The sequence below is a fragment of the Brevibacillus sp. WF146 genome (assembly GCF_001673705.2).
In the GTDB taxonomy this organism is placed as follows: Bacteria; Bacillota; Bacilli; order Brevibacillales; family Brevibacillaceae; genus Brevibacillus; species Brevibacillus thermoruber.
The window spans coordinates 4373104-4425000 of sequence record NZ_CP109943.1 but is presented as its reverse complement, the minus strand read 5'-3'; the positions used below and the strand labels follow the sequence as shown (position 1 = coordinate 4425000).

Annotated in this window: 50 protein-coding genes (1 of these 50 only partly in view); 35 read left to right on the top strand and 15 right to left on the bottom strand. The window is 59.7% G+C overall.

The genetic code is table 11. The annotated features are described in order from the left end of the window. Positions 1-35: 35 nt before the first annotated feature. From A6764_RS21975 to A6764_RS21960, 4 genes are all read left to right on the top strand, one after another. Positions 36-944, top strand: coding sequence for a hypothetical protein (locus A6764_RS21975; protein WP_255309813.1), 909 nt, complete (start codon positions 36-38; stop codon positions 942-944). 332 nt (positions 945-1276) lie between these two features. Then, a complete protein-coding gene (locus A6764_RS21970; protein ID WP_029100883.1) occupies positions 1277-1972 on the top strand; it encodes a response regulator transcription factor in 696 nt (231 codons plus the stop codon). Further along, entirely contained in the window at positions 1972-3423 is a 1452-nt protein-coding gene (locus A6764_RS21965; RefSeq protein WP_029100884.1) for a sensor histidine kinase, read from the top strand. The genes A6764_RS21970 and A6764_RS21965 overlap by 1 nt, the downstream gene beginning before the upstream one ends. Positions 3424-3576: 153 nt before the next feature. Beyond that, complete coding sequence (locus tag A6764_RS21960; RefSeq protein ID WP_081656638.1) at positions 3577-3972, top strand: hypothetical protein; 396 nt, start codon at positions 3577-3579, stop codon at positions 3970-3972. Positions 3973-4170: 198 nt separating this feature from the next. Here the strand turns inward: A6764_RS21960 and A6764_RS21955 are convergent, their stop codons facing one another. Then, positions 4171-5373: a hypothetical protein gene (locus A6764_RS21955; protein ID WP_065068320.1), complete on the bottom strand. Its 1203-nt coding sequence runs from the start codon at positions 5371-5373 to the stop codon at positions 4171-4173. Between the two features lie 153 nt (positions 5374-5526). Between A6764_RS21955 and A6764_RS21950 the strand changes: the two genes are divergently transcribed. The 3 genes from A6764_RS21950 (at position 5527) to A6764_RS21940 (ending at position 9626) form a co-directional block, all read left to right on the top strand. Next, on the top strand, positions 5527-7002 hold the full coding sequence (locus A6764_RS21950) for an alanine/glycine:cation symporter family protein (RefSeq protein ID WP_065068319.1): 1476 nt from the start codon (positions 5527-5529) through the stop codon (positions 7000-7002). A gap of 167 nt (positions 7003-7169) precedes the next feature. Next, on the top strand, positions 7170-7841 hold the full coding sequence (locus A6764_RS21945) for a LytTR family DNA-binding domain-containing protein (RefSeq protein ID WP_029100886.1): 672 nt from the start codon (positions 7170-7172) through the stop codon (positions 7839-7841). 267 nt (positions 7842-8108) lie between these two features. Next, on the top strand, positions 8109-9626 hold the full coding sequence (locus A6764_RS21940; protein WP_044900053.1) for a succinyl-CoA:acetate CoA-transferase ScpC: 1518 nt from the start codon (positions 8109-8111) through the stop codon (positions 9624-9626). Positions 9627-9829: 203 nt separating this feature from the next. On the opposite strand, the gene A6764_RS21935 is transcribed toward A6764_RS21940, so the two are convergent. The 7 genes from A6764_RS21935 to A6764_RS21905 form a co-directional block, all read right to left on the bottom strand. After that, entirely contained in the window at positions 9830-10015 is a 186-nt protein-coding gene (locus tag A6764_RS21935; protein ID WP_141669815.1) for a hypothetical protein, read from the bottom strand. A gap of 117 nt (positions 10016-10132) precedes the next feature. Then, positions 10133-10915, bottom strand: a complete 783-nt coding sequence (locus A6764_RS21930) for a pirin family protein (RefSeq protein WP_035299156.1) — start codon at positions 10913-10915, stop codon at positions 10133-10135. Positions 10916-10972: 57 nt separating this feature from the next. Then, positions 10973-11359: a DoxX family protein gene (locus tag A6764_RS21925; RefSeq protein WP_065068318.1), complete on the bottom strand. Its 387-nt coding sequence runs from the start codon at positions 11357-11359 to the stop codon at positions 10973-10975. Positions 11360-11437: 78 nt separating this feature from the next. Continuing rightward, complete coding sequence (locus A6764_RS21920; protein ID WP_029100890.1) at positions 11438-12064, bottom strand: FMN-dependent NADH-azoreductase; 627 nt, start codon at positions 12062-12064, stop codon at positions 11438-11440. Positions 12065-12188: 124 nt separating this feature from the next. Further along, positions 12189-12635 carry a MarR family winged helix-turn-helix transcriptional regulator gene (locus tag A6764_RS21915; RefSeq protein ID WP_029100891.1) on the bottom strand — a complete coding sequence of 149 codons (447 nt, stop codon included), beginning with the start codon at positions 12633-12635 and terminating at the stop codon, positions 12189-12191. Positions 12636-12809: 174 nt separating this feature from the next. Further along, positions 12810-12965 carry a hypothetical protein gene (locus A6764_RS21910; RefSeq protein ID WP_156110488.1) on the bottom strand — a complete coding sequence of 52 codons (156 nt, stop codon included), beginning with the start codon at positions 12963-12965 and terminating at the stop codon, positions 12810-12812. Positions 12966-13040: 75 nt separating this feature from the next. After that, positions 13041-13292, bottom strand: a complete 252-nt coding sequence (locus tag A6764_RS21905) for a GNAT family N-acetyltransferase (protein WP_065068316.1) — start codon at positions 13290-13292, stop codon at positions 13041-13043. Positions 13293-13465: 173 nt separating this feature from the next. On the opposite strand from A6764_RS21905, the gene A6764_RS21900 reads away from it, so the two are divergent. From A6764_RS21900 to A6764_RS21870, 7 genes are all read left to right on the top strand, one after another. Continuing rightward, positions 13466-14566 (top strand): carbohydrate kinase, encoded by a 1101-nt coding sequence (locus A6764_RS21900; protein WP_065068315.1) that lies wholly within the window; start codon positions 13466-13468, stop codon positions 14564-14566. 3 nt (positions 14567-14569) lie between these two features. Further along, the gene (locus A6764_RS21895; RefSeq protein WP_035299159.1) at positions 14570-15487 is read left to right on the top strand and encodes a pseudouridine-5'-phosphate glycosidase; all 918 of its coding nucleotides are present in this window, start codon (positions 14570-14572) and stop codon (positions 15485-15487) included. Positions 15488-15690: 203 nt separating this feature from the next. Then, positions 15691-18135 (top strand): heavy metal translocating P-type ATPase, encoded by a 2445-nt coding sequence (locus A6764_RS21890; RefSeq protein WP_044900048.1) that lies wholly within the window; start codon positions 15691-15693, stop codon positions 18133-18135. 1 nt (position 18136) lies between these two features. Continuing rightward, complete coding sequence (locus tag A6764_RS21885; RefSeq protein WP_160297153.1) at positions 18137-18298, top strand: hypothetical protein; 162 nt, start codon at positions 18137-18139, stop codon at positions 18296-18298. Positions 18299-18491: 193 nt separating this feature from the next. Continuing rightward, positions 18492-18692: a copper chaperone CopZ gene (copZ, locus tag A6764_RS21880; RefSeq protein ID WP_029100895.1), complete on the top strand. Its 201-nt coding sequence runs from the start codon at positions 18492-18494 to the stop codon at positions 18690-18692. 180 nt (positions 18693-18872) lie between these two features. After that, a complete protein-coding gene (locus tag A6764_RS21875) occupies positions 18873-19757 on the top strand; it encodes an arginase family protein (protein ID WP_065068313.1) in 885 nt (294 codons plus the stop codon). Positions 19758-19787: 30 nt separating this feature from the next. Beyond that, positions 19788-20753, top strand: coding sequence for a sporulation protein (locus tag A6764_RS21870; protein ID WP_065068312.1), 966 nt, complete (start codon positions 19788-19790; stop codon positions 20751-20753). A gap of 120 nt (positions 20754-20873) precedes the next feature. Here A6764_RS21870 and A6764_RS21865 read toward each other — a convergent pair whose 3' ends face one another. After that, a complete protein-coding gene (locus tag A6764_RS21865) occupies positions 20874-21203 on the bottom strand; it encodes an RNA polymerase sigma factor (protein WP_065068311.1) in 330 nt (109 codons plus the stop codon). After that, positions 21190-21558, bottom strand: coding sequence for a hypothetical protein (locus tag A6764_RS21860; RefSeq protein ID WP_065068310.1), 369 nt, complete (start codon positions 21556-21558; stop codon positions 21190-21192). Before A6764_RS21860 ends, A6764_RS21865 begins: the two co-directional genes overlap by 14 nt. 206 nt (positions 21559-21764) lie before the next feature. Here A6764_RS21860 and A6764_RS21855 point away from each other — a divergent pair, with 206 nt between their 5' ends. From A6764_RS21855 to A6764_RS21825, 7 genes are all read left to right on the top strand, one after another. Further along, positions 21765-23420, top strand: coding sequence for a response regulator (locus A6764_RS21855; RefSeq protein ID WP_035299163.1), 1656 nt, complete (start codon positions 21765-21767; stop codon positions 23418-23420). Further along, positions 23417-25174, top strand: a complete 1758-nt coding sequence (locus A6764_RS21850; protein ID WP_065068309.1) for a cache domain-containing sensor histidine kinase — start codon at positions 23417-23419, stop codon at positions 25172-25174. The genes A6764_RS21855 and A6764_RS21850 overlap by 4 nt, the downstream gene beginning before the upstream one ends. A 6-nt stretch (positions 25175-25180) precedes the next feature. Continuing rightward, the gene (locus A6764_RS21845; protein ID WP_065068308.1) at positions 25181-26152 is read left to right on the top strand and encodes a substrate-binding domain-containing protein; all 972 of its coding nucleotides are present in this window, start codon (positions 25181-25183) and stop codon (positions 26150-26152) included. Positions 26153-26312: 160 nt separating this feature from the next. Further along, positions 26313-27023, top strand: a complete 711-nt coding sequence (gene treR / locus A6764_RS21840) for a trehalose operon repressor (protein ID WP_035299166.1) — start codon at positions 26313-26315, stop codon at positions 27021-27023. A 107-nt stretch (positions 27024-27130) separates the two neighbouring features. Continuing rightward, positions 27131-28543, top strand: a complete 1413-nt coding sequence (treP, locus tag A6764_RS21835; protein ID WP_065068307.1) for a PTS system trehalose-specific EIIBC component — start codon at positions 27131-27133, stop codon at positions 28541-28543. A gap of 90 nt (positions 28544-28633) precedes the next feature. After that, positions 28634-30316 (top strand): alpha,alpha-phosphotrehalase, encoded by a 1683-nt coding sequence (treC, locus tag A6764_RS21830; protein ID WP_065068306.1) that lies wholly within the window; start codon positions 28634-28636, stop codon positions 30314-30316. A 13-nt stretch (positions 30317-30329) separates the two neighbouring features. Beyond that, positions 30330-31235 (top strand): Cof-type HAD-IIB family hydrolase, encoded by a 906-nt coding sequence (locus A6764_RS21825; protein WP_083989944.1) that lies wholly within the window; start codon positions 30330-30332, stop codon positions 31233-31235. 670 nt (positions 31236-31905) lie between these two features. On the opposite strand, the gene A6764_RS21820 is transcribed toward A6764_RS21825, so the two are convergent. Continuing rightward, complete coding sequence (locus tag A6764_RS21820; protein WP_029100904.1) at positions 31906-32238, bottom strand: hypothetical protein; 333 nt, start codon at positions 32236-32238, stop codon at positions 31906-31908. 393 nt (positions 32239-32631) lie between these two features. Here A6764_RS21820 and A6764_RS21815 point away from each other — a divergent pair, with 393 nt between their 5' ends. From A6764_RS21815 to A6764_RS21755, 13 genes are all read left to right on the top strand, one after another. After that, positions 32632-33681: a galactose ABC transporter substrate-binding protein gene (locus tag A6764_RS21815; RefSeq protein WP_029100905.1), complete on the top strand. Its 1050-nt coding sequence runs from the start codon at positions 32632-32634 to the stop codon at positions 33679-33681. Positions 33682-33763: 82 nt separating this feature from the next. Next, positions 33764-35284: a sugar ABC transporter ATP-binding protein gene (locus tag A6764_RS21810; RefSeq protein ID WP_029100906.1), complete on the top strand. Its 1521-nt coding sequence runs from the start codon at positions 33764-33766 to the stop codon at positions 35282-35284. Between the two features lie 13 nt (positions 35285-35297). Then, complete coding sequence (mglC, locus tag A6764_RS21805) at positions 35298-36317, top strand: galactose/methyl galactoside ABC transporter permease MglC (RefSeq protein ID WP_044900037.1); 1020 nt, start codon at positions 35298-35300, stop codon at positions 36315-36317. Between the two features lie 100 nt (positions 36318-36417). After that, positions 36418-37080 carry a sporulation membrane protein YtaF gene (ytaF, locus tag A6764_RS21800; RefSeq protein ID WP_035299169.1) on the top strand — a complete coding sequence of 221 codons (663 nt, stop codon included), beginning with the start codon at positions 36418-36420 and terminating at the stop codon, positions 37078-37080. A 214-nt stretch (positions 37081-37294) separates the two neighbouring features. Beyond that, on the top strand, positions 37295-40093 hold the full coding sequence (locus A6764_RS21795; protein WP_044900063.1) for a calcium-translocating P-type ATPase, SERCA-type: 2799 nt from the start codon (positions 37295-37297) through the stop codon (positions 40091-40093). Positions 40094-40123: 30 nt separating this feature from the next. Then, positions 40124-40828, top strand: a complete 705-nt coding sequence (gene yunB, locus A6764_RS21790; RefSeq protein ID WP_065068303.1) for a sporulation protein YunB — start codon at positions 40124-40126, stop codon at positions 40826-40828. A 69-nt stretch (positions 40829-40897) separates the two neighbouring features. Continuing rightward, a complete protein-coding gene (locus tag A6764_RS21785) occupies positions 40898-41890 on the top strand; it encodes a copper amine oxidase N-terminal domain-containing protein (protein WP_065068302.1) in 993 nt (330 codons plus the stop codon). Between the two features lie 209 nt (positions 41891-42099). Beyond that, positions 42100-43377, top strand: a complete 1278-nt coding sequence (locus A6764_RS21780; RefSeq protein WP_065068301.1) for an outer membrane protein assembly factor BamB family protein — start codon at positions 42100-42102, stop codon at positions 43375-43377. 132 nt (positions 43378-43509) lie between these two features. Further along, positions 43510-44601, top strand: coding sequence for a PAS domain-containing sensor histidine kinase (locus tag A6764_RS21775; RefSeq protein WP_065068300.1), 1092 nt, complete (start codon positions 43510-43512; stop codon positions 44599-44601). After that, a complete protein-coding gene (locus A6764_RS21770) occupies positions 44576-45232 on the top strand; it encodes a response regulator (protein WP_065068299.1) in 657 nt (218 codons plus the stop codon). The genes A6764_RS21775 and A6764_RS21770 overlap by 26 nt, the downstream gene beginning before the upstream one ends. A gap of 185 nt (positions 45233-45417) precedes the next feature. After that, entirely contained in the window at positions 45418-45570 is a 153-nt protein-coding gene (locus A6764_RS21765; RefSeq protein WP_029100915.1) for a cytochrome c oxidase subunit 2A, read from the top strand. Positions 45571-45600: 30 nt separating this feature from the next. Continuing rightward, a complete protein-coding gene (locus A6764_RS21760) occupies positions 45601-46068 on the top strand; it encodes a cytochrome c oxidase subunit II (RefSeq protein ID WP_029100916.1) in 468 nt (155 codons plus the stop codon). 16 nt (positions 46069-46084) lie between these two features. Continuing rightward, entirely contained in the window at positions 46085-47743 is a 1659-nt protein-coding gene (locus A6764_RS21755) for a b(o/a)3-type cytochrome-c oxidase subunit 1 (protein ID WP_065068298.1), read from the top strand. A gap of 105 nt (positions 47744-47848) precedes the next feature. On the opposite strand, the gene A6764_RS21750 is transcribed toward A6764_RS21755, so the two are convergent. Next, positions 47849-48595 (bottom strand): SDR family NAD(P)-dependent oxidoreductase, encoded by a 747-nt coding sequence (locus A6764_RS21750; RefSeq protein WP_029100918.1) that lies wholly within the window; start codon positions 48593-48595, stop codon positions 47849-47851. A gap of 175 nt (positions 48596-48770) precedes the next feature. Between A6764_RS21750 and A6764_RS21745 the strand changes: the two genes are divergently transcribed. Then, positions 48771-49403: a nitroreductase family protein gene (locus A6764_RS21745; protein WP_065068297.1), complete on the top strand. Its 633-nt coding sequence runs from the start codon at positions 48771-48773 to the stop codon at positions 49401-49403. Between the two features lie 110 nt (positions 49404-49513). Here the strand turns inward: A6764_RS21745 and A6764_RS21740 are convergent, their stop codons facing one another. The 3 genes in view from A6764_RS21740 to A6764_RS21730 are tightly spaced (at most 36 nt apart) and all read right to left on the bottom strand, a layout consistent with a single transcriptional unit that may run on beyond the window. After that, positions 49514-50905, bottom strand: coding sequence for a sensor histidine kinase (locus A6764_RS21740; RefSeq protein ID WP_065068296.1), 1392 nt, complete (start codon positions 50903-50905; stop codon positions 49514-49516). After that, a complete protein-coding gene (locus tag A6764_RS21735; protein WP_065068295.1) occupies positions 50892-51602 on the bottom strand; it encodes a response regulator transcription factor in 711 nt (236 codons plus the stop codon). Before A6764_RS21735 ends, A6764_RS21740 begins: the two co-directional genes overlap by 14 nt. Before the next feature lie 36 nt (positions 51603-51638). Next, positions 51639-51897, bottom strand: the end of a protein-coding gene (locus A6764_RS21730) for a hypothetical protein (protein ID WP_065068294.1). 1103 nt of this gene lie beyond the right edge of the window; only the last 259 of its 1362 coding nucleotides appear in the window; its start codon lies off the right edge, out of view — the gene reads right to left on this strand; it ends in the stop codon at positions 51639-51641.

Sequence of the window (51897 nt, the reverse complement as noted above, 5' to 3'; positions counted from 1 at the left end):
ATAATATAATGAATCCAATAACAGGAAAATGGGGGATGAACATGCGGTTGTTGGATTCGTATGTGGAGCTGGGGGTTGCAGGCATGGCCCGTGCCGGGAAAACGTCATGGTTTTACGGTCACGTTGGCGCCGCGCTGCTGGCCGGGTACTTCATGAATCAGGAGCACGAACTGCCGGAGCATGTGAAAGAGGGGATCGAGCGGACGTGTGAATCGTTTCGCCGCCAGCATCCGGAGTGGTTTGCGCCGCCGGAGCCGGAAGAAGCCGATCCGGTACTGCTGAGGCGGGTCATCAAAGGCCTTGAGAACAATGTGAAACAGCTTCGAACCTCCGGCCACGGCCTGGCCTTGGGCGTGCTGGCGCTGAAGGCGCTGCGCCAGCGGCCGAATCTGATCACGCCTCAAATTGTGGACGGGCTGGCCGCAATGTTGGAGGGAACGACACAAGACAGACCGAACCGGTACTGGGGAATCGACAATTATTTTGAAGTGACGGCAGCAGACGTCCCGGACATTCCGGCATACCAGGACACGCTGGACATGACGAGGCGGACGTACGGCGAGCTGCATACGGTGGTACCGGGGCGCGTCATCGACGGAGTCATGTACCATCTGGCCGGCGAGACCATTCACAGCATCACCCACGCGCAGGCATTGATCGACCTGGAGCGCTTCGGATACGACGATCTGGTTTCAGCCGGCATGGCCAACCATCGCATCCAGATGCACCTGAACCGCCAAATCCCAGACTTCGTGCTGGAGGATGAGGTGAAGGAGCCGGCCTTCGTCTCCCTCTACGATCCGCAGTATTGGGCGAAAACGTATTCTGACCCGCATGCGCTGAAATTTCCCTACGCTGCGCTCGACCTCCTGAAACGTCTCCCGGAAGCGGAACGGGCTGAAGCGGAGCGGAATGCCTGCAAACTGCTGACGATCATACCATAACGGGAATGGCTGTCTCTCGGTAAAGGGAGGCAGCTTTCTTTTGCCCCTTAACGGTGAAACGACAGAGACACGGCAAGAGCGCCGCCTCAAGGCGCGGCCCCGCAAATGACAATGATTCCCCCGTCTTTACAGGTCCACATTCATCCCCATCTGTGTTACCATAAGAAAAGCTTTTACTGCAGGCTTCTCGAAGAAGCAGGTTCTTCTTCAGCGGAAGCTTGTTCTTGTTGTTTCCGATTATGATCACTACACGGTTATGTTCGCTGAAACACATGTGACACCTTGGGGCTGCCTCCAAAAAAGTACCGATGAGAGAAGGGGGGTTGTTGGCTATGAGCCATACAAAGGTTTTGGTAGCCGATGACGATCCAAACGTATGCGAAATCATTCGCCTGTACTTTGCGAAGCAGCAGATTGACCTGGTGGTCGCCAGCGACGGCAGGCAAGCGCTGGAGCTGGTGGAAAAAGAATCTCCGGACATGATTATTCTCGACGTGATGATGCCGCAGATGGACGGCTTTGAGGCGTGCCGCGAAATCCGCAAAAGATGGGACACGCCGATCATCATGCTTACGGCGAAGGACGAAGAGTTTGACCGCGTGCTCGGTTTGGAGCTTGGGGCCGACGATTATGTGACGAAACCGTTCAGTCCGCGTGAACTGGTGGCCCGGATTCGGGCCATCCTCAGGAGAATGCAGCCAAGGGAAAAGGCGGAGGAGGACGCGGCGCGCCTGCTCACGTTTGATCAGCTGTCCATCGATTTGGACAAACGGGAAGTGATCGCAGCCGGCGAAAAAATCAGCTTTCGCCCGAAGGAGTTTGACCTGCTTGTCCATCTGGCGAAATCGCCGGGCAGCGTCTTTTCGCGTGAGCAATTGCTGGAACAAATCTGGGGTTTTGACTATTTTGGCGACATCCGCACGATCGACGTGCACATCAAGAAGATCAGGCAGCGGCTGAACAAGCTCCCCTACGAGTGCATTCACACGGTGTGGGGAATCGGCTACAAATTCGAGGTGGGCGAGTAATGCTGGGGATGTCGAAAAGCATCTTCCGCCGCCTGTTGTTCAGCTTTCTGGCCACCGTGCTGATCGGATTGGGCATCTCCGGTCTGCTGATCTCCTTTTTCGCCAAGGAATACTTTTACGATGCCAAGGAACAGGAACTGCTGCGCCAGGCGAAAAAAGTAAACGCGCAGATTCACGACAGCAGCCGGATCAATGGACGTCTGCTGGAAAAGCTGCGCAATCTGGACGAAACGTACGACGTGCGCATCTGGCTGTTTGACCGCGACGGCAAGATTGTCGCCACCTCGATGAAAGACGAAGTGTTTACCGGAAAATCGGTGGCGATGTCGATCGCCAACAAGGTGCTGAACGGGCAGAACGCGGTGACGGAGTTGAAGATCGATGGCATGGAGGACCCAATGCTCTCCGTCGCCATTCCCTGGGGAGAGGGAGAGGAGATCTACGGGGGAATCATTCTGCACGCCCCGATCGAAGGCATCGAGCGCACCTTTGCCCAGATGCGGGAAACCATCCTCTGGGCCACCCTGTTCGGCGTCGTGCTGTCCACAGCGATGGTCTCCTATCTCTCGTGGTCGATCTCCCGGCCGCTGCAAAAAATCGAGCGCACGGCGACGGAAATTGGCCGGGGCAACTACGCCGAGCGGGTCAAGGTGGACACGGCAGACGAAATCAGCGACCTCGCGCAGACGATTAACACGCTGGCGGAAAAACTGGAGCGGGTGGAGCAGGAACGGCACCACCTGGAGCAGGTGCGCAACGATTTTCTCGCCAACGTGTCGCATGAGCTGCGGACGCCGCTGACGGCGATCCAGGGCTTTTTGGAAGCGCTGCAGGACGGCCTGGTGGAAGAGGAGGAAGCGCGGCAAAAGTACTACGCCGTGATGTACTCGGAGACGATGCAGATCAACCGCCTGGTGGACGACCTGATGGATTTGATGAAGCTGGAGAACAACGAGGTGACCCTGGCCAGATTCCCGGTGGACGTCGCCGAGGTGATCAACAAGACGGCGTTCGCCTTCCGCCCCGAAGCGGCGGAGAAAGGGCTGGAGATCGTGGTGGAACTGGCGGACGCCCTGCCGAAGATTTACGCCGATAAGGACCGTGTCGCCCAAATCGTCAAAAACCTGGTCAAAAACGCAGTGAAGTTTACCGACGAGGGGACCATCCGCATCACGGCGGAAGCGGAGGGAGAGTGGGTGAGGATGTCCGTCGCGGACACGGGCATCGGCATCGCCGCTGACGACCTCCCGCGCATTTGGGAACGGTTTTTCAAGGTGGATCGCGGACGTTCCAAGAAAAACAAAGGAACGGGGTTGGGGCTGGCGATCGTCAAAGAGCTGGTCGAACTGCACGACGGAAACATCACCGTGGAAAGCGAGCCGGGCTTGGGTACCACGTTTACCGTCTGGCTGCCGACCGTGGAAAAGTACCGTCAGGCACAAGCGCAGTAACGGCGTCGAAGCGGTTCGGGACGGTCATCATTTTTTCATAGTTTGTTCATGGTTTTTTCCCACTTCGCTCACGGAATGGCTATCTTTTCCCGTTACGCTATAAGTGTGACGGCGAGATCGTCATGAACCTTGAAACGAAAGGGGAGAATGAACATGAAGAAAACATGGGTATCCCTGGCCGCTGTTGCCGTACTGCTGTCCGGCAGCCTGGTAGCATGCTCCAACGGATCGGGCACGCCGGAACCGGCAACGCAGCAGGACGGCGGAAGCGCCACGACTCCGGGGACCTCTACACCGACGGAAAACCAATCGACCGACAGCTCGGTTTCTCAAGATCAATCGAACGCGAATGCAGGTGCAGCTGACTCGAATGCCGGTACGTCCGACGCCTCGACGGGTGCTTCTGACTCTACCGGCAAGGCAGGTCAAAGCACGGACGCCTCTTCCGGCAGCGGAAGCACCGGCTCCACCGATTCGAGTTCGACAGGTTCCGCCGGAACGAACAACGGCGGCACCGATCAATCTACTTCCGATTCCGCCAAGAACTAACGGCGAGACATTCGGTCATAGGCGAGCAACACCACTCTTTCCCCGCATCCCTCCATGTATCAATAAATTTCAGGACGGTTTTTACCGTCCTTTTTTGTTTTGGTGTCGAAACGCATCCCCTTCCGGCCCGGGACAACGGCCGGAACGCGGCTGAACAGCGAATGGGAGCGAGCGGCTGGGCAGGCTGGAGCCGATGGTTTACTTGACGTGATCCAGCACGCTTTTGATCACGGCCGGGGAGTCCTGCCGCACATTCAGGTTGTAATGCGTGCGGACGGCTTGATAAACGGCGTTGACCGCCCGGCTGCTGCGCGTTTTCCGGTAATCGGCCACAAGTTGGGCGAATCGGGGGTGGTGGATCAGGTCGCGGCTCCAGTCCCACACCCGGGGCTTCAGGGCGTCCGCGCGAGCGGCTTTCAACATCTGTTCAAAGCGCGGCGTGACGTACCGGGCAATCTTTTTACTGGCGTCGTAATAGGCGGGATGGTCGTACACCGTGTACGGGGACATCGGCTGGCCGTTGACGTACATCAAATCGCTCATGCGAACCGGCACCATGCCGGGCTTCAGCTTCACCTGGTAATACTCCCAGCCGTTCGCCGTCTTTTTGCCCGGCAGGATCAGCGTCAGAAAATCAAACAAACGCTTGTACGGATACTCTTCAAACACGTCTTTCGGCCCCGGCGTCATCTGCAGGCGGTTCTGGGGGTAGACGTATCCATCGGGGGCAACGTCAAAACCAGGCAGTCCGATCTCGACGGCCCAGCGAACGGGGATGTCCTGGGAATCCTTCAGATCGATGCCTCCGTGATACGGCCGAACGTCCTTGAACATCCGGTACAAGACCGTCGCCACAAAATACTTGCTGGCGGCGCCGTCGTCGATTTCCTCCGGTTTGACGTACCCGGCGTTGATCAGGGCCTGCAGCCGTGCCTGCAGGTTGATTTCCCCGCGCTCCCTGTGTAGACGCATGCCTTCTTCCGTAAACAGTTCCGTGGCGGCGACGCGCCGGTCCATCTCGGCCGGGTCGTATCCTGCGGGGTAGACGGGCGGGAGAACGCCGATCCAGTTGTACACATCCAGGAGAAAGCCCTTTTTGGACGTGAGGAACGTGAGGTTTTCCCAATAGATCGCCTTTTCGCTGATGTAGCCGCCCGCCTGATCGGACAGGTAGCTGTCCAGCCGGTGTTTGGCCACCAGTTCCGCAGGCTGCGGATTTTCGATCGTCACCATCTCCGTATTGAGAAACAGCACCTTCTCCGGATGGGGCGGCAGTTGGTAGGTAAGCCGGAAGCCGGCCGATTGGGAGGCCGCCTTCGCTTCGCCCGGGGCGATTCCCTGGACGGCGCCGAACACGAGGCTGCATGCGAGGAGAGCGGTTGAGAGGGAGGATCTGTTCATCCGATATTCAGTCCTTTCGTCATCGTCGTATCCGTTATGACGATTCAGTGGCTGGAAAGGTTTCGGATGGCGCCGCAAAGGATTCCGAGTTGTATGAACAGACAAAATATTTTATAATTGCACAAAATTGGATGATTCCGGAAGGGGGGCATTTTGTTGGAAGCATTCATCCGTTGGGTAAACGACATCATTTGGAGTCCTGCGCTGATTTACCTGTGTCTGGGGACAGGGTTGTTTTACTCGTTGGCGACCCGGTTCCTGCAGGTGAGGCACCTGAAAGACATGGTCAAGCACATGTTTGAAGGGAAGCGTTCCGAGGCAGGGGTATCTTCTTTCCAAGCCTTGTCGCTCGCGCTGTCCGGCCGTGTCGGGACGGGCAACATCGCCGGCGTGGCGACCGCGATCGCCGCAGGAGGACCGGGTTCGGTCTTCTGGATGTGGCTGATCGCCTTTTTGGGGGCCGGTTCGGCGTTCGTCGAAGCAGCCTTGGGGCAGGTGTACAAAACCAAACAAGACGGCCAGTTTCGCGGCGGCCCTGCCTATTACATCGAAAAAGGGCTGAAGCTGAAATGGTACGCCGTCTTGTTTGCGGTTGTGACCGTCATTGCGACGGGAGTGCTGCTGCCGGGCGTACAGGCCAACAGCATCGCGGCGGGGATCGAAAACGCCTTTGGAATCCATCCCGCCATTACCGGAATTGCCTTGGCGGTGATTTTGGCCTCGATCATCTTCGGCGGTGTCAAGCGGATTGCCAATGTTGCGCAGGTGGTCGTGCCGTTCATGGCGCTGGGCTATATTTTGGTGGCCCTGATTATCGTCTTTTTGAACATTTCCCAGTTGCCCGGCGTACTGGCGCTGATTTTTACAAGCGCATTTGGTCTGGACGCAGCCTTCGGGGGCATTCTCGGCGCCGCCATCTCCTGGGGCGTGAAGCGGGGGATTTATTCCAACGAAGCGGGGCAGGGGACCGCGCCGCATGCCGCCTCCGCGGCGGAAGTGTCCCATCCCGCCAAGCAGGGGCTGGTTCAGGCGTTCTCCATCTACGTGGATACCTTGTTTGTCTGTTCCGCGACCGCTTTCATGATTTTGATCACCGGCATGTACAACGTAAAGCCGGACGGAGCGGCCCCCATTGTGAACAACCTGGGCGACGTCGAACCGGGGCCGATTTTTACCCAGCAGGCCGTCGAGACGGTGTTTCCCGGCTTTGGCGCTCCGTTTGTCGCCATCGCGCTCCTGTTCTTCGCCTTTACCACGATCATGGCCTACTACTACATGGCGGAGACCAATCTGGCCTATCTGAACCGCTACGTGAAGCGGACCTGGTCGGAGTATGCCTTGAAGATCGTCATCCTGGGGGTGGTCTTCTACGGGAGCGTGAAGACGGCGAGTCTGGCCTGGACCTTGGGGGACATCGGCGTCGGCAGCATGGCGTGGCTCAACATCATCGCCATGTTGCTGCTCACCAAGCCGGCGCTGGCCGTGTTAAAGGACTATGAACGCCAGAAGAAAGAGGGAAAAGACCCGGTATTCGATCCGGTCAAGCTGGGCATAGCCGACGCCGATTTCTGGGAGAAGGAATACCAGTACCCGGGCGTGCCGGAACCGTCCAGAAGAAAAACGTCGTAATCGCGGAAAGACCTCGGACTGCACAAGCAACGCCGAGGTCTTTTTCCGTTGTCTCCCCAACTCGGGATCGGCGCCGCAGGTGGAAAAGAGCGGGGATTTGTCCGAAGCGGGCGAAAATGTGTTTTAATAAAAGTGTACTTCCATTTTTCATGGCAGAGGGATGAAACATGGAGAAAACACTGGTTCCCGAAGTGCTGCAGATGATCGGTGAAGTGATCCCGGAGGGCGTGTCGATCGCCATTTCGGATGATTCCCGCTACATTTACTATCAGCCCAGCGCCAGCATCGACCTGAAAATCAAACCGGGCGACGCGGTGCGGGAAGGATCGGCGACGTACAGAGCGCTGACCGCTCGCCGGAAGGTGGCGCAATACGTGGAAAGCCGGGTGTTCGGCGTCCCCTATTACGGGGTCTCCCTGCCGCTTGTGCGCGGCGGCCGGCTCGAGGGCTGCGTCACCGCGATATACCCCCGGGTGTTGATGCCGCATATGGCTCCGCAGCCGGCGCCGACCGTGCTGACCGGCAAGACGGAAGACGGCTGGCTGCCTGTCCACGTGTCCGAGATCGTGTTTATTCGTTCACACGAGGGCAAAACGCTGCTGCACACGGCAAACGGCTCGTACGTCAACCGGTACAGCCTGACCGAGCTGGAGCGGATGCTGCCGCCTGAGCGGTTCGTGCGCTGCCATCGGGCCTATCTGGTCAATATCGAAGCGGTTGGCTTCATCCACCCGCATTTTCATTCCACGTTTATGCTGGAGATGAAAGACAAGCAGCGGACCCGCGTCCCGGTCAGCCAGTCGTACGCCAGCCATTTCCGTCAAAGGCTCGGTTTTTGAGGGACGTGCGGTCCCGTCTGTGCGGCTGCTGGCCGAGCGGTCTCGCGTCTTTGCCTGTTTTCGGTTTTGGCCCGGCGTCGTCGCGTCCCTGCCTGCCTGGCTTCTGATCGGTTGAGCCTTGGGCCCGGTTTTGGCGGTTCCGACGTTCAGGGGTGTTTTTTCTGGCCTGCCGCCGAATTTTCTGGCTTGTGGGAAATCGAGTGCTCGCTCAGTTTGAATGTGCTACTGTGGTACCAAACAGACGAACGAAAATGGCAGGTGGGTAACATGGTATGGGAGCGCTTACGCGACAATCGCCTTCGGGGCAAAATCGTGCAGGCAGAGGAAGCGGCAAGCTGGATTGAGGACGGCATGACCCTCGGGCTGAGCGGGTTTACGCGGGCCGGCGACGCCAAAGTCGTTCCGGTCGCCTTGGCAGAACGGGCCAAGCGGGATGGACGGCCGTTTACCGTCAACGTCTACACGGGGGCATCCCTGGGCTCCGGCGTGGACGCGGTGATGGCGGAAGCGGGAATTGTTGGCAAGCGGCTGCCGTTTCAGGTGGATCCGGTGATGCGCCAAAAGATCAACGAGGGAGAACTGCTGTTTGTGGATCAGCATTTGTCCCATACGGCGGAATTGATACGCGCGGGAGTGCTGGACCCGATTGACTACGCGATTGTGGAAGCGGTTGCAGTGACGGAAGACGGGATGATCATTCCGTCGACCTCTGTGGGCAACTCCAACGTCTTCGTGGAGCATGCCAAGCACGTCATCATCGAGCTGAACATGGCACAGCCGCTCGCGCTGGAAGGCATCCACGACATCTACACGCCAGGCCGGCAGGGGGAACGCTCGCCGATCCCGCTGACCTCGGTCGAACAGCGGATCGGGCAAAAGGGCATTCCGGTCGACCCGGACAAAGTGAAGGGCATCGTCATCACCGAACAGTGGGATTCCCCGTCCACGATCGTCGAGCCGGATGAGGAAACGGCGGTGATGGCCGGCCACTTGATCGAGTTTTTGCGTCATGAAGTGAAAAAAGGGCGGATGCCGCAAAACCTGATGCCGTTGCAGTCCGGCATCGGCTCGGTCGCCAACGCGGTGTTCAACGGATTTTTGGAGTCGGAGTTTTCCGATTTGACTGTGTATTCCGAGGTGCTGCAGGACGCTGTGTTTGATCTGATCGACGCGGGCAAGGTGTCGTTTGCGTCCGGCTGTTCGATCACCCTGACGGCGGAGAAAATGAAGCAGGTGGTGGCCAACTTCCCCGCATACCGCGACAAGCTGGTGCTGCGGCCGCAGGAGATCAGCAACCATCCCGAGGTGATCCGCCGTCTGGGGCTCATTTCCATCAACACCGCCCTGGAGTTTGACATCTACGGCAACGTCAACTCGACCAACGTCCTGGGGACGCGCATGATGAACGGCATCGGCGGTTCCGGCGACTTTGCCCGCAATGCCCGCCTGGGGATTTTCGTCACCAAGTCGGTGGCCAAGGGCGGCAAGATCTCCAGCATCGTCCCGTTTGTGTCCCACGTGGACCACACGGAGCACGACGTCGATATCGTCGTCACGGAGCAGGGCTTGGCCGACCTGCGCGGTCTGGCGCCGCGCGAACGGGCCCGGCTGATCATCGAGAACTGCGCTCACCCGCTCTATCGTGACCAACTGCGTGACTACTTCCGGGAAGCGCTGACGCGCGGCGGCCATACGCCGCATGTGCTGGAAAAAGCGTTCTCCTGGCACACGCGGCTCGCCCAGGAAGGCACGATGCTCGAAAAGAAAACGGTCTCCTCCCGCTGACGGGAGAGACCGTTTTTTCGTTTCGAGCTTGGCCCATTCAGCAGGGCCCAAGCGGTGGTTACGCCCGTTTGGCCGCTGCCACGGCGCGGTCGCTGAACGCTTTCAGGTAATCGAGTATGTTCTTTCGCGGGAAAACGGGGAAATTCCTGCCGGACAACCGGGATGAATGAGGGGGAAAACCGTAAAGAGGAGGAGGAAACGCGTCACTTTTTCTTATCAAACAAACGTTTAACGAGGATGGGGGCAAACATGAGAAGAACCGGAACCCAAACCAGGACGTTGTCGAAGATGACCTTCCATACGTTCAGCAAGCTGCGGCCCCCTTTCCGCGGTCGGTGATTTCCGAAGAGACGGCGACAGCACAGAAGTGTCGGCACCCATTTCTTCATTCGAGCCCCTTCTGGAAAATCCTTCCGAAACGACGGCCGATCAGCCAGCGGAGGAGGTGCGGACATGAAAACGAGGCCGTCACTTTCTGCGTGACGGCCTCGCTTTTGCCGCTGCGATTATTTGCGATACAGCGGGTACTCCACCTCGGCAGGGACGCGGATGGCGACGAGGCGCAGCGATTCACCCGGATCGGCATGGAATTCGACCGATTCCGTCCCGTCTGTCGTGACGACGGCGAAGTCGCCTGTCTCCAGGGAGGCGTTGGACGACGGGCCGCCGTCCGCCTGCCGCTGCGGCCGGGCGGTGCCCCGGCCGCTCACCACCACGGCCGCCAGAGCGTATCCGTCCGGGAGCGAATGGGACCAGGATTGCCCCGCTGCGATGTCAATGTCGACCATTTCCGCGTCGGTCACGAGGCGGATCGGCGCTTGCGGGCCGACCACCCGTTTGATCCGGACGCCGCCCGCTTCCTCCACGGGAAACTGTTCATGGTCGTACTGGTTGTACGTGGGCGCTTCCTTGACGGCGCGGGCCAGATGCGGTTCAAACCAGATCTGAAACATCTCGGTGCCCGCTGCCAGCTCTTCCGCGTGATAGACGCCCGAGCCGGTCTGCATCACCTGCGCGCCCCCGGTCGAGACCTGCTGCAGGTTGCCGAGCGTATCGCGATGCCCCACCGTGCCCGTCAAGACGTACGAGATGATTTCAAAACCGGAGTGGGGATGCAGCGGAATCTCAAAGGTGGCCAGCGATTTGGCCCAGGCCCAGTAAAACAGCGGTCCGACGCGTTTGACGGCCGAGTGTTCGTGCGGAAAGCCGATCGGTTTGTTCTCCACGATCTCGCCGCTGCCGAAATGGCCTTTGCCTTGTTCGTTTTGCGAATAAACAGCGATGTGCATGTGCGGTTCCTCCTTCAACTCAGGGATGCTGTCCGGGAGCGCCCATTCTCTGTGCGATCAGAACAGGACGTAAGCGCCGGGGCCGATCAGGGCCACGCCGATCGCCACCGCAATCAGCACCAGGTTGTATTCGTATCCGTTTTGCGTCGCCCAGTAGCCGTTGGCGCCGTGGACTTTGACGATCGCCACCAGCATGGTCAGGGCGATCAACAGTGCGCCGACCCACGTGCCGACACCGGCGGCAAACAGCAGGCCGCCCACCAGCTCACCCAGGCCGGCCAACAGCGCCATGGTAACGCCCGGCTTCAAGCCGATGGACTCCAACCATCCGCCGGTTCCTTTCAAGCCGTAGCCCCCGAACCAGCCAAACAGTTTTTGGGCGCCGTGCCCCACGAACGTAAATCCCACGACCAGGCGAATGATCAACAAACCAAGATCCATCATGATGTTCATCTCTCCTTCATATATTTTTAATTTCAGTTTCTTAAAGTTAAGATATTTGTCCAAAAAGGCCGGCGGGCCTTAGAAGGTCTCCGCCAGTTTTGCAGCCTTTTCCAAGCCTTCCTGCACGATCGCTTCGGCTTTGTCCGGGAATTGGTTGTGCCCTTCCACGATCACGGTGGAGATGTCTTTCACGCCGAGGAAGCCGAGGACGTTTTGCACGTAGTTTACGGCCATTTCCACTGCAGCGGCCGGACCTTCGGAATAGATGCCGCCGCGCGCGTTCAGCAGGGCCACTTTTTTGTTGTTCAGCAGGCCGATCGGACCTTCCGGGGTGTATTTGAACGTTTTGCCGGCCTGGCACAGGTAATCAATGTAGGTGTGCAGCACGGCAGGCACGGTGAAGTTCCACAGCGGGAAGGCGAACACCACTTTGTCGGCCTCCAGGAACTGGTTCAGATACTTGTTCACCAGATCGGCCGCCTTTTGCTCTTCCGCGGTCAGCTCGATGCCTTGGCCGGATTTGTACATGGCGTTGATTTTCGTCACGTCGTAGTAGGGCAGGTTTTCCGCAAACAGGTCCAGTTCCACTACCTCGTCGTTCGGGTGGGATTCTTTGTAGCTATCCAGAAACGCGTGATACAGCTTCACGCTGACGGATTGTTCGATGGGACGGTTGTTGGCTTTCACAAACAGAACCTTGCTCATGTGGTTTCATTCCCCTTTCCTTTTGTAAGTTGATAACTTTTATTTTTTAAATCTTAATTTCAAGATTATTACGCGTGAGCTGTTTTGTCAAGGTCTTTTTTGGCCGGGGGGCAGCAGGTGTTTTCTAGAAACTCTCCTGCGCGGCCCGCCCCAGCTTTTTCAACAGCGCGATCGCCTGCCGTTTTTCTTCGGCGGTAAGGCCGCTCACTGCCTTTTCGACCGCTTCCTTGTGGGATGGAAAAATATCGGCCAGAAACTGTCTGCCCTGGTCGGTCAGCTCCGCGTAAATGACGCGCCGATCCTCGGCACAGGGCTTGCGCACCAGCAGCTGCTTCTTTTCTAGTTTATCCACGACGTAGGTAATGTTTCCGCTGGAGATCAGGATTTTTTCGCCAATCTGCTGCAGCGGTTGGGGGCCTTTGTGGTACAGGACTTCCAGGACGCCAAATTCCGTCGGGTTCAATCCATGGCGGCGGATGTCGCGGTTGGTATGGGCCGTGACCCAGTTGTAGGAACGGGACAGCACAATCAGAAGCTCAAGTGACTCGTTTCGCTGCTGCGTATCTGCCATGAAGGATGCCCCTCCTTTGCTTCGCTGTTTAATATCTCTAATTTGAGATAATGGTACACGAGAAGGCAGGTCTTGTCAAATGGAAGGGCCGGCAGGAGGAATCGGCATGAATGGATCGGCGAACCCCCGGCGCTTGTGATGTGAGCGGGCAGGGGGTTGCCGGCAATCTGCGTCCTAGTACTCCACTTTGGTGACTTCCTCCAGCGGGCCCAGCGGATTTTCCTTCGCTTCCCGCAGCTCTTTCTCCAATATTTTTTCGTGGCTCTCGTCGGACAGGTCAAAGAAAAAATACTCGTCTTCGTCGTTTCGCTTTTCCCGTTGGTCAGCCATCTGAGATCCCACCTGTTTTTGCTTAGTGTGCGCGAAAGAGGGGCGGCTCATCCCCGGAAGCGTTACAGCAATCGTTCAAACACGACCATGTCCAGCTCGCGGATGCCGTTTTCCACGGATGATCTCCTTGCCCAGCCCTTTGCCCCGGTATTCCGGCAGGACGGCGATGTTTTTGATCTCCGCTTCGTCGGGAGAGGCAGGGATCATCAGGCAGGCGCCGAGGACTCGCTGCCCGTCCGCTGCGATATACAGTTCTCCTTCCCGGATGTACCGCTCGACTTCTTCTTCCCAGTCGTCGGCAAGCAGCAGAATGTCGCGGTAGGCCATGCGCTCGTGGGGCAGCGCAGCCCGTTATGGGGCCGCAGGTGCGCGTTTCTCGTTTGGGGGGATCAGGACCCGTGATTTTTTCTTCCCAAACATTTGTTTATGTGATAAACTTTTGTTTGAAAAGAGAATGCGAAAGAAAAAGGGGAATGATGGCGGAAGAAAGGAGGAGAGCCGTGGACAAGGAACAGCAAATCCTGCGCTACATTCGTGAAAATCCGTTTATCAGCCAGCAGGAGCTGGCCGACAAGATGGGCATTTCCCGCTCGGCGGTGGCCGGGTACATCGCCCAACTTACCAAACGGGGCGAGATCAAGGGGCGTGCCTATGTGCTGCGCGACGAAGGGCGGATCGTCTGCATCGGCGGAGCCAACCTGGACCGGAAGGCGCGCGGGAAGCAAAAAGTGCGGCTGCATTCGTCCAATCCGGTGACCATCACCGAGTCGTGCGGCGGCGTGGCGCGCAACATCGCCGAAAACCTGGGGCGGCTGGGCAGCAGCGTCACGCTGATCAGCTGCGTCGGCGAAGACAAAGAGGGCGAGTGGATTTTGCAGGAGACGAAAAGGCACGGTGTGGACGTCAGCCAGGTGTGGCGGCTGCCCGCCCGGCGTACGGGCACGTACACCGCGCTTTTGGACATCGACGGGGAGATGGTGGTCTCGCTGGCCAACATGGACATCTACGACGCGCTCACCCCGGAGATGTTCGCGGACAAGTGGTCCCACATCGCGGCGGCGCGGGCCGTTTTTCTCGATACCAACCTGCCGGCGGATTGCCTGGCGTACATCATCGAGCGCTGCCGCACGGAAAACATCCCGCTGTTTGTCGATCCGGTCTCTTCCGCCAAAGCGAAGAAACTGCCGGAGAGGCTGGACGGCGTGGACGCGATCCTGCCCAACCGGGAAGAGGCGGAACTGCTGGCCGGCATGCCGATCGCGTCGGTCGAAGAGTGCGCCGAGGCGTGCCGCCGGATACGGGAGCGGGGCGTCAAGCGGGTGGTCGTCACGATGGGCGAGCAGGGCGTGTACTATCAATCGGCGGAACAGGCGGAACACCTGGCCCCGTATCCGACGGACGTGGTGGATGTCACCGGTGCGGGCGACGCGTTTGCCTCCGGGCTTTTGTACGGCATCGTCAACGGTGAATCGTTCGGACAAGCCTGCCGCCTCGGATTGGCCGCATCCGCCCTGACCCTGCAGACGGAGCAGTCGGTCTCGCCGCTGCTGCAGCCGGAACAGCTCGCACAAACAGTAAGGCAGTACGAAAAGGAGCGATAACGAATGAAAGAATACCTCACCTATACGGAAGAAGTGCGTCACGCGCTGGAGAACAATCAACCGGTCGTGGCGCTGGAGACGACGATCATCTCCCACGGCATGCCGTACCCGCAAAACCTCGAAATGGCCAAAGAAGTGGAGCGGATCATCCGCGACAACGGCGCCGTGCCGGCCACCATCGGGATCATGAACGGAAAAATCAAGATCGGGTTGACGGAGAGCGAGCTGGAGGAATTCGCCACCAACAAGTCGGTGGAAAAAGTGAGCCGCCGCGACTTTCCGTACATCCTGGCGAGCGGCAAAATCGGCGCCACGACCGTGGCCGCCACGATGATCGCCGCGCAGTTGGCCGGCATCCGCGTCTTCGCCACCGGCGGCATCGGCGGGGTGCACCGCGAAGGGGAGATCACCTGGGACGTGTCCGCTGACCTGACCGAACTGGCCCAAACCAACGTGGCCGTCGTCTGCTCCGGGGCCAAGTCGATTCTCGACCTGGGGCGCACGCTGGAATACCTGGAGACTCACGGTGTACCGGTTGTCGGCTACCGCACCGACGAGTTCCCGTCCTTCTTTGCCCGCGAGAGCGGCTTTGGCGTCGATTTCCGCCTGGACACGCCGGAGGAAGTGGCGGCGCTGATGGACACCAAGTGGCAGTTGGGACTGAACGGCGGTCTGGTCATCGCCAATCCGGTGCCGGAAGCGGACGCGCTGAATCACCGCGAGATCGAAGCCGTCATCCAGCAAGCGCTGGCGGAAGCAAAGGAAAAGGGCATCACCGGAAAACAAGTGACACCGTTCCTGCTCGACCGGGTCAAACAGTTGACGGCCGGCAAGAGCCTGCAGACCAACATCGCCCTGGTGAAGCACAACGCGGAGGTGGCGGCCCGGATCGCCGCAGCCTATCACGCCAAGAAAAACTGAAACGGCCCGCGAAAACAACGGCCGCCATCGCGCGCTGTCCGGAGACGGACGGCGCTTTTTGCCGTTGGCAGAACATGTTTGCCCAACCGCTTGATATACCCTCCTGGGGTATTGTATAATGGGCGTGTAATAAACAGGAGCCCTTGAGGGAATACTACCAAAAATATACCCCACATGGGTATTTTGATGCGGAGGAATACGCGATGAGCGCCAAAATAAAAGAAGCGACGGTTCCGATTTCCGGCATGACCTGCGCGGCATGCGCCATTCGCATCGAGAAAGGGCTGAAAAAGCTGGAGGGCGTGGAGTCGGCCAGCGTCAACCTGGCGCTGGAAACGTCGACGGTCGTCTACGATCCCGAGAAAATCAGCCTGGGCGACATCCGCAGCAGGATCGAATCGCTCGGGTACGGCGTCGTGAGCGACAAGGCGGAGCTGAGCATTACCGGCATGACCTGCGCCGCATGCGCGGCCCGGATCGAAAAGGGGCTGCGCAAATTGCCCGGGGTGCTGGAGGCAAACGTCAACCTGGCGTTGGAGACAGCCACCGTGGAATACGACGCGGGGCAGGTCGGCGTGAACGACTTGATCCGGCAGGTGGAAAAGCTGGGTTATCAAGCGGCTGCCAAGGGCGATCAGACGGACGCGGAAACGGTTGACCGCCGGGCGGAGGAAATCGACCGGCAAACCGGGAAGTTTCTCTTTTCCCTGATCCTCTCCCTGCCCCTCTTGTGGGCGATGGTCGGCCATTTTTCCTTCACTTCGTTCATCTGGCTGCCGGAGATGTTCATGAATCCGTGGGTGCAGTTGGCCCTGGCGACGCCGGTGCAGTTCGTCGTCGGCCGGCAGTTTTACGTCGGCGCCTACAAGGCCCTGCGCAACGGAAGCGCCAACATGGATGTGCTGGTCGCCTTGGGCACATCGGCCGCCTACTTTTACAGTCTCTACCTGGCGATCCGCTCCATCGGGTCGGGGGCGCACATGACGGAGCTCTATTTTGAGACGAGCGCCGTGCTGATTACGCTGATTCTGCTCGGCAAGCTGTTTGAGGCGAAGGCCAAGGGCCGTTCGTCCCAGGCGATCCGCAAGCTGATGGGACTGAAGGCGAAGACGGCCGTGGTGGTCCGCGACGGCGAGGAGCTGACGATCCCGGTGGAAGACGTGCGTCCGGGCGACATCGTCCACGTGAAGCCGGGGGAAAAGGTGCCCGTTGACGGCATCGTCCTGGAGGGACAGTCGGCCGTGGACGAATCGATGCTGACCGGCGAAAGCGTTCCCGTCGACAAGGCGGCGGGCGACGCGGTCATTGGCGCCACGCTGAACAAAAACGGTTTTCTCAAAGTGCGGGCGACCAAAGTGGGCAAGGAGACGGCCTTGGCCCAGATCATCCGGGTCGTGGAAGAGGCGCAGGGCTCCAAAGCGCCCATTCAGCGGCTGGCGGACAGCATCTCCGGTATCTTCGTGCCGGTCGTCGTCGGCATCGCGCTCGTCACCTTTGCCGTCTGGTACCTGCTGGTGACGCCGGGGGACTTCGCCTCCGCGCTGGAAAAAGGCATCGCCGTGCTGGTGATCGCCTGCCCGTGCGCGTTGGGGCTGGCAACGCCCACCTCGATCATGGCCGGCTCCGGCAGGGCCGCCGAACTGGGGATTCTGTTCAAGGGCGGTGAACACCTGGAGACGGCCCATAAGCTGGACACGATCGTGCTGGACAAGACGGGCACGGTGACCAAAGGGGAGCCGGAGCTGACCGACGTGCTGGCGTACGGGATGGAGGAAGCGGAGCTGCTGGCGCTGGTGGGGGCGGCGGAGAAACACTCCGAGCATCCGCTGGCCCAGGCGATCGTCAAGGGCATTGCCGACAGGGGCGTCACGTTGACCGGGGCCGAGTCGTTTGAGGCGATCCCCGGGTTTGGCATCCGCGCCGCGGTGGACGGCAGGGAGGTGCTGGTGGGGACACGCCGCCTGCTGGACCGGCATCAGATCCCGTTTGACCAGGCGGCGGAAGCGATGTCGCGGCTCGAGCGGGAGGGCAAAACGGCGATGCTGGTGGCCGTGGACGGCCGGCTGGCCGGGCTGGTGGCGGTGGCGGACACGATCAGGCCGACGTCCCGCGAGGCGGTGCAGCGCTTGAAGGCGATGGGACTGGAGGTCGTCATGATGACCGGCGACAACCGGCAGACGGCGGAGGCGATCGCCCGCCAGGCGGGGATCGATCGGGTGATCGCGGAAGTGCTGCCGGAAGGAAAGGCGGACGAAGTGAAAAAACTGCAGCAGCAGGGTCGCAGGGTGGCGATGGTGGGCGACGGGATCAACGACGCGCCGGCGCTGGCCACCGCCGACATCGGGATGGCGATCGGCACCGGCACGGACGTGGCCATGGAGGCGGCCGACATCACCCTGATGCGCGGCGATCTGACCGGCGTGGCCGACGCGATCGTGATGAGCCGCAAAACCATCCGCAACATCAAGCAGAACCTGTTCTGGGCCTTTGCCTACAACGCGCTGGGCATCCCTGTGGCGGCACTGGGCTTCCTCGCGCCCTGGCTGGCCGGAGCGGCGATGGCCTTCAGTTCGGTGTCGGTCGTGCTGAACGCCCTGCGCCTGCAGCGCGTCAAACTGGAATCACGCTCAACGGAAAGAGGGCGATGAGATGAGCCGCACAGCAACATGGGCGCTTTCCGGCGCCGTGTACCTCCTCCTGGTCATCGGCGGCTACCTGCTGTACGAAGCGGCTGCCGCTCCAGGAGAAGCCCCGCATCAACAGCCGGAGAGCCACTCCCTTTATCAGCCGGCAGCCCCTGCCGCGCATTAAGCCGCAGGTGAGGCCGGCCAGCGGCGGCGGATCATGCCGCCTCACCAGCCGGCCGGTAAAACGCAGCAGCGGCCCGCCTGCCTGCGGCCCGACCGGCAATCGCCAGCCCGCCTGCGGCCGGTCCCGTGAAATACAGAGGCGGCGGCAGGCGGACAGAAAGCATACAGGAAAACAGGAAAAAGGAGCGATCATCATGCAAAACGTAACCCTTCGCGTGGAAGGAATGTCCTGCAATCACTGCGTCAACGCGATTGAAAAGGCGCTGAAGGAATTGGGCGCATCCGGAAAAGTGGATCTGGCCGCCAAAACGGTGGAGGTCAGCTATGACGAGAACGCCCTGACGCTGGAGGCGATCAAGGAAGCGATCGAAGACCAGGGATACGATGTGGTGTGACACCCATTCCTCATGGCAGATAGCTGTCCTCCTGTACAGACGCTGTTGGACAAGCAGTTCCTGACCGGTGACCGCGGCCCCCTGCCGGAACGGTGGCTGTGCCCCTCGGCCAGCGAACTGATCCGGTATGGAAAAGCGAGCTGTGATACAATGAAAGCAGCTTGAAAGGAGGGGGTCGCGGTGAACGTAACGGTAACAGGTATTCCCGTCTTCTCCGGCGCCTATGTCTCCGGTACGGAACTGGCGCCGGCCGCTTTGCGGGCGGCAGGATTGACGGCCGTCCTGCAGGAGCAGGGGCTGTCGGCAAGCGACCGGGGCGATCTCGCCCTTCCCGCTTATCTGCCGCGCCACAACGTTCCGCCTGTTCGCAACTGGCCGGCGCCGCGCATGGTCTGGGACCTGCTGCGCGAAGAGGCGCGCGGCTGCTTTCGACGCGACGAATTTTCCCTGTTTCTCGGCGGCGACTGCAGCGTGATCGTCGGGACGGCCCAAGGGTTTCGCGACGTCTATGGGGACAAGGCGTACCTCCTGGTGCTGGACGGCCACTTTGACGCGATGGCGCCCTCCGCCTCCCGCTGTCTCGGGGCAGCCGGCATGGGCCTGTGGTTTTTGCTGCAGGGCGGCGGCGTCTGGACGGAGGCGACCGGGTGGACAGCGGACAGCATCGTTGTGCTGGGGTGCCAGCGGATGCCGGCCGAGACCTACGGAGTAGAGATCGTCACGCTTGATCAGTTGTGTGACCGAGGACCGGGCATGCAGGCGGCCGACGTCTTGCGGGCGATTCCTACCGACGCCTATATCCTCGTCCACTTTGACGTCGACGTGATGCACAAGGAGGCAATGGCGGCCGCCTATTCGCCGAGTGAAATCGGCCTGTCGCTGGCGCAGACGGAGGAACTGCTGACCGCTGTCCTGGCCGACCCACGCGTCGTCGGGGCGAATGTGACCGAATTTTCCGCATTGCGGGACGTGACAGGCGAGCAGGCCAGCCGACTGGTTCGGCTGCTCGGCCGCGCACTGGCCGCTCGCACAACCCCCTCTGGATCTGATACAATACGGATATAAACGTTTGCTTATATGGAGGAGGAGAGGGTCTTGCTGAAAAAGTGGATGGCCAAACTGGGAGTGGGAGCGGCGACGGTCGATCTGCGGCTGGATCGCCCTGCGTACCGGTTGGGAGAGACGATCACGGGCGCGATCCGCATCGAAGGGGGCAGCGTGGAACAGCGCATCTCCGAGCTGAGTGTCCTGTTGATGATGAAGGTGTACGTGCAGGGGCAGGAGGTAACGCGTCCGGTGCAAACGTACCCGGTCAGCCGCAATTTCACCGTCCAGCCGAAGCCGTTTGTGCAGGAGATTCCGTTTGCCTTTGAACTGCCGGCAGGGCTGGCCGTATCGACGCCGTCCGTTCAGTACTACCTGCACACCAAGCTGGATGTGGAAAGGGCGCTCGACCCGACCGACCTGGATGCGGTACAGGTGCTTCCGCCGGAACCGGTGGAACGGGTGCTGGACGCACTGGCCCGCCTCGATCTGCGGCAAAAGCCCGACTCCGGCAAGCTCACGCCGTACGGTCAGGAGTTTTCGTTCTTCATGGGACGGCCGCTGGGCATTCCGCTGAAGGAACTGGAGGTCATCTTCTTCTCCCTGCCGGGTGAGCTGCGCCTGCTGGCGGAACTGGATTTGGCCGTACCCGGCATGTTTGGCAGCGAGGTGGAGCGCAAGGCGGAGATCGTCGTGCCGCAGGAACTGCTGGCCGCCGGCCGGGAAGAGGAGCTTTCCCGTTTCCTGCTGGATACGCTTCGCACCTACGCGGAAAATCCGCAGGCGATCCCGTACGTGTCGATGGCGTCCTACGGCCAACCGCTGCACGGTCACCAAGGCCACTACGGTCACCGCGGCCACGGCATGGGCGGCATGATCGGCGGCATGGCAGCCGGCTTCCTGGGCGGCATGCTGCTGGGCGAGGTCATGTCGGAAATCGGAGACTCGGCCGAGGACCTGTTCGAAGAAGCGAGCGGCGGATTGGATTTCGATTTTGACGGCTTTGACGAACTGTAATCACAGGTGCGGATACAGCCACCGTACCCCTTTCCGGGGAGGCGGTGGCTTTTTCATGCTGACGTGCTTAGGCGGCCATCCAGTACCACACCCACCCGATTCCCCCGGCGACGAGCGGAATCAGGTACAGCGCGGCCAGGACGGACGTTGACGACACGGCTCTCTCCAGCGGGTTGTCGGCCGGTTGATCCGGTCCAGCAGCAGACGATAGGCAATGCGGAACAGATAGGTGCGTACCATCACCCGTCCGGGCTGATAATGCTGCCGGTAGGTTTGCAGGCGGACGAACGTGTCCTGCACGATCTCGATGCTCATGTCCCGATCCTGCGTGTAGCGGTAAAGGAAGCTGTACAGCATCGGTTTGAAGTGCAGATAGAGATGTTCCAGCGCCTCCTTGTCCCCCTGCTGGAAGCGGAGCAGCCACTGCTCGGCCTGCTCATTGGCGATCATCGGTCCAGCGCTCCTTAATCCCTTTCAGAATCTGGGAGATTCGCACGATGAAATAGGCAAAGCTGACGATGGACCAGACCATTCCCTGGTGGGCGAAAAATTGGACGAACGGATTGTCGATGGTGATGCCCGAGGCCAGCAGGAGAAACAGGAGGAAGACACACAGCACACTGTAGGCGCCAAGGCCAATCGTCATCGTATCCCAGCGGTTCCACCGGAAAATGACCGGGGAACGGGCATAGTCGATGCTGCGGTCCGGCTTGCGAACGATCTGCCTGTGCAGCGCGGCCGAAACAACGAAAATGAACACGGCCAGGACAACAATCACGGCCGACGAAACAATCCAGCCCATCATCGAAATTCACCTCTTTTTTCCCATTTTTCATAGGCCACAACCAAGCTCCCGAAAAGTTTGACGGAGCCGGTTTTTTCATCCTGTTCATTACCTTATACCGGCCGAAACGCGAAAAGGTTCACGCGGCAGCCCCCGTTTTTTTGTGCACGTTCCATCCGGAAGGAGTCCGGGCCCGCCTGGAGTAATATGTAACCGGGGGGAGATGCATGTACACACTGCTGCTGATTGACGACGAAGAAGACGTAAGGGAAGGCGTTGTCCGCGAGATTGACTGGCAGGCGTACGGATTCGCGGTCGTCGGGACGGCGGAAAACGGCCAGGAGGCGCTGGAGAAGATGGAACGAAGCGTACCGGACATCGTCGTCACCGACATCAAGATGCCGTTTATGGACGGGCTGGAGCTGGCCGCCGTCGTCAAAGAGCGGTATCCCACCGTCAAAATCGTGATTCTGACGGGCTTCGACGAGTTTGAATACGCGCGGAAAGCGGTCAAGCTGCAGATCGACGAATACGTGCTCAAGCCGTTTTCTGCGGGTGAACTGATCGACGCCCTCTTGAAAGTGCGGGCGCGGCTTGACGAAGAAGCCGCCGAGAAGAAAAACATCCGCCTGTTGAAGGAGCACTATCAAAAAAGTTTGCCCGTGCTGCGGGAAGTGTTCCTCACGTCGCTGATTACCCGCAGGCTGCCCGAGGCCGACATCCGGGAAAAGGCGCACGCGTACCAGATCGATTTGGAGGGAAACGGCTTTGTGGTCGGCGCCGTCAGCATCGACCGCCCCTGCGTCGGAGAAGATCCGGCGAATCGCTCTGCGCCGCCGCCCATCCGTCAGGCGTGGGGAGAGGATCGGGAACTGCTGCTGTTTGCCGTCCGCAACATCGTGCAGGAAGTGGTCGACAAGCACCGTCTGGGCATCGTCTTCACCAACAACGACCACGTGGTGCTGATTGCCGTCCACCAGGACCGGGAGCGGGAGGCGGTCCTCCGGAAAACGGCGGCCGTGCTGGAAGAAGCACGGCAATTCGTTGAAAAATTTTGCGAATTCACCGTGACGGCGGGGATCGGGACGGTCACCGGCGAGCTGGCGGACCTTTCCTTTTCCTACGAGGACGCGGTCGCCGCGCTCGACTACAGGGTGGTGCTCGGAAACAACCGGGTGATCTGCGTCGATGACGTGGAAAAGCGCTGCGTGGAAAAGGTCCGCTTCGACGAGCGAAAAGAACATGCGCTGATCCGCTGTCTGAAGGTGGGAACGCCGCAGGAACTGAAGGACATCCTGGACGAGCTGTTTGCCGAGATCGCCGATGCCCGCGTGTCCATCAAGGATTATCACATCTACCTGCTGGAGATTCTGACCGCCATCCTGAAGGCGGCCAAGGGGGCCAATCTGGACCCGGAACGCGTCTTTGGCGAAAACCTTCAATGGTTCACGGACATCCACAAGTCCCAGACGCTGCAGGAGACGAAGGACAGGCTCATGCACATCTGCTCGGGCATGATGAACAGCATCGCCAGCGACAGACAGTCCTCCTACAAACGGCTCGTCGCCCAGGCCGTCGAATACGTCAAAAACCACTACCACGAAAGCGACATCTCGATCCACAAAGTGTGCAGGCAGCTTCACATCAGCGCGGGGTATTTCAGCAGCATTTTCAAAAAGGAGATGAATACGACGTTCGTCAACTTTCTGCTGCAGGTCAGGATGGAAGCGGCCCAGGAACTGCTGCTGACGACCGACCTGAAAACCTTTGAGATCGCGGAACGGGTCGGGTATGCCGACCCCAACTACTTCAGCTTTTGCTTCCGCAAGAAGTGGGGCATGTCTCCCAAGGAGTACAAAAACATGGCCAGAGGGGTACGATGAAAAATCCGGTTATCGCGCTGGTTCACACGTTGAAGATGAAGAGCATCCAGTTTATCATCACGGCCTCGTTTACGCTGGTGACCGTCGCGGTCATGCTCTTTGTCGGCGTCATGCTGTACAGCAAGTTTTCCGAAACGGCCGAACAAAACGCCTTTCTGCACACCCAGCAAATCATCGACCAGGTCAGCTTCAACCTGAACAGCTACCTCGACGGCATGACGGACATCTTTGAACTGGCTGCGGAGAAAATCCGCCGAAGCGAGAACGTGCCGGAAGACAAGCTGACGGAACAGTTGGGGACGATTCTGGAAACCCGGGAGGATCTCGTCTCGGTGGCGGTGTTTTCGCGGGAGGGCGAACTGATCGCCGGGTTTCCGCAGACGGCGATGCGGAAAAACACGAGACTGCGCGAACAGAGTTGGTTCCAGGCGGCGTTGAACAACCCCAACCACATCTCCTTTTCGCTTCCGCACATTCAGAACCTGTTTCAAGGCGAGTACAAGTGGGTGGTCTCGATGAGCAGAGGCATCTCGGTCGCCCAGAACGGCGAAAGAGAAGACGCGATCCTGCTCGTGGACGTCAATTTCAAGACCATCGACGACCTCTGCCAGCGGGTGGGCCTGGGCAAAAAAGGGTATGTGTACATCATCGACCTGGCCGGCAACATCGTCTATCATCCGCAGCAGCAGTTGATCTATGTCGGATTGAAAAACGAGAATCGGGCGATTGCCCTGAAAAACTCGTACGGAAGCTACGTGGACGAGTCCGGCGGGGAACGGCGGCTGGTCACGATCAAGACGTTGGAAGACATCGGCTGGAAAATTGTCGGCGTCTCGTACATGGATGAGATCGCCACCACGAAAAAGGAGATCAGCGGGTTTATCTTCTGGCTGCTGTTTTTCGTCATCGCCGTGGTGCTGTTTGTCCTGACCTATATCTCCGCCGCAATCTCCCGGCCGATCCGCAATCTGGAACGCTCCATGGAGCAGGTGGAGAAGGGAGACTTTACGGTCAACCTGGCCGTTCAGGGAAGCCACGAAGTGGAGCAGCTCTCGCGCCGTTTCAATCACATGGTAATCCGCATCAGGCAGCTCATGGATCAAATCATCCGGGAGCAGGAAGCCAAGCGGAAAAGCGAGCTGGAAGTGCTGCAGGCGCAGATCAACCCGCATTTTTTGTACAACACGCTCAATTCGGTCGTGCGCATGGTGGGGATCGGCAAAAACGAAGACGTCATCACCACCATTACCGCCCTCTCCAAACTGTTCCGGATCAGCCTCAGCAAGGGGAAAAACATCATCACCGTACAGGAAGAACTGGAGCACGTGAGGAACTATCTGGTCATCCAGAAAATGCGGTACAAAAACAAATTCACCTACGAAATCACAGCCCAGGAAGAGGTGCTTCCCTGCAAGACGCTGAAGCTCCTGCTGCAGCCGATCGTGGAAAACGCGATTTACCACGGCATCGAGCCGATGGCGCAGCAGGGGAAGATCACCGTGACGGCGGAGATGGCGGACGGCAGCGTGCTGTTCCGGGTGCGCGACAACGGGCTGGGCATCCCGCCCCACGTGCTGGAGCAGATTGGTTCTGGCCAAATCAAAAGCAAGGACGGGTCGGGTGTCGGCATCAAAAATGTGCATGAGCGCATCCGGCTGTTTTTTGGCGAAGCGTACGGTCTTTCCATCGAAAGCGACGAAGAGACCGGCACCACCGTGACCATACGAATACCGATGATGACGGAAGAGACGTGAAGAGGAATGCACCAGTCAAGCAAACAGGCATGGCGAACACTCGTGTATCTGCTGCTGGCGGCGGCTGCCGTCCTGGGTGCCTGCGCCGATCCTGCCGCCGACCAAGTCAAACAGAAGAACGTGGCGCTCATCGTCAGGATGAAGCACGGGGATTACTGGCGGACGGTAAAATGGGGGGCGGAGATGGCCGCCAGAGAGTTTGGCGTCAACGTCAATTTCTACGCCCCCGACTACGAAGAAGACGTGAAGGGGCAATTGGCGCTGGTCCGGCAGGCGTTTGCGGACGGAACAGCTGCCGTGGTCATCGCACCCGACAGCCAACAGGTCCTGGACGAAGCCGCGGCGCGGGCGAAGGAGCAGCGCATCCCCGTTTTGACCATCGACTCCGAACTGACGGGGCCGGGGGTGGCAAGCTGCATCGGCACCGATCATTACGACTCGGGCAAAAAAGCGGGAGAGAAGTTGATCGAACTGGTCGGGCCGTACGGCAGGATTGCCGTCCTGGGAGCGGGCGGGGGAAACGGCGGGCAGCGGGAAAAGGGATTGCTGGATGCGATCGCCGGCTATCCGGGGGTAACCATCGCGGCCAGGGAGTACGCCGTCTCCGATCAAAACCAGGCCAGTGAGCTGGCTGCAGGGATCATCGCCGCCCAGCCGATCGACGGCATCGCGGCGCTCAACGCCGTCTCCGCACTCGGCGCCGCCCACGAGATCGAAAAAAGAGGGCTGGCGGGAAAGGTGAAAGTGGTGGCCATCGACAGCCCGCCGGACGTGCTGGCGTACATTCAGGAGGGCGTGATCCAGGCCACGATCATGCAGAAGCCGTTCAGCATGGGCTACCTGGGCGTCAAGCACGCGGTGGAGGCGATAAACGGCCTGCCCGTCCCGGCCCGCGTCGATACGGGAACGAAAATCATCGACATGGACAACATGTTCTGGTCGGAAAATCAAAAGCTGCTGTTTCCGTTTGTCAAGTGAGGGACCGCGATCCGCAGGCGGGAAGATGGCGGAAACGAGCCGATCCCCGTGCCGGACGGCGCAAAGGGGAGACGGGAGAGAAGGACTTTGCGCAGGCGGGCGAAATCGGATGTAATAGAGAGAGATAAAAGGTCGCCGCAAGAGCATAAGGAGGCAGCAGATGATCAAGAGGTACACGGATATTTACGCAGACATCAAAAAACAGATACTGGACGGGACCTACCCGCCCGGGGAAAAGCTGCCTTCGGAAAACGAGTTTTGCCGGATGTACCGGACAAGCCGGGGCACCGTAAGGCGGGCGCTCGATTTGCTGGCGAAGGAAGGACTCGTCAACAGCGTCCACGGCAAGGGCGTGTTTGTGCTGGACGCGAATTTGATCACGTTCTCGTTTGGCGGTCTGGTCAGCTTCAAGGAGGCCAGTGAAACCAGCGGACAAGCCTTTGTCACGACGGTTCCGCTGTTTGAGGTCATCACCATTGACAAGCCGCTGCAGGCGAAAACCAAACTGCCCCTTGGACAGGAAGCGTACCGATTGTTTCGCGTGCGCAGCTTGAAAGGCGAGCGCATTATTTTTGACATCAACTACTTCCGGAAAGATATCGTCCGCGATCTGACACGGGAGATCGCGGAACAGTCCATTTACGAATACCTGGAAGACACGCTGGGCGCAAAGATCGGGTTTGCCAGGCGGATCATTCACGTGGAGCCGGTGACCGCCCTGGACAAAGCCCATTTGGATGTAAAAGCGTACAACCTGGTGGCGGTGGTCAAAAACTTTGTCCATCTGCACGACGGTACGCTGTTTGAATACACCGAATCCCGGCACAGGCCGGACCGGTTTGAATTCACGGATTTTGCCCGACGCCGATAAGGCGTTGTTTTTTTTTTTGCTCACGCTTACTTGTTTAAACAAGTATTGACTTACTTGTCTAAACAAGTGTATGATTCTGAATGAAAACGATTACAGGAGGGGGAACCATGGAGCTCAACAAGCGGGAAGTAGAGCAGATACTCCAAGCCGTAGGCGGCCGGGACAACATCGCGGCCGTATCCCACTGCGTCACCCGGCTGCGGTTTGCCTTGAAGGATGAGCGTCAAGTCGACAAGACGCTGCTGGAATCGATCGGGATCGTCAAAGGTTCGTTTTCTTCGAACGGTGAATTCCAGGTGGTCATCGGCCAGGGATTGGTCAACAAGGTGTACGACGCGCTGCTTAACATCGCCGACATCACAGGCGCCACCAGGCAGGAGACCAAGGAAGCGGCCGTAAAAAAACTGAATCCGTTCCAGCGCGCTGTGAAAACGCTGGGCGATATCTTCATTCCCCTCCTTCCTGCCATTGTGACGGCGGGTCTGCTCATGGGGATCAACAACGTGCTGACCGGGAAGGGAATCTTCTACCCCGACGCGTCGCTCGTCGACGTTCACCAGCAGTGGAAGGATTTTGCGGGCATCATCAATCTTATTGCGAATACGGCGTTTGTATTCCTGCCGGGCCTCATCGGCTGGTCTGCCGTCAAGCGCTTCGGCGGAAGCGAACTGCTGGGAATGGTCCTCGGCCTGATGCTGATTCATCCCGATCTGTTGAACGCGTGGGGCTACGCCCAGGCTGTCGCGGAAGGAAAAGTGCCGTACTGGCATTTGTTTGGCTGGGATATCGCCAAAATCGGCTACCAGGGACAGGTGCTGCCGGTGCTGATCTCTTCCTACGTGCTGGCCAAAGTGGAAACGTATTTGGCCAAGCGGATTCCCGACATGTTTCGCCTGCTGCTGGTTGCCCCCATCAGCCTGCTCGTGACCGGCTTCCTGTCCTTCACCGTGATCGGGCCGCTGACGTTTGGGGTGGCCAATGCGCTCACATCGGGGTTCGTCACTTTGTTTGACACATTCAGCATCCTCGGTGGACTGCTTTACGGCGGGCTCTATGCGCTGCTGGTCGTAACCGGCATGCACCATACCTTCCTGGCCGTGGATCTGCAGCTCATCGCCAGCACCGGCGGCACCTTCCTGTGGCCGATGCTCGCGCTGTCCAACATCTCCCAAGGGTCTGCGGCCCTGGCGATGATGTTCGTCACCCGGGAGGAAAAGCTGAGAGGCATGTCGCTGACCTCCGCCGTCTCCGCCTTCCTGGGCATTACGGAACCGGCCATGTTTGGCGTCAACATTCGATATCGCTACCCCTTTGTGTCCGCGATGATCGGATCGGCCATCGGGGCGGTCATTCTCACGATGAGCAAGGTAAAAGCCGCGTCGATCGGCGTGGGCGGGCTTCCCGGTTTTCTCTCCATCTTTCCCGAACACTGGGGGCCGTTCTTCATCGGCATGGCAGTCGCGCTGCTGGTGCCCTTCCTGCTGACGTTCCTGTTGGGGAAAACGAGGAAAGCACAATAAAAAGAGAGACAGTGAGCATAGCAACCGATCATCGGGCGGTTTCCGCGGATTGGTTGCTATTGTCCATTATGGAAAAGGAGTGGATCAACAATGGAGAAACCATGGTGGAAAAAGGCGGTCGTGTATCAGATCTACCCGAAGAGTTTCAAGGATACCACCGGCAGCGGAACCGGCGATCTTAAGGGAGTCATGGAAAAACTGGATTACCTGCGGGAACTGGGCGTCGACGTGATCTGGCTGACCCCTATCTACCCGTCGCCGCAACGAGACAACGGGTACGACATCAGCGATTACTGCGGGATTGATCCCGCGTACGGTACGATGGAAACGTTCGAGCGGCTGCTGCAGGAGGCCCATGCCCGGGGCATCCGGGTCATCATGGACATCGTCGTGAACCACACCTCGACCGAACACCCGTGGTTTCGCGAAGCGTCCCGCTCCAAACAGAGCCCGTACCGCGACTTCTACATCTGGAAGGACGGGAAAAACGGCGGTGCGCCCAACAACTGGCGCTCCAAGTTCGGCGGCAGCGCCTGGCAGTACGACGAGACCACGGGGCAGTACTATCTGCATCTGTTCGACGTCACCCAGGCGGATTTGAACTGGGAGAACCCGGAACTGCGCCAGCGGATCTACGATATGATGAACTTCTGGCTGGACAAAGGGGTGGACGGGTTTCGCCTGGATGTGATCAACCTGATCTCCAAAGACCAGCGCTTTCCCGACGACACGCTGGAGACGCCGACGGACGACGGGCGCAGGTATTACACGGACGGCCCGCGGATTCACGAGTTTTTGCAAGAGATGAATCGCCGCGTGTTCGCCAGGAATCCTGACCTCCTCACCGTGGGCGAGATGTCGTCCACCTCGATCGAAAACTGCGTGAAGTATACCCGGCCGGAAGAACACGAGCTGAACATGACCTTCAGCTTTCACCACCTCAAGGTGGATTATCCCAACGGAGAGAAGTGGGCTCTGGCCAACTTCGATTTTCTCCAACTGAAAAAAATCCTCAGCGAGTGGCAGTACGGCATGCAGAGCGGCGGTGGCTGGAATGCGCTGTTCTGGTGCAATCACGACCAGCCGCGGGCGGTCTCCCGTTTTGGAAACGACCGGGAGTATCACCGGGAATCGGCGAAAATGCTGGCGACCACGATTCACCTCATGCAGGGCACCCCGTACATCTACCAGGGGGAGGAAATCGGCATGACCAACCCCTATTTTGACGAGATTGCCGCGTACCGGGACGTCGAGTCGCTCAACGCCTACCGCCTGCTTCGGGCGCAGGGGAAACCGGAGCAGGAGATCCTGGCCATTCTGCAGCAAAAATCGCGGGACAACGGGCGCACGCCCATGCAGTGGGACGACAGTCCGCACGCCGGTTTCACAACGGGAACCCCCTGGATCAACGTGGCGCCGAACTACAAGGAAATCAACGTGAAGCGCGCGCTCGAAGACGAGGACTCCATTTTTTACCACTACAAAAAACTGATCCAACTGCGGAAGGCATACGATGTCATCGCCTACGGCGACTTTCGGTTGATTCTGGACGATCATCCGCAGATCTTTGCGTATCTGCGGACGTACGGGAACGAAACCCTCCTGGTGGTGAACAATTTCTACGGCAGCGAAACGTTCTTCGCGCTTCCCGGCGATATTCGCCTGGCGGGGGCGCCGAACCTGCTTTTGTCCAACTACCGGGACACGGGGCTTGACGTCCGTTCCCTGCCCCTGCGTCCGTACGAATCGGCTGTCTTTTACTTCGCCGGTTGAGGGGGGACGACTCGTGACGAATACGGAGAAACGCTGCCGGGTAAAGATGATCGCGATCGACATGGACGGGACTCTGCTGAACCGGCATGGCCAAGTCAGTGCGGAAAACGCCCGGGCGGTTACGGAAGCCCAGGCGAGCGGCATAACGGTGGTCGTAGCGACCGGCCGATCGTACAAAGAAGCCCTGCCGCCGCTTATGGCCGCCGGCATCACCTGTCCGCTCATCTGCGTGAACGGGGCGGAGGTACGCGCGGAAACCGGGGAGATCGTCCGGAGTGTGCCCATCCCCCCGCAGACGTATGAGGAAGCGGAGGCCATCCTGCGGCAGGAAGACCTGTATTACGAACTGTACACGAATCGGGGGACGTTTACGAACGACCGCGAAAAGGCGTTTGGCGTCCTGCGGGATTTTATCCAAAGCGCGTTTCCCGGCACGGATGAACAGTCGATCCGGGAAACGGATGAGCGCCGTTTTTCCACGGGAGAAATCTCCTCTGTCGACACGTACGCGGCAGTGCTCGGCCGCTCCGGCGAACATCTCTATAAATTGCTGGTCTTCTCCAGGGACGGGCAAAAGTTGGCCCGCGCGTCCCGCAGGCTGGCGGCCGTAAACGAGCTGTCCGTCAGTTCGTCGGCGAATCACAATCTGGAAGTCACGCACAGGCTTGCGCAGAAAGGAATCGCGCTGCGGGAACTGGCGGACGGCCTCGGCGTCGCCCTGGAGGAGACGATGGCCATCGGCGACAGCTTCAACGACTTGTCGATGCTGCGCATCGTCGGCCTCGGCGTCGCGATGGGAAATGCCGAAGACGAGATCAAGCGGGCCTGCGCCGTTGTGACCGGCAGCAACGATCAGCACGGGGTCGCTCGTGCGATTCGGGAATGGGCGCTTTCGCAGAACTGTTCCAAACTACAATGACATACCAGTACAGTGGAAAGCTGGCGCCGAGAATAGATGGTGTTGTTGGCTATACCCCAGATTCAGCCTAAAACAACGAAAGTCTTTTTACAAATTAGCAGCAGCGTGTCAGGGGCGGTGAGGAATAGTGGAGCGCGGAGCGTGAGCATATGCCGCAACCGGCGAAGCGCACCCTTGACCTCGCGGATCCCGCCCCGTACCCTCTGGTTCCCCTGGCAACCTAGTTGCCGGGGGTGCCTCCCGGCGAGGGAATTGCGGTCCAGCGTGCTGCGCTTGGCGCCCGCTCTTGGGGGCGAAGGCGAAAGGTGGGATTTGTAGGGATACTATTTGGGGGTTCCGCCAGCAAAACGCGGATTTACAACGCTAAAGGATGTCCAATGTCAAAAAGCCGATTTTCTCATTTTGACATCTGTCCATTCCTTAATGCGCCTTATGACACGGCTATTCCAAATGCTTAACGTGGATTTTTTGCGTTTCGCTGGTGCTACCCCAAATAAAGGTTAATTAAGTTTAGACAAACTTGTTGACAGACCCGCGCGATGCCGTTTTCGATCAGATGTTGCTCGAACATCTTGGTTTGCTCCATGTTTTCCCTCCCTTCCGAACACAATGCAAAAATGCCCTCCATCCATTCAGGGACGAGGGCTGCGTGTTTTAACCGCGTAGGTAATCAAGAGTCTAAAGCGTTATTCACCCTATCAATAAATTCTTGTCCTCTTTTGAATTCGAGATCTCTCATGCTTAGCTCATATATGTATTTCTGAACTTCAACCCATCGTTTTTGGTCACCATTGTTGATTAACTCTTGTAATTTACTTAGCGACCGTTTTAATTGAATCGTATATTCTGGTTTTTCATCGTCACGAAATGCAATCGTTCTTTCTTCAAGCTCGCTCCAAGAGTAACCCGTATTAAAATACCCTGTAACGAAATACTTGAGCATCTCAAATTCTTTTAATTTGGTATCTTCCGGTTTCAGAGCATTCGTCCATTTTTTCAACACATTAATCCCTCCATCTCAGTGCAGGATATGATGTTAATATGCGAAAACCTTCAGGAGCATTACGATCTCTCATTAGTATGGTAATAGCCATATTGACATTTTTTTCTACCGACGTTTTTCCCTTGTATACTCCTTTTCCTAAACTATAATCTCATCAGAGTGTTGCCGAAGTGATTTTTGAATCGTATTAATAGCCGTACTTTTATTTGTGTATGACGTTATATCTGTATTTTCCTTGATCGCTCTTGGAGGAGCGGCTCCTCCTTTTTTCTTTGGAACGATTGCTGAGAATTTTGATAGAAAATCATATGATTTTTCATTAATTTTTGGGTTGGAATCGCTTACATTGGAATGGTGAGCACCACCATACAGAACGAAAAGGGGGATTTCAGGGTGAACAAGCTTGTTTCCACAGCGACAGCGGCCGTACTGGCCCTTTCCATTGCCGGATGTTCGGGATCGGGCGGCTCCCAGCCGACAGCGGGCGAGGGAGGAGGCGGAGGTGCTTCCACCACTCCCAAAATCGGTGTCGCCATCTACAAATTTGACGACACGTTCATGACGGGCGTGCGCAACGCCATCTCCCAAAGCGCGGAGGGGAAGGCCGAGGTTGACATCGTCGACAGCCAAAACTCCCAGCCGACGCAAAACGACAAGGTGGATCTGTTCATCACGAAAAAGGTCAACGCGCTGGCCATCAACCCGGTTGACCGCACCGCGGCCGGCGTCATCATCGACAAAGCGAAGCAGGCCAACATCCCGGTGGTCTTTTTCAACCGGGAGCCGATGCCGGAGGACATGCAGAAATGGGATAAGGTGTACTACGTCGGGGCCAAGGCGGAAGAGTCCGGCACCATCTCCGGCCAGTTGATCGCCGACTACTGGAAAGCCCATCCCGAGGCGGACAAGAACAAGGACGGTGTCCTGCAGTACGTCATGCTGAAGGGGGAACCGGGTCACCAGGACGCCGAACTGCGCACCAAGTACTCGGTGAAGGCGATCGAGGACGCCGGGATCAAGGTGGAGAAAGTGGCGGAAGACACGGCGATGTGGGACCGGGTGAAAGGGCAGGAAAAAATGGCGGCGTTCCTCGCTTCCGCGGGGGACAAGATTGAAGCCGTGCTGGCGAACAACGACGACATGGCGCTCGGCGCGATCGAGGCGTTGAAGGCGGCCGGGTACTTCAAGGACAACAAGTACATCCCCGTCGTGGGCGTGGATGCGACGGCACCGGCCTTAAAGGAGCTGGAAAACGGCACGCTGCTGGGCACCGTCCTGAACGACGCCAAAAACCAGGGGAAAGCCACCCTCAATATCGCCGCCGTGCTGGCACAAGGACAAACGCCGACCAAGGAAAACACCGGGTACGAGATCACCGACGGCAAGTACGTCTGGATTCCGTACAAGAAAATCACCAAGGAAAACATGAACGAGGCGAAATAAGGCTCTCTGCCGGCGCCCGAAGGCTTGGCAATCGCCAAGTCTTCTTTACATTCCATGCAGACAAGCGGGGGAGGGGTTTGCCATGACTGATAACGGTTTTGTACTGGAAATGAGGAACATCTCCAAGGAATTCCCCGGTGTCAAGGCGCTCGACGGCGTCACGCTGAAGGTGAGGCCCGGCACCGTTCACGCGCTGATGGGGGAAAACGGTGCGGGAAAATCGACGCTGATGAAGTGCTTGTTCGGCATCTACAAGCCGGACGCGGGCGAGATTCTGCTCGACGGCCAAAAGAAGGTGATCAACCACGCCAAGGACGCGCTGGCGAACGGCATCGCGATGATTCATCAGGAGCTTCACCCCGTTCCGTTTCGCAGCGTGATGGAAAACATCTGGCTCGGTCGGTTTCCGGTCAAACAATTCGGCCCGTTCGCGTTTGTCGATGAAAAAAAGATGTACCGGGACACACAGGCGCTGTTTGCCGATCTGGGCCTGGAACTGGATCCCCGCGAGATTGTGAAAAACCTGTCCGTCTCCAAGGTGCAGTCCCTGGAGATTGCCAAAGCGGTCTCCTACCGCTCCCGCGTGATCGTGATGGATGAGCCGACCTCATCGCTCACGGGCAACGAAGTGGAGCAATTGTTCCGGATCATCGCCGAACTGAAGAGCCGGGGCGTGGCGATCATCTACATCTCCCACAAGATGGAGGAAATCCTGCGCATCTCCGACGAGGTGACGATCATGCGGGACGGCAGGCTCGTCGGCACATGGCCGGCTGCGGAGCTGACCACCGACCTGATCATTTCGCGCATGGTCGGCCGCGACCTCACCCAGCGTTTTCCCAAGCGGGAGAATGTGCCGGGAGAAGTGGTGCTGAAGGTGGAGGGGCTGACATCGCCGCATTCCCATTCCTTCCAGAACGTTTCCTTTGAGCTGCGGCAAGGGGAGATTTTGGGCATCGGCGGGCTGGTCGGCTCCCAGCGGACGGAGCTGGTCGAGGCGCTGTTCGGGCTGCGGGCGGTGGCGTCGGGACGGATGTTCATCCACGGCAAAGAGGTGAAAATCAAATCGCCGATCGATGCCAAAAAACACAAGATGGCGCTGCTGACGGAGGAGCGGCGCGTCACCGGCATTTTTCCGGTGCTGTCCATCCTGGAAAACACGCTGATCGCCAACCTGTCCCGTTATGAGAAGCCCTATCTGCTGCTCGACGAGAAAAAGCGGAAGGAGGAAGCGGGCAGAAGCATCGACCTGCTCCGGGTAAAAACGCCCTCCCTGAAGACGCTGATCAAGAATCTGTCCGGCGGGAACCAGCAGAAGGTGCTGCTGGCCCGCTGGCTGCTGACCGAGCCGGACATTCTGCTGCTCGACGAACCGACGCGGGGGATCGACGTCGGAGCCAAATACGAAATCTACTCCATTATTGCGGATTTGGCCAAAGCAGGAAAAAGCATCATCATGATCTCTTCCGAAATGCCCGAACTCCTGGGCATGTCGGATCGGATCATGGTCATGTGCGAAGGGCGCCTCTCCGGCTTTCTCGACGGGAAAGAGGCGTCGGAGGAACAGGTGATGCGCCTCGCCACAGCGTACGCGGCGGGGTAGAGGAGGAGAAACCATGAGAAACCTGAATGCGACATCCATACGTGAATTTTGCGCGCAAAACGCCATCTACATCGTGCTGGTGGCGCTAATCGTGGGGATTGCCATCTACGACAGCCAATTTTTATCGGTGACCACCATTCGCGACATTTTGCTGCAGTCCTCCACCCGGGCGATCATCGCCCTTGGCGCGGCGTTCGTGCTGATCACGGGGGGCGTCGATCTCTCGGCGGGCCGCGTGGTGGGACTGACGGCGGTGCTGTCGGCCTCCATGCTGCAAATGCAGGATTATCCGCGCCGCTTCTTTCCGGATCTGCCTGATCTGCCGCTGCTGGTGCCTGTGCTCCTGGCCATTTTGGCGGGTCTTATCGTGGGGCTAATCAACGGGGTGATCGTCGCCAAGTTCAGCGTCCCGCCGTTTATCGCCACCTTGGGCACCATGGTCATCGTCTATGGGGCAAACTCCATCTACTTTGACATGGAGCCGAACGAATCGCAGCCGATTGGCGGCCTGCGGCAGGATTTCAGCCATCTGGGCACCGGGTACATCGGTCCCGGCGGCCCCTACTCGATTCCCTACATCGTCATTATCGCGATCGTCGTGTCCGTCGTGGTGTGGGTGATTTTCAACAAGACCCGGCTGGGCAAAAACATGTACGCGATCGGTGGCAACATGCAGGCGGCCGCCGTATCGGGGATCAACGTGGGGCTGAACCTGATCGTCATCTACGCCATCGCCGGGGCGCTGTACGGTCTGGCGGGGGTGCTGGAAGCGGCGAGAACAGGCGGGGCCACCAACAACTACGGCAACATGTACGAGCTGGACGCGATTGCCGCCTGCGTCGTCGGGGGCGTCTCCACGTCGGGCGGCATCGGGACCGTGCCGGGCATTCTGGCCGGGGTGCTCATCTTCGGGGTGATCAACTACGGCCTCACCTTCATCGGCGTCAATCCGTACTGGCAGTTGATCATCAAGGGATTGATCATCGTGGCCGCCGTCGCCGTTGACATCCGCAAGTACCTGGCGAAACGGTGACCGGTCGTGCGGAATCGGAAGGGGGAACAGGGCGGAGCCGCGCACAATGGATAAGCCTTCGACGTATATCTAGAAGGCAACGGGAAAAGAGGTGACTCCATTGAGCGGCTGGTTTTCGCTCCTTCTCGTCTCCCTGGCGATCAGCATGGACAGCGTCAGCGTCGGGTTGACGTACGGGCTCAGGAACATGCGGATGCCGTTTCTCTCGCTTGCCGTCGTGGCAGGCTGCTCGTTTTCCGTGGTCTACGCGGTGATGGCGGTCGGTTCCACCCTCACGTTCTGGCTGTCTCCGGAGTGGGGCAAACGGGTGGGGGCGGCCGTGTTGGTGGGGCTGGGGCTGTTCACGCTGTGGCGGCTGTTTTCTCCCCGTGCCGACAGCGGCGGTCGGGACGAAGACGGCCATCGCCCGGAGGAAGCCGGAGAGGCGCTGGTTTCCCAGTTTCGCGCGTTTGGGCTGATCGTCCAGATCCTGCGGGATCCGTCCCGGGCGGACGCAGACCGCTCCGGCCACATCATGGGCTGGGAGGCGGTCATGCTGGGACTGGCGCTGTCGCTGGACGCCTTTGGCGCCGGCATCAGCCTGACGTTTTTCGGCTATCCGCCGCTGTCGGTCGCCCTGTGCATCGCCGTCATGAGCGCCGCGCTGCTCGCCTTGGGCATCGCCCTGGGCCGCCGCGCTGGTCAATCCCGCTGGCTGTCCCGCCTGACCTGGCTGCCGCCGATCCTTTTGATTTGTATCGGACTGGCCAAGAGCATCACGTAGTCCGGGGAGATACGCCCCGTCCTTCGCAAGCGGAGGACGGGGATTTTTTTTCGGCGAAAACGGGGGCGGACTTTGGTGACCGGCCGAGGCGGGGCGCCTGCCGTCAGAACATCCGCCTGCGGGGCGCGATCAGGCCGGCGATGGACGAGTGGGTTATTTTGAGGCTCGTCAGCATACATATGAGATGAAAGCGAAGGGGATGGAGGAGATTCAGGTGGACACACAGCCGAATCAAAAGTGGTACATGCTGGCGTCAGCGGACGTGGCAGATGTGCTCGACAGCGACGCGGACCGCGGGCTGTCGCAGGAGGAGGCGGAGCGGCGGCTGTCCCGCTTTGGCCCCAACCAGTTGGCGGAAACCAAGCGAAAGCCGCTGTTCACCGTCCTGATCGACCAGTTCAAAGACTTCATGGTGCTGATCCTGTTCGTCGCCACGCTGATTTCGTACGCGCTGGGCGAGTACCTCGACGCCATCACGATCATCGCCATCATCTTCATCAACGGGGTGCTGGGCTTCATCCAGGAAGCCAAGGCGGAGCGCTCGCTGCAGGCGCTCAAAGAGCTGGCCTCCCCGATGGCGCGGGTGGTGCGCGACGGCCAGGTGCACATGATTCCCGCGTCCCGGCTGGTTCCGGGCGACCTGGTGATGCTGGAGGCGGGGGATCGCGTGCCGGCAGACATGCGCCTGTTTGCCGCCAGCCGACTGGAGATCGAAGAGTCCGCGCTGACCGGGGAATCGGTGCCGGCCGGCAAGACGGCGAAAACGCTGTCCCCGGCGGGCGGGGAGAACATTCCGCTGGGCGACCAGAAAAACCTGGCGTTCATGGGCACGATGGTGACGGGAGGGACCGGACGGGGACTGGTCGTCTCCACCGGGATGGGAACGGAAATCGGCAAGATCGCCCATCTGATGAACGCGGCGGAGGAGATGGCGACCCCGCTGCAGCACCGCCTGGAACAAATGGGAAAAATCCTCGTGGTCGTCGCCGTCCTGTTGACGCTGGTCGTCATCGGCGCAGGCGTATGGCACGGGCACGAACTGTTTACCATGTTTCTCGCCGGGGTCAGCCTGGCGGTCGCGGCGATTCCCGAAGGACTGCCGGCCATCGTCACGATCGCGCTGGCGTTGGGCGTACAGCGGATGATCAGGCGCAATGCCATCGTCCGCAAGCTGCCGTCGGTGGAAACGCTGGGCTGCGCCTCCGTCATCTGCTCCGACAAAACCGGGACGCTGACGCAGAATAAAATGACCGTCACCCGGGTGTGGCACAGCAATACGGCCTACGAGGTGACAGGCAGCGGCTACGAACCGGAGGGAGCGTTTCTCCTGGGGGGGCGTCAGGTGTCTCCTGCCCGCGACGGGGGGCTGTCCCTAATCCTGCGCATCGCCGAGCGCTGCAACAACGCCCGGCTGTCCTGCGAGGAAGAGACCGCGCGCAAACTGCTCGGCATCGGCAAAACGGTGCGCCGGTGGCAGGTCGTGGGGGATCCCACGGAGGGAGCGCTCAAGGTGCTGGCCGCCAAAGGGCAGGGAGGCGGCGCGGAGCGCGTGAAAGGCGGACAGCAGGAGACGCGTGTGGAGGAACTGCCGTTTGACTCCGAGCGCAAAATGATGTCGGTGGTGGAAAAAGGCGCGGACGGCGGATACTCGCTTTTGACCAAGGGAGCGGCGGAAGCGGTGCTGGCCCGCTGCAGCCACATCCTCTGGAACGGAGAGGTGCAGCCGCTGAGCGCGTCGCTCCGCCATCAGGTGCTGAACCAGACGGAAGAGATGGCGTCGCAGGCGCTGCGCGTGCTGGCCTTCGCCTACAAAACACTGCAGGGGTACCGGCCCGGCCATCCGTCGGGGGCGTTGGAGAGCGGGCTCGTCTTTGTCGGGCTGGCGGGCATGATCGACCCGCCGCGCGAAGAGGTGAAGCCGGCCATCGACCTGTGCCATCAGGCTGGAATCAAGACGGTGATGATCACCGGCGACCACAAGGTGACGGCGGAAGCGATCGCCCGGCAGATCGGTCTCATGCGCGGGTACGGCCAGGTGATGGAAGGGCGCGAACTGGACGGCATGAGCGACGAGGAACTGGCCGAGATCGTGGAACGGGTCGCCGTGTACGCGCGCGTCTCGCCGGAGCACAAGCTGCGGATCGTCCGCGCCCTGCAGAGCAAAGGCCACGTCGTCGCGATGACCGGGGACGGGGTAAACGACGCGCCGGCCGTCAAAACGGCCGACATCGGCATCGCCATGGGCCTCACCGGCACGGATGTGACCAAGGAAGCGGCCGATCTGGTGCTACGAGACGACAATTTTGCCACCATCGTCGCCGCCGTGGAGGAAGGGCGCAACATCTACGACAACATCCGTAAATTTATCCGCTATCTGCTGGCCTCCAACGTCGGGGAGATCCTCGTCATGTTCTTTGCCATGCTGCTCGGACTGCCCCTGCCGCTGGTGCCGATTCAGATATTGTGGGTCAACCTCGTCACGGACGGTCTGCCGGCCATGGCGCTGGGCGTCGATCCGCCGGAAGCGGACACGATGTACCAGCGGCCGCGCCACAAGCAGGAGAACATTTTCGGCCGGGGACTCGGGTGGAAGATCATCAGCCGCGGTTTCCTGATCGGGGGGATGACGCTGCTGTCCTTCTGGCTGACGCTCCGGGAAAACGCCAACGATCTGGCGCACGCGCAGACGGTCGCGTTCGTCACCCTGGTGATGGCCCAACTGATTCACGTGTTTGACTGCCGCAGCCAATACAGCGTGTTTCACCGCAACATCTTTGAAAACAAGTACCTCGTCTGGGCGGTCCTTTCATCCGTGCTGCTGGTGTTGGGCGTGGTCTACATCGATGCGCTCCAGCCGGTCTTTAAAACCACGGACCTGTCCTTCCGCGATTGGGCGCTGATCCTCGTGGCCGCAGGGGTGCCGACGTTTGTCGCGGGCATTGGCGGGGCGCTGCGGAGCGGACGGCCGCGGGGCACGGCAGAGCGGTCGTCGATGAGGGCGGTCCGTTCCTGAGGAGCATGTCGGATAGCGGGAGAGAACGACGTGTGGGGCTACAGGAGAGGCGGTTGGCGCCGGCGGGGCCGGCGTCTGCTCGCGCTGCTTTTGGCCGTGATGGCCGGACTGCTGGCGCTGTTTGTGATCGTCGAGCGGCGGATTGAGCCGACCCTGATGCTGATTGCCGCGCAAAAAACGGATCAGATGGCGAAGCTGGCCATCAGCGATGCGGTCACCAAGCGGCTGACACAGCAAGGGGTCGATTTCAACGACATTGTCGTTCTGGAAAAGGACAGTGACGGAAACATCCTGGCCGTCAATTTCAACTTCAAGCAGTATGCGCGGATTGTGGGGGAGACCACCTCCCGGATTCAAACCAGGTTGAAAGAGTTTGAGGAAGAAAACGTCGTGGTGACGGTGCCGCTGGGGCTGGCCACGAAAAACGTTTTTTTGGAGCACTACGGCCCGGAGATCCCCGTTTCGTTCGTGCCGGTCGGATCGGTCAAAACCCGGCTGGAGACCGGGCTGAAACAGGCGGGGATCAACATGGTGCTGGTCACCGTCTACATTTGGGTGGAGGTGGACCTTAGGATCGTCATCCCGTTTGCCACGGAGCAGCGGACCGTGACCACGCAAATCCCGATTACGGAAGCGCTGATTGTCGGCAAGGTGCCGGATTACCTCTACAACAATCCCGCCGGCAAACCGGACGTTCCGCTGCCGCAAAACGCCCCCAACGTCACCCAGCCGTGAAACGTTTGGCGGATGCCGTCGTCCCATAAACAGGAAAGACAACACCACATCATCAGAAGGATGGGAGACATGAACAAGATCCAAACCCTGACCATGACGTTTTTGGCCGCGGCTGTCCTGACGGCGAACGGAGCGGGCGCAGCGGCGGCACCGGAACCGGTCCGCGCGCTGTCCGTCCAGGTAAACGGCAAGGCGATTCAGCAGCAGGCGATGTTTGATCACCAGCAGCAAACCGTGCTCGTCCCGCTTCGCCCGGTGGCGGAATCGCTGGGCTTTGCGGTGACGTGGAACGAATCGCGAAACGTGGCGGAAATCCAAAAAGGGACGATCTGGAGCTATGCCAAGGCAGGCGAAGACGGCTATCCCGATGCCAATGTGATGAAGAAACTGGGGGCGAAACCGCGCCTGTTGAACGGAAGTACCTATGTGCCACTCGCCTTTGTGCGGGACATCATGAAAACGCCGGTCGCCGTCTCGGGCGATGACGTAACCGTAGGCGGTGCAGCGGCGGACGATCATCTGAAAAAAGCGGGGACGATCACCGGGGTGCGCAGCGACAACGGGAACGTGGCCATCCACGTGAACGGGATTTGGCGTGGCGTGGTGCTGTACGTCTCGGCTGACACCGAGATTGTGACGGAGGACGGCAGGGCGCTGAAACCGGAGGACTTGAAGCTGGGCATGGAGGTGGAGGCCACCCATGCCGAGGTGATGACGATGAGCCTCCCGCCGCAGACGGCGGCGAAGCGCATCGTAGTCAAAAACAGCCTGCCGGATCGCGTGCTGGGTACGGCGGGCGAACTGCAAAGCGTCACGGCCGATTCCGACGGCACGCTGCGCGTCGAGCTGAAGGGAGAGCGGCTTTCGGAACACGCGTTTGACACCGTCGTGCTGAGGGTCACCGACCAGACCGAAATCGTCAGCACCGACGGCAACACGCTGCTCTCGCCCAAAGACCTGAAACAAGGGGCGCGGGTATACGCGTTCTACAGCCCCATGCTGACAAAAAGCCTCCCGCCGATCGGCGCGGCGGAAAAAATCGTGGTGGAACCGAGCGAATAGGAAGGTTGTCCCGAGGAACATCTCCGCCGAAGCGGAGCGTACAGCAGAGACGGTGCGGCGAAGGCCGCCCCGTCTCGTTTTGTTTGCCGGGCAGGGCCGAAAAAAACTCCACCGAAAAGACCAGGGAAAACATTACCTTTCACATATTCACGCCATTTTGGAAATGATGTAAAAATAAGGGGGATGTTCGGTGATGGAGAGTGAATCGAATGGGACTGGTACGGCAAGGCAGACAGGTGGGCCGGGCGTGGAAATGGACGAGTCTGCTGGCGCTTGCCCTGGTTGGCGCGGGTCCGCTGGCGTGGAGCGGTCAGGCGTCGGCCGGCGAAGCGAACGAAGGACCGGTGGTGAAGTGGGAAAAAACCCATCCGTACACGTACGGCGACTTTTACGGAAACGTGCAGCGCGGCCCGGATGGCGGGATATTCTTCTCGCGCCAAGCGGCTGACGACCGTGCGCACGAAATCGTCCGGGTGGAGCATTCGGGAACGCTGAAGGTGGCACAGACGGTGACCGACAAGGAATTGGGCCGTCTGTCCCACTTTATTCATACGAAAGACGGCGGCTTTCTCTTGGCCGGACCAACCAGGTCGAATGGACCGGAGGGGAACCTCCGCCTGCTCAAGCTGAACGACGACGGCGAAATCGTGTGGGCGAAAACCTTCCGCAAGAACGTCGGCCTGGACACCCGCCTCCTGCAGACGGACGACGGCGGCTATGTGCTGGCTGCGGTGCTCAATCGGCCGGACCGCAGCACCGAGCTGTATCTCGCCAAGCTGGAACCGGACGGGAATCCGGAATGGGAGACGACGTTTGAAGGAGCGGAGTACGATGCGGTCACTGCGGTGCGCCAGACCGTTGACGGCGGCATCGTGCTGCTCGGGGCGGTCGGTCAGGAAGACGCCTCGTACCGCCTCAACCGGGATCTCTTCCTCGCGAAAGTGGACAAGTCCGGAGAGACCGTCTGGGAACGCAGGCATGAGACCGGCCGGGACACCGTTCCCCGCGCCTTTGCGGAAACGCCGGACGGCGGTCTGGTCATCGCCGGGACGGACCGGACGATCAGCGACTACCGGGCCGGCTCCGGTCTGGGGTATCTGCTCAAGGTGGACAAAGACGGCAAAAACGTGTGGGAGAAGAGGTTTGCGGAGGGGACCGAGACCAGCGCACTCAACGATATCCAGGTGACGGACGACGGTGACCTGCTCGTCAGCGGCTGCGTGAAGTACGAAGAGCTCAACATGAACGACGCCAGCTCGGACGGATACGCCGCCAAGCTGGGCGAAGACGGCGAAACGGTATGGGAAAAGGTGTTTCCCAACAGCACCGAGCAGCGGGAACAGCATCTGCTGCTGCCGATCTCCGACGAGGCGTTCCTCACGATTGGAACGGGGAAAAAGTACGAGGGCGGCGATTACGTGTTCTACGTCACCCAACTGCAGGCCGAACGAGACCGCCACGGCGGACAGGCCGGCCGCCGGCCATGAACAGGCAGATCGCCCTGCGGGAAAGTGCTCCTTTGAGGGAGAAGAGCAGGGAGGTAGGGGAATTCCCCGATACACTTTCCCCCGTCCGCGTTCTACAATAACGGTAAGGATGTTTGTCTTGAGGAGGAGCGCATGAACGCGTGGATGGAAGAACTGGGCTCGTCGGAGGAAGCCTTCACCCTGCTTTCGTCCGTCTTTGCCAACGTCAGCGACGCGATTCTGGTGGTGGACAAAGAGGGCGTGATCGTGACGGCCAACCCCGCGCTGGAGAAGATGTCCGGCTGGGCAACCGAAGAACTGATCGGGAAGCGGCACATTTGCGAGCTTTGCCTGGGCATGGCCACCTGCCGGGAGGAAGCGACCTGTGCCGATTGCTTTTTCAAGCAGGAACAGATGCCCTCGTTTGAGATGCGGCTGAAAACAAAGGACGGGCGGGACTACCCCGTGGCCGCCAGCTCGGCCCGGCTGCCGGAGAGGGACGGCGGCAAGCTGGTGCTGATCCTGCGGGACATGTCGGACCAGCAGCGGGCTGAAAAGGAGCGGTATCAGCACAAGCTGACAAATTACGTCATCCAGGCCCAGGAGGAGGAGCGCAAGCGCATCTCCCGCGAGCTGCACGACGGTGTGGGACAGGCGCTGTACAGCATCCTCGTCGGTCTCAACGTCGTCGGCCAGAGCACGCTGAGCGAACCGCTGCGGCAGCACGTGACCGACATTCAGCAGATGACGGCCAAGGCGATGGAGGAAGTAAAGCGCATGGCGCTGGAGCTTCGCCCCTCCGCCCTGGACGATTTGGGACTGCTGCCCGCCCTCCGCTCGCTGATCAAGCGGTTTGAAAAGAGCTTCGGCCTCTTGATCGACCTGCACGTGCAGGGGGAGCGCCGCCGCTATCCCGCCGCGGTGGAGACCGCCCTCTACCGGATTGTGCAGGAGGCGATGACCAATGCGGCCAAATACGCCCAGGCGGCCAAGCTGGGGATCGTATTTGAGGACCGGGACAAAGAGCTGGTGGTGACGGTTGTGGATGACGGGATCGGATTTGACGTGGAACGGGCGCAGACCAAGGGCACCGGGCTGGGACTGTTCGGCATGAAGGAGCGGGCCCAACTGCTGGGAGGAACGGTCGACATCCGCTCGGCCCCCGGCGAGGGGACGACGGTGATCGTGCGCATACCGCTCGCAAAGGAGGAAACGGAAGATGGCCATTCGCGTCCTGATCGCTGACGACCACGCCATTGTCCGCTCCGGTTTGGGCATGCTGCTCAACGCCCACGCGGACATCGAAGTGGTCGGCTACGCCGCCGACGGAAAAGAAGCGGTTGAAAAAGCGCTGGAGATACGGCCCGACGTCGTCCTGATGGACCTGAGCATGCCGCCGGGGGAAAACGGCCTGTCGGCCACCGCCCGGTTGAAAGAAGCGGCTCCCGACATCCAGGTGCTGGTCTTGACCATGCACGACGACGAGGAGTACCTGTTTCGCGTGCTGCAGGCGGGGGCGTCCGGCTACATTTTGAAAAGCGCGCCCGACCTGGACCTGATCGCCGCCATCCGGACCGTGCACCAGGGCATGGCCTACCTCTACCCGTCCGCGACCAAGTCCTTGATCGAGGAATTTTTGCAGATGGTGAAAAACGGCGAGGAGCAGAACAAATACGAGATACTGACGGATCGGGAAAAGGAAGTGCTCATCCTGATCGCCAAGGGATTCAGCAACAAGGAGATCGCGGAACAGCTCACCGTTTCGGTCAAGACGGTCGAGTCGCACAAGGCGCACATCATGGAAAAGCTCCATCTCCGCACCCGGCCGGATCTGGTCCGCTACGCGATCAAAAAAGGATGGCTCGATTTTGAATAGGAGGACGGCACAGACGGCGATAACCAGCCGTCTTTCTTTTTGGCCAAAATGTGACAAAAATCGGGGAAAATCGGGAGGTTCCTGGATCATTTTAGGGGTTTTCCCTGACTTACTTCCCCCATACCGGGGGATAGAATGAAAGCGTAAAAAGCAGCCGGTACGGCATGGGAAAGGAGGAGCGAGCCGTGGAGACGCGTACGGAATCGCAGCACCAGGCCAAGCAGACGCAGCCGGAGCAGGAAAACCTGAAGGGCACGTTTGCCGCCGTGCTGTTGGTGGGGGCGTTCATTCTCCTCAGTTGGTTTGGCGTATTTGGCCTGTTTTTGAATCGGGCGTAGCAAGGCGAAAGGCAGGAGGGAGAGGATACGATGCATCTGCACCGTTACGAGAAAATCTGGCTCATGCTGGGAGCGGGAGGGTTGGCGCTGTTTATCGCGCTCTTGTGCGTCAACGCGTTCGCCATGGGGATGGCTCCGCCGAGCAGCATGGACATGATCGATCCGGCCCAGGTGACCAAAACGCCTCCGTTTGACAAACCGGGGCTGAAAAAGGTGGGAGAGAATGAATACGACGCGTACATGACGGCGTTTGCCTTCGGGTTTGCGCCGGGCAACATGGAGGTGCCGCTGGGCGCCACGGTCAACTTCCACGTCACCAGCCCGGACGTGGTGCACGGTTTCCAGATTCCCGGGACCAACGTCAACTTCATGGTGATGCCGGGACACATCAACTCCGCGTCGTACACCTTTGACAAACCGGGCGAATACCTGATTCTGTGCAACGAATACTGCGGCGCCGGCCATCAGGTCATGGCGACCACAATCACGGTGAAGTAAAGGCAGGTGACGGAACATGAAAATCGCTTCATTCAGTCAGACGCCGGTAGACCGCTCGACGGCCCGCCTCAGTCTGGCGTACATCTGGGTGGCGTATGCCGCGTTTGGACTGGCGGCGCTGGCCGGAATGCTGCAGGGGATGGTGCGCGGCGGCCTCATCGAGCTGCCGAGCTGGACCAACTACTATCAGATTCTGACCGCGCACGGCGTGTTGATGGCACTCATCTTTACCACGTACTTCATCATCGGCTTTCTGCTTTCGGGGGTAGCGCGTACCACCGGCGGGGCCCTGCACGCCGCCGCCTTGAGATGGGGCTGGGCCGGCTGGGTGCTGATGACGGTCGGAACGGTCATGGCGCTCGTGACGATCATCACCAACGACGCGTCCGTTCTCTACACCTTTTACGCGCCGCTGAAGGCATCGCCGTACTTTTACATCGGGACGGCCCTGCTGGTGGTCGGGAGCTGGCTGGGCGGATTCGCGATCTTCAGCAGCTATCGCAGATGGAAACGGGAAAATGGCGGAAAAATGTCGCCCCTGTTCGTGTTCATGTCGGTCACGACCTTCGTGCTGTGGATCATCGCGACGCTGCCCGTGGCGGTGGAGGTGCTGTTCCAACTGATTCCCTGGTCGTTCGGCTGGACCTCAACAATCAACATCATGCTCAGCCGGACCCTGTTCTGGTTCTTCGGCCATCCGCTGGTCTACTTCTGGCTGATGCCGGCTTACATTGCCTGGTACGTCTGCGTGCCGCGGGTCATCGGCGGCCACGTGTTCAGCGACTCGCTGGCCCGGCTCGCGTTCATCTGCCTGCTGCTGTTCTCCATCCCCGTCGGCTTCCACCACCAACTGATGGAGCCGGGCATTTCGCCGGGCTGGAAGATGATCCACGTCATCCTGACGCTGATCGTCGTGATTCCGTCGCTGATGACCGCGTTCTCCATGTTTGCCACGTTTGAAACGACCGGACGGAAAAAAGGGGGAACAGGGCTGTTTGGCTGGCTGAAGAAAATGCCGTGGTCGGACGTTCGCTTCTTCGCGCCGTTTGTGGGCATGCTGTTCTTCATTCCGGCCGGCGCCGGAGGGATTATCAACGCCAGCAACCAGATGAACGCCGTCGTCCACAACACCGTCTGGGTAACCGGCCACTTCCACATCACCGTGGGTACGGCGGTCGCGCTCACCTTCTTCGGCGTCAGCTACTGGCTGATTCCGGCGCTGACGGGACGCACGCTTACCCGTACGGCCAACCGCATGGGAATGGTGCAGACGGTCTTCTGGGCAGTCGGCATGTTCCTGATGTCGTTTGCGATGCACTACCTGGGCCTGCAGGGGACGCCCCGGCGCACCGCCTACACCACCTACATGGATCACCCGGTCGCGCTCGGCTGGATGGATTTTCAGCGCGTCATGGCCTTTGGCGGGGGCCTGCTGTTTACAGCGGCGGTTCTGCTGCTGCTGATTCTCGGTTATCTGGCGTTCTTTGCGCCCAAAGGAAAAACGGAGTATCCGATTTCGGAAACGGAGACGGAACAACAGACACCGCGCATTCTGGAGCGCTGGCCGGTCTGGGTGGGCGTGCTGGCCTTCCTGATCGTGATGGCGTACGGCTACCCGATCATGGAGCAGCTTCACCACCATCCGCCCGGCTCGCCGCCGATTCGCACCTGGTAGCAACGAAGGATTGGCACACGAAACAGGGACGGTTCCACGCAGCATGATCTGCTCGGAACCGTCCCCTTTTTTGCCCGACGAGCCTTTCGCGGGCGGCGGTGCGGCTTAGGGAACGTAAATCATCTTCCGCGTCATGCCGCCGTCGATCACCAGCTCCGCGCCGGTGACGAAATCGCTGCCGTCACCGGTCAAAAACAGGCAGGCGCGGGCGATGTCTTCCGGTTTGCCGACGCGTCCGGCCGGGTGCTGGTGGTGGTCCTCCGGCCGCAGCGCGGCATAATCGCCCGTCTCGATCCAGCCGGGCGAGATGGCGTTGACGCGGATGCCGTCCGGTCCCAAGGAAACCGCCAGGGCGTGCGTCAGGGCGAGAATGCCCCCTTTGGAGGCGGCGTATGCCTCCGAGTGCGGTTCGGACATGTGCGCCCGCGTGGAGGCGATGTTGATGATCGAGCCGCCCCCGGATTGGCGCATCAGCTTGGCCGCTTCCCGGGAGCAGAGGAAGACGCTGCGCAGATTCGTGTTCAGAATGCGGTCCCACTCCTCGACCGAAAGCTCGTACGGCGAGGCCCACTGCGAGATGCCGGCGTTGTTCACGAGAATGTCCAGCCTGTTCCAGCGGGACTGAACCATGCGCATCAGATCCTCGATCTCGGCCGGGACGCTGACGTCGACCGGGTGGAAAACCGCGGTTCCGCCTGCGGCGGCGATGGCTCGAACGGCCGCTTCTCCCGCTTCCCGGTTTTGTTCGGCGACAACGACGTGGGCGCCGTGGGCGGCGTACAGGGAGGCGACGGCAAAGCCGATCCCCCGCCCGGCTCCGGTGACGACGACAATTTTGTTGGCAAACGACATGACCAATTCCTCCTGTCAACGAAAATGGGCCGGCCCGGGGAATGAAATCGGACCGGGTTTCGAACACTGGGAAAGGAGCGAAGCCGGTGTCCCGGCATACTGCACTGTTGCGAAACGTAACCAACTATTATAATGTAAGAGTGTTCGCACATGAGAGAAAAAGGAGGCTTCCCGTATGCAAGCAGACGTAAAACTGACGGCCGAACAGGTCATGGAAGCGCGCCACAGCGTGCGCAAATACGATCCCAACGCAGAGATTCCGCGCGAGGAACTAAACGAAATCCTGCGCTTGGCCGCGACTGCCCCGTCTTCTTGGAACCTGCAGCACTGGCGTTTTATCGTGGTGACGGACAGGGCCAAAAAAGAGCAGCTTCTGCCGATCGCCTACGGGCAGCAGCAGGTGGTAGACGCCTTCGCCACTATTATTGTACTCGGCGATCTGGAGGCCGACAAATCGGCACGTCCGGTCTATGACGATGCGCTGGCCAAGGGGTACGTCACCGAACAAGTGCGGGAAATGATGATCAGCCAGATCGAAGAGACGTATCGCAACAATCCGCAAATTGCGCGCGACGAGGCTATCCGCAACGCTTCGCTCGCAGCCATGCAGTTGATGCTGGCCGCCAAAGCAAAGGGATACGACACTTGCCCGATGCTCGGCTTTGACAGTAACGCGCTTATCCAGGCGCTGAACATCCCGCCGCGCTACATTCCAGTGATGATGATTACGGTGGGCAAGGCCAGTGTGGCGGCACGTCCGACCGCCCGATTTGGCCTGGATCAACTGGTGATCGAAAACAGCTTCTAACGAAACCTGGCGAAAATGAACAAAGCCGGCAGCCCGCTTCAAACGGACGGGCTGTCGGCTTTTTGCCGTACGTCTCCTGTTTTCGTGATGGTCACCCCACGAGTTTGCCGTCATTCCGTTGCCAGCGGCAGTTCGACCGATACCGTGGTTCCGCTGCCGAGCCTGCTGACGGCGCGGAAACGGCCGCCGTGGAGCTGGACGATCTCCCGGCAGATGGCGAGGCCCAAGCCGCTGCCGGCCTGTTTGGACCGCCCCTTGAAAAACTTTTGCGTGATGTGCGGCAGGTCTTCCGGGTCGATGCCTTCGCCTGTGTCCGCTACGGCGACGGCCGCCCATCCCCCGGTCTCCTCCGCCGTTACGGTGATCGCCCCGCCCCTGGGGGTAAACTTGAAGGCGTTGTCCAGCAAATTGACAAAGACCTGCTTCAGCCGGTTGGCGTCACCGGCGACCGGCAGGGGAGCATCCGGCACGACAACCTGAAGCGCCACGCCCTTGTCGTGCGAGCGGGCGGCGAACTGCACCCGGACGTCTTCCAGCACGTCGCGCAGATCCAGACGCTCCCGCGACAGCTTCATCTCGCCGGACTGAAACTTCGAGAAATCCAGCAGTTCTTCCACCAGGCCGATCAGCCGATCCGTTTCCTTGGCGATCACTTCCAGGCCGAGCCTTGTCTCTTCCGGATCGTTCAGCCCGCCGGAAAGGAGCGTCTCTCCCCAGCCCTTGATCGAGGTGAGCGGCGTCCGCAGTTCGTGGGAGACGGAGGAGATGAAGTCGTTTTTCAGTTTTTCGTTCTTGCCGATCTCCTCGGCCATGTAGTTGAACGTCTCCGCCAGCGTGCCCACCTCGTCGTCGTAGCGCTTGGCCGCCCGGACGGAGAAATTGCCCGTCGCCATCTGTGTGGCCGCTCTGGTCAGCTCCAGTATCGGGTCGACCATGCGCTTGGCGATCACCAGGCTCAAGCCAAAGGCAAACAGCACGACGACGGCGCCGACGCCCGCGCCGTACATCGCAATCCGGTAGACGGCTGCGTACAGCGGTTCGGCGGAAATGGTGTAGCGCAGAACGCCGACCGTCTCGCCCAGGTAGGCAAGCCGGTTGGAGACGGCGATGACCCGCTCCGGCGTCTGCGGCGACTTGCCGACGTAGATGCCCGTCGTGTTTTTCAAGGCTTCTTTCACGTCGGGCGTGTCAATCACTTCGGCGGTTTGAAACCCGTAGGAGTTGAGCAGCACTTTTCCCCCGGTGTCCAGTACTTCAACTTTGGCGTATTCCTCGTTCGAGACGTTCTCCAGAATGTAGCGGGCCTTGTCTTTCAGCCGGTACGTGCCCGCGTACTTGTTGATAAAGGTGGTGAACGTGGTGGCCCGCGTGACCAGCGTCTCGGTGGCGGTGCCGAAGTAATAGGTATGCACCGCCCAGTAGAACAACCCTTCCAACACCAGCACGATCAACAGCAGGATCAAGCCGAAGTGGATGATCAGTCTGGCCCTAATCCCTCTCATCGTCCGTTTCCTTTCGCCATAAATAACCGTAGCCCCAAACCGTTTCCACGTATTTGGGGTGGGCGGGGTCTTCTTCTATCTTTTGGCGGATGCGGCGAATGTTCACGTCGACCACCTTCAGGTCGCCGACGAAAAACTGGCCCCAGACCTCGGTCAGAATGTCGTCGCGGCTGATCGCCTTGTTCGCGTTTTCCGCAAGCAGCTTGATAATGGCAAATTCTTTCGGGGTCAGCACGATCTCCTTGCTGCCTTTCAAGAGCTTCCGCTCGTCCAAGAGCAGCGTGAACGGATGGATGTCGATGAGGCGTTTTGCCTCGTCGGGAGCGGGGAGGGAGGAGAGCCGGCGGTGCAGCGCCTTGACGCGCGCCAGCAGCTCCGCCGGACTGAACGGTTTCACCACGTAATCGTCCGCCCCAAACTCCAGGCCCATCACCTTGTCCCGTTCCTGGCTCTTGGCCGTCAGCATGATGATGCCGAGCCGGGGGAACTTCTGGCGCAGGCGTCCGCATACCGCAAAACCGTCAATCCCCGGCAGCATCACGTCGAGGATCGCGATCTCGATGTCCGGCTGGCTTTCGGCGATGTCCAGCGCTTCCTCCCCGCTGGCCGCTTCCACCACCTCGCAGCCTTCCCGCTTCAGGTTAATGCGGACAAAGTCGCGAATCGACTTTTCGTCTTCCAGCAACAACACTTTCATCGTCTCTTCTCCTTGCTCCTGCGGTAAGATGATCGGTCACACCGGCATTTTCAGCGGATGGAACAACTGGCGGATTTCGTCCGCCGTCAGCTGCATGGCATTGTACTCACGCAGGGCGCCGCCGCTCAACCCGTTGGCTTCCTGCGGCTGGATCGCCACCACCACCTGTTTTCCCTGCTCCGTCAGCACGATATAGGGCGTCTGCTTCTCCTTCAGGGAAGCTTCGACCTTCGTCCAATCCTTCTGCGGGACAGCCTGCAGGGTGAGCAGCGTCGCCTTTTCTTTGCCCCCCTGG

Bases quoted from the DNA above. Each gene is read 5' to 3' on its own strand.
- A6764_RS21975 (WP_255309813.1), top strand. From the start codon at position 36: ATGAACATGCGGTTGTTGGATTCGTATGTGGAGCTGGGGGTTGCAGGC.
- A6764_RS21970 (WP_029100883.1), top strand. From the start codon at position 1,277: ATGAGCCATACAAAGGTTTTGGTAGCCGATGACGATCCAAACGTATGC.
- A6764_RS21965 (WP_029100884.1), top strand. From the start codon at position 1,972: ATGCTGGGGATGTCGAAAAGCATCTTCCGCCGCCTGTTGTTCAGCTTT.
- A6764_RS21960 (WP_081656638.1), top strand. From the start codon at position 3,577: ATGAAGAAAACATGGGTATCCCTGGCCGCTGTTGCCGTACTGCTGTCC.
- A6764_RS21955 (WP_065068320.1), bottom strand. From the start codon at position 5,373: ATGAACAGATCCTCCCTCTCAACCGCTCTCCTCGCATGCAGCCTCGTG.
- A6764_RS21945 (WP_029100886.1), top strand. From the start codon at position 7,170: ATGGAGAAAACACTGGTTCCCGAAGTGCTGCAGATGATCGGTGAAGTG.
- A6764_RS21940 (WP_044900053.1), top strand. From the start codon at position 8,109: ATGGTATGGGAGCGCTTACGCGACAATCGCCTTCGGGGCAAAATCGTG.
- A6764_RS21935 (WP_141669815.1), bottom strand. From the start codon at position 10,015: ATGAAGAAATGGGTGCCGACACTTCTGTGCTGTCGCCGTCTCTTCGGA.
- A6764_RS21930 (WP_035299156.1), bottom strand. From the start codon at position 10,915: ATGCACATCGCTGTTTATTCGCAAAACGAACAAGGCAAAGGCCATTTC.
- A6764_RS21925 (WP_065068318.1), bottom strand. From the start codon at position 11,359: ATGATGGATCTTGGTTTGTTGATCATTCGCCTGGTCGTGGGATTTACG.
- A6764_RS21920 (WP_029100890.1), bottom strand. From the start codon at position 12,064: ATGAGCAAGGTTCTGTTTGTGAAAGCCAACAACCGTCCCATCGAACAA.
- A6764_RS21915 (WP_029100891.1), bottom strand. From the start codon at position 12,635: ATGGCAGATACGCAGCAGCGAAACGAGTCACTTGAGCTTCTGATTGTG.
- A6764_RS21910 (WP_156110488.1), bottom strand. From the start codon at position 12,965: ATGGCTGACCAACGGGAAAAGCGAAACGACGAAGACGAGTATTTTTTC.
- A6764_RS21905 (WP_065068316.1), bottom strand. From the start codon at position 13,292: ATGGCCTACCGCGACATTCTGCTGCTTGCCGACGACTGGGAAGAAGAA.
- A6764_RS21895 (WP_035299159.1), top strand. From the start codon at position 14,570: ATGAAAGAATACCTCACCTATACGGAAGAAGTGCGTCACGCGCTGGAG.
- A6764_RS21890 (WP_044900048.1), top strand. From the start codon at position 15,691: ATGAGCGCCAAAATAAAAGAAGCGACGGTTCCGATTTCCGGCATGACC.
- A6764_RS21885 (WP_160297153.1), top strand. From the start codon at position 18,137: ATGAGCCGCACAGCAACATGGGCGCTTTCCGGCGCCGTGTACCTCCTC.
- copZ (WP_029100895.1), top strand. From the start codon at position 18,492: ATGCAAAACGTAACCCTTCGCGTGGAAGGAATGTCCTGCAATCACTGC.
- A6764_RS21865 (WP_065068311.1), bottom strand. From the start codon at position 21,203: ATGATCGCCAATGAGCAGGCCGAGCAGTGGCTGCTCCGCTTCCAGCAG.
- A6764_RS21860 (WP_065068310.1), bottom strand. From the start codon at position 21,558: ATGATGGGCTGGATTGTTTCGTCGGCCGTGATTGTTGTCCTGGCCGTG.
- A6764_RS21855 (WP_035299163.1), top strand. From the start codon at position 21,765: ATGTACACACTGCTGCTGATTGACGACGAAGAAGACGTAAGGGAAGGC.
- A6764_RS21850 (WP_065068309.1), top strand. From the start codon at position 23,417: ATGAAAAATCCGGTTATCGCGCTGGTTCACACGTTGAAGATGAAGAGC.
- A6764_RS21845 (WP_065068308.1), top strand. From the start codon at position 25,181: ATGCACCAGTCAAGCAAACAGGCATGGCGAACACTCGTGTATCTGCTG.
- treR (WP_035299166.1), top strand. From the start codon at position 26,313: ATGATCAAGAGGTACACGGATATTTACGCAGACATCAAAAAACAGATA.
- treP (WP_065068307.1), top strand. From the start codon at position 27,131: ATGGAGCTCAACAAGCGGGAAGTAGAGCAGATACTCCAAGCCGTAGGC.
- treC (WP_065068306.1), top strand. From the start codon at position 28,634: ATGGAGAAACCATGGTGGAAAAAGGCGGTCGTGTATCAGATCTACCCG.
- A6764_RS21810 (WP_029100906.1), top strand. From the start codon at position 33,764: ATGACTGATAACGGTTTTGTACTGGAAATGAGGAACATCTCCAAGGAA.
- mglC (WP_044900037.1), top strand. From the start codon at position 35,298: ATGAGAAACCTGAATGCGACATCCATACGTGAATTTTGCGCGCAAAAC.
- A6764_RS21785 (WP_065068302.1), top strand. From the start codon at position 40,898: ATGAACAAGATCCAAACCCTGACCATGACGTTTTTGGCCGCGGCTGTC.
- A6764_RS21780 (WP_065068301.1), top strand. From the start codon at position 42,100: ATGGGACTGGTACGGCAAGGCAGACAGGTGGGCCGGGCGTGGAAATGG.
- A6764_RS21775 (WP_065068300.1), top strand. From the start codon at position 43,510: ATGAACGCGTGGATGGAAGAACTGGGCTCGTCGGAGGAAGCCTTCACC.
- A6764_RS21770 (WP_065068299.1), top strand. From the start codon at position 44,576: ATGGCCATTCGCGTCCTGATCGCTGACGACCACGCCATTGTCCGCTCC.
- A6764_RS21760 (WP_029100916.1), top strand. From the start codon at position 45,601: ATGCATCTGCACCGTTACGAGAAAATCTGGCTCATGCTGGGAGCGGGA.
- A6764_RS21755 (WP_065068298.1), top strand. From the start codon at position 46,085: ATGAAAATCGCTTCATTCAGTCAGACGCCGGTAGACCGCTCGACGGCC.
- A6764_RS21750 (WP_029100918.1), bottom strand. From the start codon at position 48,595: ATGTCGTTTGCCAACAAAATTGTCGTCGTCACCGGAGCCGGGCGGGGG.
- A6764_RS21745 (WP_065068297.1), top strand. From the start codon at position 48,771: ATGCAAGCAGACGTAAAACTGACGGCCGAACAGGTCATGGAAGCGCGC.
- A6764_RS21740 (WP_065068296.1), bottom strand. From the start codon at position 50,905: ATGAGAGGGATTAGGGCCAGACTGATCATCCACTTCGGCTTGATCCTG.
- A6764_RS21735 (WP_065068295.1), bottom strand. From the start codon at position 51,602: ATGAAAGTGTTGTTGCTGGAAGACGAAAAGTCGATTCGCGACTTTGTC.